The sequence below is a fragment of the Citrobacter sp. Cpo221 genome (assembly GCF_030332345.1).
Classification (GTDB): domain Bacteria; phylum Pseudomonadota; class Gammaproteobacteria; order Enterobacterales; family Enterobacteriaceae; genus Citrobacter; species Citrobacter portucalensis.
Genome location: NZ_JAOWIA010000050.1, coordinates 1 through 57,671 on the forward strand (window position 1 = coordinate 1; position 57,671 = coordinate 57,671).

Annotated in this window: 57 protein-coding genes, 1 pseudogene and 1 other annotated feature (1 of these 59 running past the window's edge); of the genes and pseudogenes, 30 read left to right on the forward strand and 28 right to left on the reverse strand. The window is 51.0% G+C overall.

Annotated features, from left to right (window positions below):
- Positions 1–68 precede the first annotated feature (68 nt).
- Entirely contained in the window at positions 69–1,049 is a 981-nt protein-coding gene (locus OGY72_RS11485) for an IS5-like element ISKpn26 family transposase (protein WP_000019450.1), read from the forward strand.
- Positions 1,050–1,472: 423 nt separating this feature from the next.
- A complete protein-coding gene (locus OGY72_RS11490; RefSeq protein WP_063940825.1) occupies positions 1,473–2,189 on the forward strand; it encodes a YebC/PmpR family DNA-binding transcriptional regulator in 717 nt (238 codons plus the stop codon).
- A 433-nt stretch (positions 2,190–2,622) separates the two neighbouring features.
- Here the strand turns inward: OGY72_RS11490 and OGY72_RS11495 are convergent, their stop codons facing one another.
- Entirely contained in the window at positions 2,623–3,060 is a 438-nt protein-coding gene (locus OGY72_RS11495; RefSeq protein ID WP_232794654.1) for a hypothetical protein, read from the reverse strand.
- 258 nt (positions 3,061–3,318) lie between these two features.
- On the opposite strand from OGY72_RS11495, the gene OGY72_RS11500 reads away from it, so the two are divergent.
- Together OGY72_RS11500 and OGY72_RS11505 are read left to right on the forward strand one after the other, a co-directional pair.
- Positions 3,319–3,594, forward strand: coding sequence for a hypothetical protein (locus OGY72_RS11500; RefSeq protein WP_003833349.1), 276 nt, complete (start codon positions 3,319–3,321; stop codon positions 3,592–3,594).
- A gap of 186 nt (positions 3,595–3,780) precedes the next feature.
- Positions 3,781–5,253 (forward strand): GGDEF domain-containing protein, encoded by a 1,473-nt coding sequence (locus OGY72_RS11505; RefSeq protein ID WP_003833346.1) that lies wholly within the window; start codon positions 3,781–3,783, stop codon positions 5,251–5,253.
- A gap of 32 nt (positions 5,254–5,285) precedes the next feature.
- Here OGY72_RS11505 and trpA read toward each other — a convergent pair whose 3' ends face one another.
- The 6 genes from trpA to trpL form a co-directional block, all read right to left on the reverse strand.
- On the reverse strand, positions 5,286–6,092 hold the full coding sequence (gene trpA, locus OGY72_RS11510) for a tryptophan synthase subunit alpha (protein ID WP_148361908.1): 807 nt from the start codon (positions 6,090–6,092) through the stop codon (positions 5,286–5,288).
- The gene (gene trpB / locus OGY72_RS11515) at positions 6,092–7,285 is read right to left on the reverse strand and encodes a tryptophan synthase subunit beta (protein WP_003020645.1); all 1,194 of its coding nucleotides are present in this window, start codon (positions 7,283–7,285) and stop codon (positions 6,092–6,094) included. Before trpB ends, trpA begins: the two co-directional genes overlap by 1 nt.
- Positions 7,286–7,295: 10 nt before the next feature.
- Positions 7,296–8,654, reverse strand: coding sequence for a bifunctional indole-3-glycerol-phosphate synthase TrpC/phosphoribosylanthranilate isomerase TrpF (gene trpCF / locus OGY72_RS11520; RefSeq protein ID WP_198579234.1), 1,359 nt, complete (start codon positions 8,652–8,654; stop codon positions 7,296–7,298).
- Between the two features lie 3 nt (positions 8,655–8,657).
- Positions 8,658–10,253, reverse strand: coding sequence for a bifunctional anthranilate synthase glutamate amidotransferase component TrpG/anthranilate phosphoribosyltransferase TrpD (gene trpD / locus OGY72_RS11525; RefSeq protein WP_003020639.1), 1,596 nt, complete (start codon positions 10,251–10,253; stop codon positions 8,658–8,660).
- The gene (locus OGY72_RS11530) at positions 10,253–11,815 is read right to left on the reverse strand and encodes an anthranilate synthase component 1 (protein WP_286547777.1); all 1,563 of its coding nucleotides are present in this window, start codon (positions 11,813–11,815) and stop codon (positions 10,253–10,255) included. Before OGY72_RS11530 ends, trpD begins: the two co-directional genes overlap by 1 nt.
- Positions 11,816–11,838: 23 nt before the next feature.
- Positions 11,839–11,933 (reverse strand) — a sequence feature (Trp leader region).
- Positions 11,910–11,954 (reverse strand): trp operon leader peptide, encoded by a 45-nt coding sequence (trpL, locus tag OGY72_RS11535; protein ID WP_012905981.1) that lies wholly within the window; start codon positions 11,952–11,954, stop codon positions 11,910–11,912. Its footprint overlaps the feature before it by 24 nt.
- Positions 11,955–12,089: 135 nt before the next feature.
- On the opposite strand from trpL, the gene rnm reads away from it, so the two are divergent.
- The 3 genes from rnm to rluB all read left to right on the forward strand — a co-directional run bounded on the left by rnm (position 12,090) and on the right by rluB (position 14,561).
- Complete coding sequence (gene rnm / locus OGY72_RS11540; protein ID WP_103770756.1) at positions 12,090–12,968, forward strand: RNase RNM; 879 nt, start codon at positions 12,090–12,092, stop codon at positions 12,966–12,968.
- Positions 12,965–13,585 carry an L-threonylcarbamoyladenylate synthase gene (locus OGY72_RS11545; protein ID WP_003833336.1) on the forward strand — a complete coding sequence of 207 codons (621 nt, stop codon included), beginning with the start codon at positions 12,965–12,967 and terminating at the stop codon, positions 13,583–13,585. The genes rnm and OGY72_RS11545 overlap by 4 nt, the downstream gene beginning before the upstream one ends.
- A gap of 100 nt (positions 13,586–13,685) precedes the next feature.
- A complete protein-coding gene (gene rluB / locus OGY72_RS11550) occupies positions 13,686–14,561 on the forward strand; it encodes a 23S rRNA pseudouridine(2605) synthase RluB (protein ID WP_003020625.1) in 876 nt (291 codons plus the stop codon).
- Positions 14,562–14,644: 83 nt separating this feature from the next.
- On the opposite strand, the gene cobO is transcribed toward rluB, so the two are convergent.
- Positions 14,645–15,235: a cob(I)yrinic acid a,c-diamide adenosyltransferase gene (gene cobO / locus OGY72_RS11555; protein WP_003833333.1), complete on the reverse strand. Its 591-nt coding sequence runs from the start codon at positions 15,233–15,235 to the stop codon at positions 14,645–14,647.
- Complete coding sequence (locus tag OGY72_RS11560) at positions 15,232–15,993, reverse strand: YciK family oxidoreductase (protein WP_003833331.1); 762 nt, start codon at positions 15,991–15,993, stop codon at positions 15,232–15,234. The genes cobO and OGY72_RS11560 overlap by 4 nt, the downstream gene beginning before the upstream one ends.
- Before the next feature lie 221 nt (positions 15,994–16,214).
- Between OGY72_RS11560 and sohB the strand changes: the two genes are divergently transcribed.
- Entirely contained in the window at positions 16,215–17,261 is a 1,047-nt protein-coding gene (gene sohB, locus OGY72_RS11565; protein WP_286547778.1) for a protease SohB, read from the forward strand.
- Between the two features lie 108 nt (positions 17,262–17,369).
- Here the strand turns inward: sohB and OGY72_RS11570 are convergent, their stop codons facing one another.
- On the reverse strand, positions 17,370–17,621 hold the full coding sequence (locus OGY72_RS11570) for a YciN family protein (RefSeq protein ID WP_003020616.1): 252 nt from the start codon (positions 17,619–17,621) through the stop codon (positions 17,370–17,372).
- 398 nt (positions 17,622–18,019) lie between these two features.
- Between OGY72_RS11570 and topA the strand changes: the two genes are divergently transcribed.
- The 5 genes from topA to acnA all read left to right on the forward strand — a co-directional run bounded on the left by topA (position 18,020) and on the right by acnA (position 25,412).
- Positions 18,020–20,617: a type I DNA topoisomerase gene (topA, locus tag OGY72_RS11575; RefSeq protein WP_003833325.1), complete on the forward strand. Its 2,598-nt coding sequence runs from the start codon at positions 18,020–18,022 to the stop codon at positions 20,615–20,617.
- Positions 20,618–20,825: 208 nt separating this feature from the next.
- Positions 20,826–21,800, forward strand: a complete 975-nt coding sequence (gene cysB, locus OGY72_RS11580) for an HTH-type transcriptional regulator CysB (protein ID WP_003020610.1) — start codon at positions 20,826–20,828, stop codon at positions 21,798–21,800.
- A gap of 314 nt (positions 21,801–22,114) precedes the next feature.
- Positions 22,115–22,255: a YmiA family putative membrane protein gene (locus OGY72_RS11585; RefSeq protein ID WP_213732144.1), complete on the forward strand. Its 141-nt coding sequence runs from the start codon at positions 22,115–22,117 to the stop codon at positions 22,253–22,255.
- Positions 22,256–22,257: 2 nt separating this feature from the next.
- Positions 22,258–22,428 carry a YciX family protein gene (locus OGY72_RS11590; protein WP_164562739.1) on the forward strand — a complete coding sequence of 57 codons (171 nt, stop codon included), beginning with the start codon at positions 22,258–22,260 and terminating at the stop codon, positions 22,426–22,428.
- Positions 22,429–22,736: 308 nt separating this feature from the next.
- Positions 22,737–25,412 (forward strand): aconitate hydratase AcnA, encoded by a 2,676-nt coding sequence (gene acnA / locus OGY72_RS11595; protein WP_286547779.1) that lies wholly within the window; start codon positions 22,737–22,739, stop codon positions 25,410–25,412.
- Between the two features lie 49 nt (positions 25,413–25,461).
- Here acnA and ribA read toward each other — a convergent pair whose 3' ends face one another.
- On the reverse strand, positions 25,462–26,052 hold the full coding sequence (gene ribA, locus OGY72_RS11600) for a GTP cyclohydrolase II (protein ID WP_003020601.1): 591 nt from the start codon (positions 26,050–26,052) through the stop codon (positions 25,462–25,464).
- Positions 26,053–26,253: 201 nt separating this feature from the next.
- Here ribA and pgpB point away from each other — a divergent pair, with 201 nt between their 5' ends.
- The 5 genes from pgpB to yciH all read left to right on the forward strand — a co-directional run bounded on the left by pgpB (position 26,254) and on the right by yciH (position 29,906).
- Positions 26,254–27,018 carry a phosphatidylglycerophosphatase B gene (gene pgpB, locus OGY72_RS11605; protein ID WP_003833318.1) on the forward strand — a complete coding sequence of 255 codons (765 nt, stop codon included), beginning with the start codon at positions 26,254–26,256 and terminating at the stop codon, positions 27,016–27,018.
- Positions 27,019–27,167: 149 nt separating this feature from the next.
- Positions 27,168–27,476, forward strand: a complete 309-nt coding sequence (locus tag OGY72_RS11610) for a LapA family protein (RefSeq protein ID WP_003020595.1) — start codon at positions 27,168–27,170, stop codon at positions 27,474–27,476.
- Between the two features lie 6 nt (positions 27,477–27,482).
- A complete protein-coding gene (gene lapB, locus OGY72_RS11615; RefSeq protein ID WP_003833317.1) occupies positions 27,483–28,652 on the forward strand; it encodes a lipopolysaccharide assembly protein LapB in 1,170 nt (389 codons plus the stop codon).
- 189 nt (positions 28,653–28,841) lie between these two features.
- Positions 28,842–29,579 carry an orotidine-5'-phosphate decarboxylase gene (gene pyrF, locus OGY72_RS11620; protein ID WP_126319799.1) on the forward strand — a complete coding sequence of 246 codons (738 nt, stop codon included), beginning with the start codon at positions 28,842–28,844 and terminating at the stop codon, positions 29,577–29,579.
- On the forward strand, positions 29,580–29,906 hold the full coding sequence (gene yciH, locus OGY72_RS11625; RefSeq protein WP_003833315.1) for a stress response translation initiation inhibitor YciH: 327 nt from the start codon (positions 29,580–29,582) through the stop codon (positions 29,904–29,906).
- A gap of 91 nt (positions 29,907–29,997) precedes the next feature.
- Here yciH and osmB read toward each other — a convergent pair whose 3' ends face one another.
- The 7 genes from osmB to fabI all read right to left on the reverse strand — a co-directional run bounded on the left by osmB (position 29,998) and on the right by fabI (position 38,126).
- A complete protein-coding gene (osmB, locus tag OGY72_RS11630) occupies positions 29,998–30,216 on the reverse strand; it encodes an osmotically-inducible lipoprotein OsmB (RefSeq protein WP_003020583.1) in 219 nt (72 codons plus the stop codon).
- A gap of 268 nt (positions 30,217–30,484) precedes the next feature.
- Entirely contained in the window at positions 30,485–31,237 is a 753-nt protein-coding gene (yciT, locus tag OGY72_RS11635; RefSeq protein ID WP_003020580.1) for a DNA-binding transcriptional regulator YciT, read from the reverse strand.
- A gap of 95 nt (positions 31,238–31,332) precedes the next feature.
- On the reverse strand, positions 31,333–31,515 hold the full coding sequence (locus OGY72_RS11640) for a YciZ family protein (RefSeq protein ID WP_003833313.1): 183 nt from the start codon (positions 31,513–31,515) through the stop codon (positions 31,333–31,335).
- A 182-nt stretch (positions 31,516–31,697) separates the two neighbouring features.
- A complete protein-coding gene (gene pdeR, locus OGY72_RS11645) occupies positions 31,698–33,689 on the reverse strand; it encodes a cyclic di-GMP phosphodiesterase (protein WP_063940813.1) in 1,992 nt (663 codons plus the stop codon).
- A gap of 265 nt (positions 33,690–33,954) precedes the next feature.
- Positions 33,955–35,889 (reverse strand): exoribonuclease II, encoded by a 1,935-nt coding sequence (locus OGY72_RS11650; protein ID WP_286547780.1) that lies wholly within the window; start codon positions 35,887–35,889, stop codon positions 33,955–33,957.
- 89 nt (positions 35,890–35,978) lie between these two features.
- Entirely contained in the window at positions 35,979–37,124 is a 1,146-nt protein-coding gene (locus OGY72_RS11655; RefSeq protein WP_286547781.1) for a CMD domain-containing protein, read from the reverse strand.
- Between the two features lie 213 nt (positions 37,125–37,337).
- A complete protein-coding gene (fabI, locus tag OGY72_RS11660) occupies positions 37,338–38,126 on the reverse strand; it encodes an enoyl-ACP reductase FabI (RefSeq protein ID WP_020996373.1) in 789 nt (262 codons plus the stop codon).
- A gap of 442 nt (positions 38,127–38,568) precedes the next feature.
- Between fabI and OGY72_RS11665 the strand changes: the two genes are divergently transcribed.
- Complete coding sequence (locus OGY72_RS11665; RefSeq protein WP_003833297.1) at positions 38,569–39,261, forward strand: EAL domain-containing protein; 693 nt, start codon at positions 38,569–38,571, stop codon at positions 39,259–39,261.
- A gap of 38 nt (positions 39,262–39,299) precedes the next feature.
- On the opposite strand, the gene sapF is transcribed toward OGY72_RS11665, so the two are convergent.
- Genes sapF through sapA form a run of 5 tightly spaced genes read right to left on the reverse strand, consistent with a single transcriptional unit; the run spans position 39,300 to position 44,582 of the window.
- The gene (gene sapF / locus OGY72_RS11670) at positions 39,300–40,106 is read right to left on the reverse strand and encodes a peptide ABC transporter ATP-binding protein SapF (RefSeq protein ID WP_016153235.1); all 807 of its coding nucleotides are present in this window, start codon (positions 40,104–40,106) and stop codon (positions 39,300–39,302) included.
- A gap of 1 nt (position 40,107) precedes the next feature.
- Positions 40,108–41,100, reverse strand: coding sequence for a peptide ABC transporter ATP-binding protein SapD (gene sapD, locus OGY72_RS11675; RefSeq protein ID WP_003020556.1), 993 nt, complete (start codon positions 41,098–41,100; stop codon positions 40,108–40,110).
- Entirely contained in the window at positions 41,100–41,990 is an 891-nt protein-coding gene (sapC, locus tag OGY72_RS11680; RefSeq protein WP_003833291.1) for a peptide ABC transporter permease SapC, read from the reverse strand. The genes sapD and sapC overlap by 1 nt, the downstream gene beginning before the upstream one ends.
- Positions 41,977–42,942: a peptide ABC transporter permease SapB gene (sapB, locus tag OGY72_RS11685; protein WP_003020545.1), complete on the reverse strand. Its 966-nt coding sequence runs from the start codon at positions 42,940–42,942 to the stop codon at positions 41,977–41,979. The genes sapC and sapB overlap by 14 nt, the downstream gene beginning before the upstream one ends.
- On the reverse strand, positions 42,939–44,582 hold the full coding sequence (gene sapA / locus OGY72_RS11690; RefSeq protein ID WP_003833288.1) for an ABC transporter substrate-binding protein SapA: 1,644 nt from the start codon (positions 44,580–44,582) through the stop codon (positions 42,939–42,941). Before sapA ends, sapB begins: the two co-directional genes overlap by 4 nt.
- 534 nt (positions 44,583–45,116) lie before the next feature.
- On the opposite strand from sapA, the gene OGY72_RS11695 reads away from it, so the two are divergent.
- A complete protein-coding gene (locus tag OGY72_RS11695; protein ID WP_003833285.1) occupies positions 45,117–45,569 on the forward strand; it encodes an SgcJ/EcaC family oxidoreductase in 453 nt (150 codons plus the stop codon).
- 41 nt (positions 45,570–45,610) lie between these two features.
- On the opposite strand, the gene OGY72_RS11700 is transcribed toward OGY72_RS11695, so the two are convergent.
- Positions 45,611–46,255 (reverse strand): quinolone resistance pentapeptide repeat protein QnrB9, encoded by a 645-nt coding sequence (locus tag OGY72_RS11700; RefSeq protein ID WP_004201260.1) that lies wholly within the window; start codon positions 46,253–46,255, stop codon positions 45,611–45,613.
- Positions 46,256–46,349: 94 nt separating this feature from the next.
- Entirely contained in the window at positions 46,350–47,339 is a 990-nt protein-coding gene (pspF, locus tag OGY72_RS11705; RefSeq protein WP_166465577.1) for a phage shock protein operon transcriptional activator, read from the reverse strand.
- Between the two features lie 155 nt (positions 47,340–47,494).
- On the opposite strand from pspF, the gene pspA reads away from it, so the two are divergent.
- Genes pspA through pspD form a run of 4 tightly spaced genes read left to right on the forward strand, consistent with a single transcriptional unit; the run spans position 47,495 to position 49,040 of the window.
- A complete protein-coding gene (gene pspA / locus OGY72_RS11710) occupies positions 47,495–48,163 on the forward strand; it encodes a phage shock protein PspA (protein WP_003020532.1) in 669 nt (222 codons plus the stop codon).
- A 54-nt stretch (positions 48,164–48,217) separates the two neighbouring features.
- Entirely contained in the window at positions 48,218–48,442 is a 225-nt protein-coding gene (pspB, locus tag OGY72_RS11715; protein ID WP_003020509.1) for an envelope stress response membrane protein PspB, read from the forward strand.
- A complete protein-coding gene (gene pspC, locus OGY72_RS11720) occupies positions 48,442–48,801 on the forward strand; it encodes an envelope stress response membrane protein PspC (protein ID WP_003020497.1) in 360 nt (119 codons plus the stop codon). Before pspB ends, pspC begins: the two co-directional genes overlap by 1 nt.
- A gap of 8 nt (positions 48,802–48,809) precedes the next feature.
- The gene (gene pspD / locus OGY72_RS11725; RefSeq protein WP_003833267.1) at positions 48,810–49,040 is read left to right on the forward strand and encodes a phage shock protein PspD; all 231 of its coding nucleotides are present in this window, start codon (positions 48,810–48,812) and stop codon (positions 49,038–49,040) included.
- A gap of 165 nt (positions 49,041–49,205) precedes the next feature.
- On the opposite strand, the pseudogene OGY72_RS11730 reads toward pspD, so the two are convergent.
- Positions 49,206–49,331: pseudogene (locus OGY72_RS11730) on the reverse strand (LacI family DNA-binding transcriptional regulator); the annotation flags it as partial.
- A gap of 155 nt (positions 49,332–49,486) precedes the next feature.
- On the opposite strand from OGY72_RS11730, the gene pspE reads away from it, so the two are divergent.
- From pspE to tyrR, 4 genes are all read left to right on the forward strand, one after another.
- Positions 49,487–49,804, forward strand: a complete 318-nt coding sequence (gene pspE / locus OGY72_RS11735) for a thiosulfate sulfurtransferase PspE (protein WP_004201265.1) — start codon at positions 49,487–49,489, stop codon at positions 49,802–49,804.
- A 142-nt stretch (positions 49,805–49,946) separates the two neighbouring features.
- Complete coding sequence (locus OGY72_RS11740) at positions 49,947–51,344, forward strand: YcjX family GTP-binding protein (RefSeq protein ID WP_279275918.1); 1,398 nt, start codon at positions 49,947–49,949, stop codon at positions 51,342–51,344.
- Positions 51,341–52,402, forward strand: coding sequence for a YcjF family protein (locus OGY72_RS11745; protein ID WP_126317909.1), 1,062 nt, complete (start codon positions 51,341–51,343; stop codon positions 52,400–52,402). Before OGY72_RS11740 ends, OGY72_RS11745 begins: the two co-directional genes overlap by 4 nt.
- Before the next feature lie 147 nt (positions 52,403–52,549).
- Positions 52,550–54,094: a transcriptional regulator TyrR gene (tyrR, locus tag OGY72_RS11750; RefSeq protein ID WP_003833259.1), complete on the forward strand. Its 1,545-nt coding sequence runs from the start codon at positions 52,550–52,552 to the stop codon at positions 54,092–54,094.
- Between the two features lie 53 nt (positions 54,095–54,147).
- Here tyrR and tpx read toward each other — a convergent pair whose 3' ends face one another.
- Complete coding sequence (gene tpx, locus OGY72_RS11755) at positions 54,148–54,654, reverse strand: thiol peroxidase (protein WP_003020437.1); 507 nt, start codon at positions 54,652–54,654, stop codon at positions 54,148–54,150.
- Between the two features lie 115 nt (positions 54,655–54,769).
- Between tpx and ycjG the strand changes: the two genes are divergently transcribed.
- Positions 54,770–55,735 (forward strand): L-Ala-D/L-Glu epimerase, encoded by a 966-nt coding sequence (gene ycjG / locus OGY72_RS11760; protein ID WP_286547782.1) that lies wholly within the window; start codon positions 54,770–54,772, stop codon positions 55,733–55,735.
- Here the strand turns inward: ycjG and mpaA are convergent.
- On the reverse strand, positions 55,710–56,438 hold the full coding sequence (gene mpaA / locus OGY72_RS11765; RefSeq protein WP_286547783.1) for a murein tripeptide amidase MpaA: 729 nt from the start codon (positions 56,436–56,438) through the stop codon (positions 55,710–55,712). The genes ycjG and mpaA overlap by 26 nt on opposite strands.
- A gap of 184 nt (positions 56,439–56,622) precedes the next feature.
- Between mpaA and mppA the strand changes: the two genes are divergently transcribed.
- Positions 56,623–57,671, forward strand: partial view of a murein tripeptide ABC transporter substrate-binding protein MppA gene (gene mppA / locus OGY72_RS11770; protein WP_008784907.1) — the 5' portion only. It continues 565 nt past the right edge of the window; 1,049 of the gene's 1,614 nt are visible here — the first part of the coding sequence; its start codon is at positions 56,623–56,625; its stop codon lies beyond the right edge, outside the window.

The window sequence follows — 57,671 nt, forward strand, 5'->3', positions numbered from 1 at the left end:
GGAAGGTGCGAACAAGTTCCTGATATGAGATCATCATATTCATCCGGAGCGCATCCCAGAGGGACATCATGAGCCATCAACTCACCTTCGCCGATAGTGAATTCAGCACTAAGCGCCGTCAGACCCGAAAAGAGATTTTCCTCTCCCGCATGGAGCAGATTCTGCCATGGCAGAATATGACCGCTGTCATCGAGCCGTTTTATCCCAAGGCGGGCAATGGCCGACGGCCCTATCCGCTGGAGACCATGCTGCGTATTCACTGCATGCAGCATTGGTACAACCTGAGCGACGGTGCCATGGAAGATGCCCTGTACGAAATCGCCTCCATGCGCCTGTTTGCCCGATTATCCCTGGATAGCGCCCTGCCGGATCGCACCACCATCATGAATTTCCGCCACCTGCTCGAGCAGCATCAACTGGCCCGTCAATTGTTCAAGACCATCAATCGCTGGCTGGCCGAAGCAGGCGTCATGATGACCCAAGGCACTTTGGTGGATGCCACCATCATTGAGGCACCCAGCTCTACCAAGAACAAAGAGCAGCAACGCGATCCGGAGATGCATCAGACCAAGAAAGGCAATCAGTGGCACTTTGGCATGAAGGCCCACATTGGTGTCGATGCCAAGAGTGGCCTGACCCACAGCCTGGTCACCACCGCGGCCAACGAGCATGACCTCAATCAGCTGGGTAATCTGCTTCATGGAGAGGAGCAATTTGTCTCAGCCGATGCCGGCTACCAAGGAGCGCCACAGCGCGAGGAGCTGGCCGAGGTGGATGTGGACTGGCTGATCGCCGAGCGTCCCGGCAGGGTAAAAACCTTGAAGCAGCATCCGCGCAAGAACAAAACGGCCATCAACATCGAATACATGAAAGCCAGCATCCGTGCCAGGGTGGAGCACCCGTTTCGCATCATCAAGCGGCAGTTCGGCTTCGTGAAAGCCAGATACAAGGGGCTGCTGAAAAACGATAACCAACTGGCGATGTTATTCACCCTGGCCAACCTGTTTCGGGTGGACCAAATGATACGTCAGTGGGAGAGATCTCAGTAAAAACCGGAAATAACGCCAGAAATGGTGGAAAAAATAGCCTAAATAGGCTGATTCGATGTGTTTGCGGGAAAAAAATCGGCCCAGATCCGCGAAATTTTAATCAGCGAGTCAGCTTGGGAAGAAATGACCTGCTTATTCGCACCTTCCCTAACTTTAATAGCAAGTGTGTTTATCTGGAATATCACTTTTGTTTCTCTTCTCTTATGCATTATTGTTGCGGTTCATTTATTACGCACAAAAAACCTGAAGATAGTCAGGGGATAATTTATCCAAAATGTTAACTATTGATAAAATTAAAGTAACATATCGTAAAATTTGGATATTTTATTTTTCATGGACGAGGATTTATACGTCATGATATAATGTAATGCTAGGTTATTTACCTGTCGGCTATGTAAATGAATTTTTGAGGAGATCATTCCAGTGGGACGTAAGTGGGCAAATATTGTTGCTAAAAAAACAGCTAAAGACGGAGCAACGTCTAATGTATATGCAAAATTCGGTGTAGAAATTTATGCTGCTGCTAAACAAGGCGAACCAGACCCAGAATTAAATACATCTTTAAAATTCGTTATTGAACGTGCTAAACAAGCGCAGGTTCCAAAACACGTTATTGATAAAGCTATTGATAAAGCCAAAGGCGGCAGCGATGAAACGTTCGTGCAAGGGCGTTATGAAGGCTTTGGTCCCAGTGGCTCACTGATTATCGCTGAAACATTGACTTCAAATGTTAACCGTACGATTGCTAATGTCCGCTCAATTTTTAATAAAAAAGGCGGGAATATCGGAGCGGCTGGTTCTGTCAGCTATATGTTTGACAATACCGGAGTGATTGTATTTGAAGGGACAGATCCTGACCACATTTTTGAAATTTTGCTTAATGCTGAAGTAGATGTTCGTGATGTAACCGAAGAAGAAGGAAACATCGTTATTTATACGGAATCTACAGATCTTCACAAAGGCATTGCTGCTTTAAAAGCCGCAGGGATTACTGAATTCACTACCACAGAATTAGAGATGATTGCTCAATCAGAAATTGAACTTTCACCAGAAGATTTAGAAGTCTTTGCAGGGCTTGTTGATGCCCTTGAAGATGACGATGATGTTCAAAAAGTATATCATAACGTTGCAAATCTCTAATGATAGATTAAAAGAATCTGTCATTATGGCAGATTTTTTTAACTCATAGGGTTGTTATGAAGAAGAATGTCTGGCCAGATATGTTTATTCTAAAAAATAGATAAAAACCACTATCTTAAAAAAGAAAATGTAATAATTAAAATCTCTGGCCTTAACTTCTTAGGTACGCGATAAACGTTATACGTCCAATACGCCCCGCGATATCCTGAATCCACTCAGCGCTGCTATGAACAATTGAGATGTTAACTCCATCATTCCAGGTCATCCTGATGCAAGCACAACGTGAGTTCCTCGCTTATCGCTGTCCCGACAGTATGAGTGAAGCTTTTCATCAGACTTTTCATCAGATAGTCTGGTCCGCTTCACGCTCAGAGTCGTCCAGCGATTGACAGTCTCAGGCAGTATGGAAACAATGAGTACAAGTACACTGTTATTACAAACTCGGATATTTTCCATCGTCATCAACTAAAAAGATCTGAGATAGATACCAGGTATCATTTTCTTTGGACAATTGATATTCATAAATAGGTGAATAATACTGCCTTGATAATTTGGTCGTTACGACCGCTATTTTTTCAGTAATCTGAACCGATATGATCTTCTCTTGCTCAGGGTCATGACTAGACTCAGAACCAAAAGCTATAGGCTCGCTCTGAAAACCAGGTTTTGTATATTTTTTCAAAAGCTCATTCCAACCCTTCTGGGCCTGGAGCATAACTTCTTGCTTTCCGTCGTTCTGATTTCTCTGGAATGACTGGTCATTCCAATATTTATAATCCCTCTGGAAAGCGGTGACTACCTGTTCCGGAGTATTTGCCAGTATGTCCCCAGCGCTTAAAAATCCAACGCTTAACACAACTAATTTAATCAACAGATGTCTCAACAAGTTCACCCATATTTGGTATGCTTTAAACCAGTGTCTCGCAAGGGACTTTTTGAAGTCAACTTAATTAATAGTTGCACAACCAGGATGACTGAACTGTATAGATTCCGGGCATGCCTGACAGTGGTTAGCAACCAGGAAACATTCCCCTTGTTCTTTATTTAAAATTCTGGGGAAAACATCGAGCCTTTCTCCCCTTTGATGTAGTGCTACTCTTTAAGCAAACCAACTTTGAGGGTATTGATGATGATGTTGACCCGCCATCTGCTACAGCAAAAAATCACACTTCTGGAACCGTTCTCCGAAGATCAAACGGCAGCATTTGCCGTGAGTGCTGCACGTGAGTTATTGCTTTACATGGATAAAATTGAGGCGCTGGAGAAAATTATTGCGACTCCGGTTACACTACCTTATTGCAGCGCAAGTCCGGTTTGTGAGATTGAGGCGGGCTATGCCGCAGGCGTAAACGACTGCCGCGAGGCCATCCGGCGGGCAGGATATCCTATCGAAGGTGATGATTAGTTTGCGTTTATGTTAACAAATATGTGATTTTATTGTATAAATATGTAACCTAAGCGCGCGACTGCGGGCTACATCAACTTACCTGCTTCGGAGTGGCAAACATTCTCTATCAACGTACAACGCTGTTATGCAACAACATAAACGGGTAACCGATTTGGCAATACTGTTAACTATCAGGGTGGACTCGTGAAGATTGTGCAGGATAAGCTCAGAAACAGGCAGGCACTGCTGGTATCAGGGCTCATTACGTTGATATTTACTTCGTTGTTTCTGTTTATTATTTATGAACAGCGAATGGCCGCTGCCAGCGAAGGTGTCAACCGCCTGCAAGCGCGCATGATGGACATTTTTAACGATAACGAGCTGATCGCCGATGCGATTGGTGAGCGTTATCACCATATCAAAACGGGGGAACAATGCGGCGATATTTCAAAATTTGTTCTCCGGGATGAGGATGAATGGGGAATTAACGCCGATCCAAAGCGACTGCATTCGGCGACGGGGACAATGGTTGCCCAGCAAACCAGTCACAACGCGCTGTGTATGTATACGGCGGCTGAATTTATTCGCGGTATGGTCAATGAGCTAAACCCGGGCAGCTTCGATGCACATCGTTATATCATCGCCAAAAATTCAGATTATTTTTACTGGTTTATGGCTTCCGATTCACGCAATTTCAGTTTCTCAAATTCTGAAATGGCGCGGGATATCACTCAATTTTTCTACCCGCCCGTCGATTTCTATACCCGATTACTGCAAAAAAACGTCAAAAACAAAGCCCTTAGTTCGACGAATTTTTATACCGATAAAATTACCGGTGAAAAAGCTTACAGCGTGGTGAGTTATATCTACGATCTGTCTGGCAAAGAGATATCAGACCAAATCGTAGCCTATCTGGTCTATGACCATTCAAAGCCCGAATTGCAGGAAGCGTTAGCCCAGGCATTTGACAACCAAATTCCACCGGAGCTGAACGTGGAGTTGGTGAATTTAACAAACCATGAGAGTCTCTGTTTATCCGGCAAATGTACAAGTCAATCCCGCTTTATGGTGCGCAATTTTTCGGAGAAATATGCACTGCACTATTCGCTATCATTAGGTCGTTTTATGGTACGCGACACACATGCTGGGATCGTGATTCTGCTGGCGCCGTTCTTTTTCATCATGATCAGTTTCTCACTCAAATCATGGCTGAATGAAAGCGACCTCAAGGTTTATATCGATACTCTGACCGGCTGTTTTAACCGCCGAATACTCGACATTATCAAGCGTCGGGATTTATCACACTGTTCGGTGGTGCTACTGGACTGCAATAAATTCAAGGCCGTCAATGATACCTGGGGCCACGCGGCAGGCGATCGCGCGCTGCAAATTATCGCCAACAGGATGCTGTCAAACACCCGCACCAGCCACGATATTGTGATTCGTACCGGCGGGGATGAATTTATGATCCTGCTGTTTCGATCACAGGCAACTGACGCTATAGCAATCGCGCAACGTATTAGCGGGCAGGTGACCAGTCATGTGTTCGTTGTGGACGGCCATACCGTGCCATTGTCAGTATCGTGGGGAATTGCAGAGGTGAACGATGAACTGGATGTGGCCATTCAGAATGCGGATAGCGCTATGTATAGAATGAAGCACACGAAAGAAGGGTGAAACCGCCAGCTGTCACTGGCGGTTGATTTAACTTACTGCTGGGTGGCGGCTTTCATTGCGCTGACAAACGCTTTCAGTTCAGTCAGCATCTGATCCGGTGCCGCAACATTTTTCTCAATGATCTTCACAATTGCCGAGCCGGAAATTGCACCGGCAGCACCGGCTTCAATAGCACCAGCGACCTGTTCAGGCGCAGAAATACCAAAGCCCTGTAAAGAAGGCGGAGCATCATATTGTTTCAGCTTTTCAACCAGATGATGCAGCGGTAATGCCGCACGATTTTCTGCACCGGTCACACCTGCACGTGAAAGCAGATAAGTGTAGCCACGGCCATAAGAGGCAATCTGGCGTAGCAGTTCTTCATCAGCGTTCGGCGGGCAGATGAAAATCGGTGCGATGTTGTGGCGGAGCGCTGCAGTTCTGAACGGGGCAGACTCCTCAACAGGCACATCGGCTACCAACACAGAATCCACACCCACTTTTTCGCACTGGGCGTAAAACTCGTCAATGCCCTTGCTGAAGACCAGGTTGGCATACATCAGCAACCCAATGGGAATCGTCGGATGCTTCTGGCGAATCAGCGCCAGCATTTCAAAGCATTGCGACGGTGTGACGCCGGCGGCAAACGCTCGCAGGGTGGCTTCCTGTATGGTCGGACCGTCTGCCAGCGGATCGGAGAAAGGAATGCCGAGCTCAAGCGCGTCGGCACCGGCTTCAATCAGCGTATCAATGATTTTCAGTGACTGCTCAACAGACGGATCGCCCAGGGTTACGAAGGGGACAAAAGCGCCTTCTTTGCGGTCCTTCAGCTGTGCAAACAGGTTTTTGTAACGTTCCATCAGATTTCCCCTCGCGCTTTCAGAATATCGTGTACGGTGAAAATGTCTTTGTCGCCGCGACCGGAGAGATTAACCACCAGTAACTGTTCTTTTTCCGGATTTTCACGCATCATTTTCAACGCGTGCGCCAGGGCATGGGAGGACTCCAGTGCCGGAATAATTCCCTCGTGCAGACACAGCGTTTTGAAGGCTTCCAGTGCTTCATCATCGGTGATTGAAACATAATCTGCGCGGCCAATGCTGTTCAGGTACGCGTGCTGTGGCCCAACCGATGGGAAGTCCAGCCCTGCAGAAATAGAGTAAGACTCTTCGATCTGTCCTTCTTCGGTCTGCATCATCGGGGACTTCATGCCGAAGTAAATCCCGACACGACCATGCTTCAACGGTGCGCCGTGCTCTCCAGACTCAATTCCGTGACCGCCTGGCTCTACGCCAATCAGACCTACGCTGGTTTCATTAATAAAATCGGCGAACATACCGATGGCGTTAGAACCGCCGCCCACGCAGGCGATAACGGCGTCCGGCAGACGGCCTTCTTTTTCCAGAATCTGCGCCTTGGTTTCTTCACCGATCATGCGCTGGAACTCACGCACAATGGTCGGGAAGGGGTGCGGACCAGCCGCCGTACCGAGCATGTAGTGCGCGGTATCGTAGCTGCCAGACCAGTCGCGAAGCGCTTCGTTACAGGCATCTTTCAGCGTTGCGGAACCGCTGTGAACGGGGATAACTTCAGCGCCCATCAAACGCATACGGAAAACGTTAGGCGACTGACGTTCAACATCTTTCGCACCCATGTAAATACGGCATTTCAACCCCAGCAGTGCGCTGGCGAGAGCAGATGCAACACCGTGCTGACCCGCGCCTGTTTCGGCGATGATTTCCGTTTTACCCATGCGCTTCGCCAGCAACGCCTGACCCAGCACCTGGTTGGTTTTGTGCGCGCCGCCGTGCAGTAAATCTTCACGCTTGAGATACAGCGTTGTGTTGGTGCCTTGAGTAATGTTCTGGCACTTGGTCAGTGCGGTTGGGCGACCTGCATAGTTTTTCAGCAGGTCTGTAAACTGCGCCTGAAATTCAGGATCCTTTTGTGCGCTGACAAAAGCTTCTTCCAGCTGGCGCAGGGCAGGCATCAGAATCTGTGGCACATACATACCGCCAAATTCACCAAAGTACGGATTGAGTAATGTTGTCATGTCCTTTTCCTTAATATGCGCGCAGCGTCTGAAAGACCGAAGCCAGAAGACGTGCATCTTTAATGCCCGGCTGTGACTCTACGCCAGAATTGAAATCGAGACCGGCACAGCCGGTTTTTGCCGCGTCCACGCAGTTATCTGCGCCAAGTCCGCCTGCCAGTAAAACGTTATCCAGCGATTGTCCGCCTAAAAGTGACCAGTCAAAGCGTTGACCGCTGCCGCCCTGGCCGTTGTCGAAGACGTATTTATCGACATGCTGATAATCACGGGCTGGCAAAGTCTCGCTGACGCTGAGCGCCTTCCAGATTTGTACCTGTGCGGGCAGTACCTCGCGGAGGGCGTCAACGTAGGACTGGTCTTCGTTACCGTGCAGTTGCACGGCAGTTAGTCCCAGTTCCGCCGCTGTTGCGCTCACGTCGGTAATATCTGAGTTGCGAAACACCCCGACGTATTGCAGCGGCGCGCCGGTCATGACCTCTCGCGCTTGTTCAACGTTGACCGCGCGCGGTGATGTGGGGACAAAAATCACGCCGCCGTAAATGGCACCCGCTTCGTATGCCGCATTTGCATCCTGAGCCCGGGTTAAACCGCAGACTTTATTCTCGCCGAGCAGTACGCGACGCACGGCGGCGTGCAGATCATCATGCGACATCAGCGCGGAGCCAATCAGAAAACCGTTGGCGAAGTGGCTGAGCTCGCGCACCTGACCATAGGTGTTGATCCCGGACTCGCTGATGACGGTAACACCGTGACCCAGTCGCGGCGCCAGTTGACGGGTACGATTCAGATCAATCGACAGGTCGCGTAAATCACGGTTGTTGATACCAACGACTTTGGCGCCCAGTGCGATAGCACGCTCCAGCTCTTCTTCGTTGCTGACTTCGGTCAGTACGCCCATTTTCAGACTGTGGGCGACGGCGGCGAGTTGACGATATTGCTCATCATCGAGCACCGACAGCATCAATAAACAGGCGTCCGCCTGGTAGAAACGTGCCAGGTAAATCTGGTAAGGATCGATAATAAAGTCCTTGCACAGAATCGGCTGCGGTGCGATGCGGCTGACGATGGGCAGGAAATCAAAGCTCCCCTGGAAATACTTCTCATCGGTCAGTACAGAGATCGCGGAAGCATAATGTTTATAGACGCCAGCAATTTGTGCCGGGTCGAAATCATCACGGATCACGCCTTTTGATGGAGATGCCTTTTTGCACTCCAGAATAAAGGCGGTGCGCGCACCTTGCAGCGCATCGTAGAAATCACGTGAGCCAGGCTGAACATCATTTTGAAAGCTGGCCAGCGGTTGTTGCTGTTTGCGGGCTTCTACCCAAATCGCCTTGTCTGCGACAATTTTCGCTAAAACGGTTTGCATCATTTACCCTCTTGCTGCCAGTGCAGTGACGCGGTCATAGGCCGCACCGCTACGCAGTACATTAATCACGGTTTGCGCATTGGCTTTTAAATCTTCTTCACCGTGCAGGCGCATTAACATGGCGACATTTGCGGCAACAGCAGCCTCATGAGCGGCTTCACCTTTACCTTGTAACAAGCGACTAAGAATGTCACGGTTTTCTTCCGGCGTGCCGCCAGCCAGCTGTTCCTGGTGGTAAGGCGTCAGACCAAAGTCTTCTGCCGTCAGTTGATAACTCTTGATTTCCCCATCGTGCAGCTCTGCCACAATGGTCGGTGCATGCAGCGAAACTTCGTCCATGCCACCACTGTGAACCACGGCTGCCCGTTGATATCCCAGCACGCGCAGCGTTTCAGCAATCGGTAGCACCAGTTCCGGACTGTAAACGCCGATCAGCGCCAGCGGCGGATGCGCCGGGTTAATCAACGGGCCGAGCACGTTAAACAGCGTGCGGGTTTTCAACTGCTGGCGTACCGGCATGGCATGGCGAAAACCGGTGTGATATTTCGGCGCAAACAGAAAGCACACGCCGAGGTCGTCAAGCGCCTGACGGGATTTATCGGCGTTCATATCCAGATTGATGCCAAATGCCGCTAACAGATCCGAAGAGCCAGACTTGCTGGAGACGCTACGATTTCCGTGTTTGGCCACTTTCAGTCCGCAAGCCGCCGCAACAAAGGCGCTGGCGGTAGAAATATTGATACTGTTGCTGCCGTCGCCGCCGGTACCGACAATATCGGCAAACAGATAATCAGGGCGTGGGAACGGGGCTGCGTTTTCCAGCAGCGCGGTTGCCGCACCGGCAATTTCATTCGGGTGTTCGCCACGAATTTTCATGCTCACCAGCGCCGCAGCCAGTTGTTCCGGCTTCAGTTCACCACGAACCACGGCAGAGAACAGCTGGTGGCTTTCCTGCTGGGACAGCGTCTGGGCCTGGTACAGTTTCTCCAGAATGGGTTGCAGCGTATTGGTTTGTTCAAGCTTCTGTTGCGCCCAGGCCAGCGTTTGTTCCAGCAAACGTGCGCCCTGGGTAGTCAGAATGGATTCCGGATGGAACTGGAAGCCGCAGACGCGATCGGTATCGTGACGTACCGCCATCACCATGCCGTTAAAGTGGGCGTTAATGGTCAATCCAGCAGGAACGTTGCTGCCAACCAGTGAATGATAGCGTGCCACCGGCAGCGGATTCGCCAGACCGGCAAACATCGCCTGACCGTCGTGTTCAATGCTGGACGCTTTGCCGTGCAGGATCTCTCCGGCCTGACCCACATATCCACCATAGGCTTCAACAATGGCCTGGTGTCCCAGACAAATACCGATGATTGGCAGCTTGCCGCGCAAACGGGTTAATAGCTCCGGCATGCAACCTGCTTCGCTTGGCGCACCTGGGCCTGGAGAGAGCATCAGCACCGGATTTTTCATCGTTGCTAAGCGGTCAATCAACGTCTGGGCCGGAATATGGTTGCGGTAAATCACCACGTTGTGACCATTAGTACGCAGCTGATCCGCCAGGTTATAGGTAAAAGAGTCGATATTATCGAGCAGCAGAATGTCAGCCATTAGAAGGTCTCCTGTGCGTGGTGCGCGGTGGCGATAGCACGCAGAACCGCGCGCGCTTTATTACGGGTTTCATCGGCTTCAGACTGCGGTACAGAATCCAGAACAATCCCGGCACCGGCTTGTACGGTGGCAATACCGTCTTCCACGAGGGCGGAGCGAATGACAATACAGGTATCCAGATCGCCATGCGCCGTGAAGTAACCTACCGCACCGCCGTAGCTGCCACGGCGACGACCCTCTGCCTCGGCGATAAGCTGCATGGCGCGAACTTTTGGCGCTCCGCTTAACGTGCCCATATTCATACAGGCGCGGTAAGCGTGCAGCACATCCAGATCGCTACGCAGTTCACCAACCACGCGCGAAACCAGGTGCATAACGAAGGAGTAACGATCGACTTTGGTGAGATCAGCAACGTAGCGACTGCCCGGCGTACAGATACGCGCCAGGTCGTTACGCGCCAGGTCAACCAGCATCAGGTGCTCAGAAAGCTCTTTATGGTCGGTTCGCATCTCCAGCTCGATACGGCTGTCGAGGTCGCGGTCAAGCGAACCGTCCGCACGACGACCGCGCGGGCGAGTGCCAGCAATCGGGTAGATCTCAATCTGGCGGCTGGTGGCATCGTATTTCAGCGAGCTTTCCGGGGAGGCGCCAAACAGCGTGAAATCGTTGTCCTGCATGAAAAACATGTATGGGCTGGGGTTACTTTTCTTCAGCACATAGTAGGCCGCCAGCGGTGATGGGCAGGGGAGCGAGAAACGGCGGGATGGAACAACCTGGAAAATTTCGCCCGCGCGAATCGCTTTTTGCATGCCACGTACTACGGCGCCAAACTCTTCATCGCTCTGATTACACTCGCAGCGCATCTGCGGGACTTCAGTGACGGGCAACGGCGGCGCAGGCTCGGTAAGCTGCTGACTCAACTGCGTCAGACGGGCGTTAAGACGCTGTTTTTCCGCATCATTGGGGGTAAAAACACTGGCCTGAATACGAGTGCTTTTTTTCTGGTGGTCGATAACCATCAGCGTTTCTGCCAGATAGAAGCAGTAGTCAGGGCAACGGTTGCCCGCTTCAAGCTGAGGTAAATCTTCAAAACCGGCAACCAGGTCGTAGGAAAACAGACCGCCGAAGAACATCGCTTCACGATCTTGTACAGGAACATTCACCAGCTCCTGCAGTAAGCGGAAAGCGTCAAATACGGAAAGAGAACATAAGCGGGCGTCTTCATCCAGCAGCGGGCTGACAGCGGGGAATCGCAGATGACGACCATTCGGCTGTTTTTCATTCTCAACGCCAGCGGGCAGGGCTGCATCCAGTAGGGGCAGCAGCGATGCGCCGTTTGCGGATAATGCCTGAATGGTGACAGTGTCACCGAGAGCGGTAATGCGTAATGCGCTATCGACCAGCAGCAGGCTCTTCAGATCGTCTTTGCTGTCGATATCTGCAGATTCCAGCAGCAGTGTTGCTGGACGTGCGCCACACACCTGATGAAACAGCGCCGTCGGATTCTCTCGGTAGGCGGCATCGCAGGCAAGCAGTTCGAGTGTCGGTTTTTGAGTTTGCATCGTTATTCTCATTAATTTTGTTCAAAAAAAAGCCCGCTCATTTGGCGGGCCGGGTATCTGGTTGCATATTGCAGACGTAAGACACTGCCCGAAATCAGGAAGTGCGCCACCAACCGTGCAGAACAAATGTTGCTTTCATCTCAGATACCTTCTTCATGTGAACTTGCGTACTAGTTAACTAGTTCAATGGAATAAAGTCAACACCTGATTTCAGTATATTTGTCGAAACCGCTATGATGGGCGTGATACGACATTTATTGAAACGGGAGCCGCCTTGAGCGACACGAATTACGCAGTGATTTATGACCTGCACAGTCATACTACAGCCTCCGATGGGCGGTTAACGCCAGAAGCCTTAGTACACCGTGCGGTAGAGATGCGAGTCGGTACACTGGCGATCACCGATCATGACACCACGGCCGGCATTGCGGCGGCAAGAGAAGAAATTTCACGTTCAGGTTTAGCCTTAAATTTAATCCCTGGCGTCGAGATATCAACGGTCTGGGAAAACCATGAGATCCATATAGTGGGTCTGAACATTGATATCGCCCATCCCATGATGTGTGAGTTTCTGGCGCAACAAACGGAACGTCGTCAGCAGCGTGCGCGCCTGATTGCCGAACGACTCGACAAAGCGCATATCCCCGGCGCGTGGGAAGGGGCGTTACGCCTGGCTGATGGCGGGGCGGTTACGCGGGGCCATTTTGCGCGTTTCCTGGTGGAATGCGGAAAAGCCACAACCATGGCGGATGTCTTTAAAAAATATCTTGCCCGTGGGAAAACCGGTTACGTTCCGCCACAGTGGTGTACAATAGAACAAGCTATTGATGTCATTCATCATTCTGGCGGTAAGGCTGTTCTGGCTCATCCTGGGCGGTACGATCTTAGCGCTAAGTGGCTGAAAAGACTGGTTGCGCATTTTGCTGAACATCGCGGCGACGCGATGGAAGTAGCACAGTGCCAGCAGTCTCCCAATGAACGCACCCATCTGGCGACGCTTGCGCGTTCGCATCAACTGTGGGCATCGCAAGGGTCTGATTTTCATCTACCCTGCCCATGGATTGAGTTGGGTCGTAAACTTTGGTTGCCCGCAGGCGTAGAAGGCGTCTGGCAACTTTGGGAGCAGCCCGAGATCACAGAGAGGAAAGTATGAGCCAGTTTTTTTATATTCATCCCGAAAACCCGCAGCAGCGACTGATCAATCAGGCCGTTGAAATCGTGCGTAAAGGTGGGGTGATCGTCTATCCAACCGATTCCGGCTATGCGTTGGGCTGCAAAATTGAAGATAAAGGCGCCATGGAGCGCATTTGCCGCATTCGTCACCTGCCGGACGGGCACAACTTTACGCTGATGTGCCGTGACTTGTCTGAACTGTCGACCTATTCGTTTGTCGACAACGTGGCCTTTCGTTTAATTAAAAACAACACGCCGGGTAACTACACCTTCATCCTGAAAGGAACGAAAGAAGTTCCGCGCCGTTTGTTGCAGGAAAAACGAAAGACCATCGGCCTGCGTGTGCCATCGAATCCGATTGCGCTGGCGCTGCTGGAAGCACTGGGCGAGCCGATGCTCTCTACATCGCTGATGCTGCCGGGCAGTGAATTTACTGAGTCAGACCCGGAAGAGATTAAAGACCGTCTGGAAAAACTGGTGGATTTGATTATCCACGGTGGCTATCTCGGTCAGCAGCCGACCACGGTCATCGATTTAACCGACGATTCCCCGGTGGTGTTACGTGAAGGCGTTGGCGACGTTAAACCTTTCTTATAAGGGCGCGAACCGCTATACTACGCGGCCTTAAAATGGCGCTGACTGGCGCCGTTGATTCTCCTGTTCGACGCCTGTGAAGGCGACATCTAAAGGAAGCTCTATGAGCGAAAAGTTACAAAAAGTGCTGGCGCGCGCTGGCCACGGTTCTCGCCGTGAAATCGAATCTATTATTGCCGCGGGTCGCGTGAGCGTTGATGGCAAAATTGCCACGCTCGGCGATCGCGTTGAAGTCACTCCGGGCCTGAAAATCCGTATCGACGGTCATCTGATTTCGGTTAAAGAGTCTGCGGAGCAAATCTGCCGCGTTCTGGCCTATTACAAGCCAGAAGGTGAACTGTGTACCCGTAACGACCCGGAAGGTCGTCCGACCGTGTTCGATCGTTTACCAAAACTGCGTGATGCGCGCTGGATTGCCGTAGGGCGTCTGGACGTGAATACCTGCGGTTTACTGCTGTTTACCACCGATGGTGAACTGGCTAACCGTCTGATGCACCCAAGCCGTGAAGTTGAACGTGAATATGCGGTACGTGTTTTTGGTCAGGTTGATGATGCAAAACTGCGCGATCTGAGTCGTGGCGTACAGCTGGAAGATGGTCCGGCGGCATTTAAAACGATCAAGTTCAGCGGTGGTGAAGGGATCAACCAGTGGTATAACGTCACGCTGACCGAAGGGCGTAACCGTGAAGTCCGTCGCCTGTGGGAAGCTGTAGGTGTGCAGGTAAGCCGTCTTATTCGTGTTCGTTACGGTGATATCCCTCTGCCGAAAGGCCTGCCGCGTGGTGGCTGGACCGAGCTTGACCTCGCGCAGACCAACTATCTGCGTGAACTGGTGGAACTGAAGCCGGAAACGACCTCTAAAGTTGCCGTCGAGAAAGATCGTCGTCGCATGAAGGCAAATCAGATCCGTCGTGCGGTGAAGCGCCACTCACAGGTCGGTAGCAGCCGTCGTCCGGGTGGTCGTAGCAACAACGGTTAATCATGACCAGGCCTGATAAGCAAAGCGCTATCAGACGTTAGCGTGGAGCCGGATGCGGCGCAAGCGCCTTATCCGGCCTGGTGTCAGTAATCGATCCCTATCTGGGCCTTCACGCCCGCTTCAAACGCATGCTTGACCGGGCGCAGCTCGCTGACCGTATCCGCTAACTCCAGAATATCGCGATGACATCCACGGCCGGTGATAATCACCGTTTGATGGGCAGGGCGCGCATTTAGGGCAGTGATGACCTCTTCAAGCGGCAGATAGTCGTATGCCACCATATAGGTCAGCTCGTCCAGCACCACCATATCCAGTTCATCGTCGGCCAGCATCCGCTTGCCGTGTTCCCACACGGCCATACAGGCCGCGGTGTCGGACTCACGGTTTTGCGTTTCCCAGGTAAATCCTGTTGCCATAACCTGAAACTCTACGCCGTGGGGTTCAAGTAAGTTACGTTCTCCGTTTGGCCACGTACCTTTAATAAATTGTACGACGCCGACTTTTTTACCGTGGCCCACCGCGCGCGTGGCGGTACCGAATGCGGCGGTGGTTTTACCCTTACCATTTCCGGTGAACACGATGATGATCCCGCGCTCGTCCGTAGCGGCGGCAACGCGTGCGTCAACCCGATCTTTTACGCGCTGTTGACGTTGCTGATAGCGTTCTTCACTCATTGGGCAATTCCTGGTTTACGGCCCGGCTGGGCGTCAAAAGTCATACCGGTTTTACGGCGGCTGTCATCGCCCATCAGCCACAGGTAGAGCGGCATAATATCGGCGGGGGTTTTCAATTTTTGTGGATCTTCCGTGGGGAATGCGCTGGCTCGCATGCCAGTACGTGTTCCACCAGGATTGATACAGTTTACGCGCAGATGACGGTTTTGATACTCATCAGCCAGCACCTGCATCATCCCTTCGGTAGCAAATTTTGAGGTAGCATATGCTCCCCAATTGGCGCGTCCCTGGCGGCCGACGCTGGAAGAGGTAAAGACCAGCGATCCGGCATCGGATTTGAGTAACAACGGCAGCAATGCCTGAGTCAGCATAAAAGTAGCATTCACATTTACCTGCATTACATCCTGCCAGACCTGCGGGTTTTGTTCACTCATTGGGCAAATATCGCCGAGTAATCCGGCGTTATGCAGTACGCCATCCAGACGCGGGAAATGTGCGGCAATGCGCTGCGCAAGCTGGTGACATTCTTCAGAGGTACAGGTCAGTAAATCCAGTGTAAACCACTGTGGTTGTGTTCCGTTTTCATTGGCGATAGTGCGGGCAACCTGACGCAGTTTTTCTTCGTTACGCCCAAGCAGGATAACGGTCGCGCCATAGCGTGCATAGGTCTGCGCGGCTTCGCGTCCGATACCATCGCTGGCACCGGTGACAAGAATAATGCGGCCCTGTAAAAGGTCTTGTTTAGGTTGGTAATGCACGGCTACTCCTCGGCGACGCCCTGGCCATCTCGTTCGCAATAACTTTTGGGCTTTATGCCTTAAACCCTGTTCTTTTTCAATCAGCCAAAGGCAATAACACCGCAAAATGAACGCTTTGTCATGCTTTTTACTGATTCAGCACTGGATGTATGAAGCAAGACGAGGTGACACGCCTGTTGTACACTGAGCGGAAGTCGCGTTGTTTAACCAAGGTGGGTCTTGTGGAATTGTTGTCTGAATATGGGCTGTTTTTGGCAAAAATTGTCACTGTCGTGGTGGCTATTGCAGTGGTGGTGATGCTGATCGTAAACGCGACACAACGCAAACGTCAGCGTGGGGAATTGCGGGTTATTAACCTCAGCGATCAATATAAAGAGATGAAGGAAGATCTGTCGCTGGCCTTATTGGATGGGCATCAGCAAAAATTCTGGCATAAGGCGCAGAAAAAGAAACAGAAGCTGGAGGCGAAGGCCGCCAAGGCAAAAGCGAAACTGGGTGACAGCACGTCATCTGATAAACCTCGTGTATGGGTGCTTGATTTTAAAGGCAGTATGGATGCCCATGAGGTCAGCGCATTACGCGAAGAGGTGACGGCGGTGCTGGCGGTTGTTAAACCTCAGGATCAGGTGATGGTTCGTCTGGAAAGCCCGGGTGGTGTGGTACATGGCTATGGCCTGGCTGCATCGCAATTGCAACGTCTGCGCGATAAGCAGATACCGCTAACCGTCACGGTGGATAAAGTCGCTGCGAGCGGCGGATATATGATGGCCTGCGTGGCAGATAAAATTGTCTCGGCGCCGTTTGCTATCGTCGGCTCAATTGGCGTGGTGGCGCAGATCCCGAACTTTAATCGCTTCCTGAAAGGGAAAGATATTGATATCGAACTGCACACCGCCGGACAGTACAAACGTACGCTGACGCTGCTTGGCGAGAATACGGAAGAAGGGCGGCAGAAATTCCGTGAAGACCTGAACGAAACGCACCATTTGTTTAAAGATTTTGTGCATCGTATGCGCCCGACTCTGGACATTGAACAGGTTGCCACGGGTGAACACTGGTTTGGTCAACAGGCGCTGGCAAATGGGCTGGTGGATGAGATCAATACCAGCGATGAGGTGATCCTCGGGCTGATGGAAGGTCGTGAAGTGTTGAACGTTCGCTATCTGCAGCGTAAAAAGCTGATGGATCGTTTTACCGGTAGTGCGGCGGAGAGTGCCGATCGTTTGCTGATGCGCTGGTGGCAGCGGGGGCAGAAGCCACTGATGTAAAATTGTCATTGCCGGATAGCGCTGCTCACATATCCTATCCGGCCTACAAATATGCATCAATGTAGGCTGGATAAGGCGTTGCTGCCATCCGGCAAATTATTTCTCGTATTAATCGATCAAGTGATACTTTTCAGAAAGTACGTGCGCCAGGTGTTTAAACATATTAAACACAGCCGTACTTTTGGGCGTTGGTAGCCCTTGCTCGTCTAAAAAGTAATCTCCGCTGAAAACCAGCACGCCGTTTCGCTGCGTAACGCCGGTGGCGACAATCCCCGCCAGCGTGTCCTCATGCTCACGAATGATTTTGTTGGCTTCAATCAGCAGTGTTTCGCGATCGATGGGTTGAGTGTCTTTATGCATGATTTACTCCTTAAACAAGGACATTAGTCTACGCTGAGCCCGCCTTATGGGCAAATATTCCCTGACATAAATGAAGGTTTTACGACAGTGTTACAACTGGCGAGATTTGTTTTTGCATGCTAATAAAGTTGCGTAACGCATTTTATCAGGTACAGTGTGACGCTTTCGTCAATCTGGCAACAGATTTGCTTGACATTCGACCAATACTTCGTCGTGCTAGAGCGTTTGTGAGAAAAAAAGCCTGTTAACTCAGTTACATGAGAGTTACATTACAAGCGCGAATCAGTTTAAGGGGTTGATATCCGCCGACGCAGAGACCATATCGATGTCTCGTCGCCAGTGGAAGGTGAATCAACGTGCGACGCATTCTGGAAGAATCAAATTAGGTAAAGGTGAATATGGGTAAAGCTCTTGTCATCGTTGAGTCCCCGGCAAAAGCCAAAACGATCAACAAGTATCTGGGTAATGACTACGTGGTGAAATCCAGCGTCGGTCATATCCGTGATTTGCCGACCAGTGGCTCAGCAACTAAAAAGAGCGCCGACTCAACCTCCACCAAAACGGCTAAAAAGCCCAAAAAGGATGAACGTGGCGCTCTCGTCAACCGTATGGGTGTTGACCCGTGGCACAACTGGGATGCGCGCTATGAAGTGCTGCCTGGTAAAGAGAAAGTTGTTTCTGAACTGAAGCAACTGGCTGAAAAAGCCGACCACATCTATCTCGCAACCGACCTTGACCGCGAAGGGGAAGCCATTGCATGGCACCTGCGGGAAGTCATCGGTGGCGACGATACCCGCTACAGCCGCGTGGTGTTTAACGAAATTACCAAAAATGCTATTCGCCAGGCGTTTGAAAAACCGGGCGAGTTGAACATCGATCGTGTTAATGCGCAACAGGCGCGCCGCTTTATGGACCGTGTTGTGGGCTATATGGTGTCGCCACTGCTGTGGAAAAAAATTGCGCGTGGTCTGTCTGCCGGTCGCGTACAGTCTGTGGCTGTGCGTCTGGTGGTTGAGCGTGAACGCGAAATCAAAGCATTTGTTCCAGAAGAGTTCTGGGAAATTGATGCTAACACGACCACGCCGGGCGGCGACGCGTTGCCGCTTGAGGTGACGCATCAAAATGATAAACCGTTCCGTCCTGTAAATCGGGAACAAACGCTTGCCGCTGTTAGCCTGTTGGAAAAAGCGCGCTATAGCGTCCTGGAACGTGAAGATAAACCGACCAGCAGCAAGCCGAGCGCACCGTTCATTACCTCCACGCTACAGCAGGCTGCGAGCACGCGTCTGGGCTTTGGTGTGAAGAAAACCATGATGATGGCGCAGCGCTTGTATGAAGCGGGTTACATCACTTACATGCGTACTGACTCAACCAACCTGAGCCAGGATGCTGTCACCATGGTTCGCGATTACATCAGTGATAATTTTGGCAAAAAATATTTGCCGGAGAGCGCGAACCAGTACGCCAGCAAAGAGAACTCGCAGGAAGCACACGAAGCTATCCGTCCTTCCGATGTCGCCGTACTGGCGGAATCGCTGAAAGATATGGAGGCCGATGCGCAAAAACTGTATCAGCTGATCTGGCGCCAGTTTGTAGCTTGTCAGATGACGCCAGCGAAATATGACTCTACCACCCTGACCGTGGGGGCGGGTGATTTCCGTCTGAAAGCGCGCGGTCGTATTCTGCGCTTCGATGGTTGGACCAAAGTGATGCCCGCGCTGCGTAAGGGCGATGAAGATCGCATCCTACCGGCGGTGGACAAAGGCGATACCTTGACGCTTATCGAGCTGACACCTGCGCAGCACTTCACCAAGCCGCCTGCACGCTTCAGTGAAGCTTCGCTGGTTAAAGAGCTTGAAAAGCGTGGCATTGGTCGTCCATCCACCTATGCGTCGATCATCTCTACGATTCAGGATCGCGGTTATGTTCGCGTTGAAAACCGTCGCTTCTACGCTGAAAAAATGGGTGAAATCGTCACCGATCGTCTGGAAGAAAACTTCCGCGAGCTGATGAACTACGATTTTACCGCGCAGATGGAAGACAGCCTCGACCAGGTGGCGAATCACGAAGCCGAATGGAAGGGCGTACTCGACAACTTCTTCACTGATTTTACTCAGCAGCTGGATAAAGCCGAGAAAGATCCTGAAGAGGGCGGTATGCGTCCGAACCAGATGGTACTGACCAGCATTGATTGCCCGACCTGCGGACGCAAGATGGGTATTCGTACTGCCAGCACTGGCGTTTTCCTTGGTTGCTCCGGCTACGCACTTTCCCCGAAAGAGCGTTGCAAAACCACCATCAACCTGGTGCCGGAAAACGAAGTATTGAACGTGCTGGAAGGCGACGACGCGGAAACGAACGCATTGCGCGCCAAACGCCGCTGCCAGAAGTGCGGTACGGCAATGGACAGTTATCTCATCGATCCTAAGCGTAAATTGCATGTGTGTGGTAATAACCCAACCTGCGACGGCTACGAGATCGAAGAGGGTGAATTCCGTATCAAGGGTTATGACGGTCCGATCGTAGAGTGCGAAAAATGTGGTTCTGAAATGCACCTGAAAATGGGACGTTTCGGCAAGTACATGGCGTGTACCAACGACGAGTGTAAAAACACCCGTAAGATCCTGCGTAACGGTGAAGTTGCTCCGCCGAAAGAAGATCCGGTTCCGCTGCCGGAACTGCCGTGTGAAAAATCTGACGCGTATTTCGTGTTACGTGATGGTGCTGCAGGTATCTTCCTGGCGGCCAATACGTTCCCGAAATCACGTGAGACTCGTGCGCCGTTGGTGGAAGAGTTGTATCGCTTCCGCGATCGCCTGCCGGAAAAACTGCGTTATCTGGCAGATGCGCCGCAAACTGACCCGGATGGTAACAAGTCTATGGTTCGTTTCAGCCGTAAAACCAAGCAGCAATACGTTGCTGCTGAGAAAGACGGTAAGGCGACTGGCTGGTCCGCGTTCTTCGTTGACGGTAAATGGGTAGAAGGGAAGAAATAACCGCGTTTCGGCTGAATTTCTCCTCAAAGGGTCGCGTAAGCGGCCCTTTTTGTTTCTGGCATATTATTTTTTGTCATACCTATACAGCGTACATATAAATGATATAGTGGTTATAGTTAACAGTCTTTTTATTATTAAATCGTATTAGCAGTGCCCACGAGCCTGCACTGAAACGATGATTTGATGGCGCGAATCGGGATGGCATAACATGAAATTACAGCAGCTTCGCTACATTGTTGAGGTGGTGAATCACAACCTTAATGTCTCCTCTACGGCGGAAGGGCTTTATACCTCTCAGCCCGGTATCAGTAAGCAAGTTCGTATGCTGGAAGATGAACTTGGCATCCAGATTTTCGCCCGTAGCGGTAAGCATCTGACCCAGGTTACGCCAGCGGGGCAGGAAGTCATCCGTATTGCGCGCGAAGTTCTGTCTAAGGTGGACGCCATTAAGTCTGTTGCTGGTGAACATACCTGGCCGGACAAAGGTTCGCTGTATATCGCCACCACGCATACTCAGGCACGTTACGCATTACCGAACGTGATTAAAGGTTTTATTGAGCGTTATCCTCGTGTTTCATTGCATATGCACCAGGGATCGCCAACGCAAATTGCCGAAGCCGTCTCGAAAGGGAATGCGGATTTTGCTATTGCGACGGAAGCCTTGCACCTGTATGACGACCTGGTGATGTTGCCTTGCTACCACTGGAACCGTTCGATTGTCGTCACGCCGGATCATCCGTTGGCGGGAAAATCTTCGGTTTCTATTGAGGAACTGGCACAGTATCCACTGGTGACCTACACCTTTGGATTTACCGGGCGTTCGGAGCTGGACACCGCGTTTAACCGTGCGGGTCTGGAGCCGCGTATTGTTTTTACCGCGACCGATGCCGATGTTATTAAAACCTATGTCCGTCTGGGTCTCGGCGTGGGTGTAATTGCCAGTATGGCGGTAGATCCTGTTTCCGATCCTGACCTGGTACGTGTGGATGCGCATGATATCTTCAGCCATAGCACCACCAAAATTGGTTTTCGTCGCAGCACCTTCTTACGTAGTTACATGTATGATTTCATTCAACGTTTCGCGCCGCATCTGACGCGTGATGTGGTGGACACGGCGGTGGCGCTGCGTTCCAACGATGATATTGAAGCCATGTTTAAAGATATTAAATTGCCTGAGAAATAATAACGGCCATAACCTCGTCGGTATCCATAAGCATAAAGCGATACCGACGGGAGAGTTTGAATTTATTCATTATTTCTCCTCCTATATATTAACCATATATTATTTATGGAAAAATTCTCTAAAGTAGTTTCAAATTAGTCAGCTTGCCAAAAATCATTCTCAAATATTCATAATTGATCAAACAATTGATTTATTTATCAGAGCGAGTCCAAAAATTAACTGGCTTTTTATCGCCTTTTTTATTAGGATTCCTCCTATCTGATGATTAATTGTACCAATTGTTTGGTGCCTAAATGATAAGTGATTTCGATAGTATGAGGTTAGCGATGCCTTCAGGAAACCAGCCAGCACGCCGGGATCCCGCGATGAAACGTAAAGCCTGGTTCGCCGTATTTCTTGGTTCTGCGATATTCTGGATTATTGTCGCACTCGTGGCCTGGAATGTGTGGGGGTAAGTATGTCCGCACCGAAGCAGCACTCTACTATGACGCCAGCGTCTCATGAACATGAACACGAGAGCAAAACCGTCGCCGAGAAGGGGCCGAAGATACCCGAATCCTGGAAACTTTCTCCTGAACAACGGGCGTTTATTGATCTGTTAACGGATGATGATGAACAGAAACAATAGTTAGTACGTATTTTATAATAATAACGATTACCTCGTGGTCTTAAATATCGAATCGTTTATCCCATGTATTCACCATCAGCCGCCTAATCAACGTATTATCGATTGCGCTATTGCCTGCTGAATATCCATCCTATTAATCTACACGGCTAGACCTTCCTCCCTACCATTGACCTCACTTCGCGCTTTTGTATCGCGCGCTACTTTTATCAATTTGAGTTGTTATCAAAGCGTTACATTTTGTTTGTGTTATCTTTAATACTAACCCTGAGGAAATCAGGGGATCCAACCCTGTCATTTAAGGAGGAGCTATGTCGTCGACCCTACGAGAAGCCAGTAAGGACACATTGCAGGTTAAAGATAAAACCTACCGCTACTACAGTTTACCTCTGGCCGCTAAATCACTGGGTGATATCACCCGACTACCCAAATCGCTGAAAGTGTTGCTGGAAAACCTGCTTCGTTGGCAGGATGGTAATTCCGTAACCGAAGATGATATTTATGCGCTCGCGCATTGGCTGAAGACTGCCCATGCCGATCGTGAAATTGCCTATCGACCCGCTCGTGTTCTGATGCAGGATTTTACCGGCGTGCCGGCGGTGGTCGATCTGGCCGCCATGCGCGAAGCGGTGAAACGTCTGGGAGGAGATACGGCAAAAGTGAATCCGCTTTCGCCAGTGGACCTTGTCATTGACCACTCGGTAACGGTGGACCGTTTTGGTGATGATGATGCTTTCGAAGAAAACGTTCGCCTGGAAATGGAACGTAACCATGAGCGTTATGTGTTCCTGAAATGGGGACAGCAGGCATTTAGTCGCTTCAGTGTTGTACCGCCGGGAACGGGGATTTGCCACCAGGTTAACCTTGAATACCTTGGCAAAGCCGTCTGGAGCGAGTTGCAAGACGGTGAGTGGGTGGCTTACCCTGACACGTTGGTCGGAACCGATTCCCATACGACAATGATTAATGGTCTCGGTGTGCTGGGATGGGGCGTTGGAGGCATTGAGGCTGAAGCAGCAATGCTTGGTCAACCGGTCTCTATGCTTATCCCGGATGTTGTGGGCTTCAAACTGGTGGGCAAACTGCGGGAAGGCATCACCGCTACCGACCTGGTTTTAACCGTCACCCAGATGCTGCGTAAGCACGGCGTGGTCGGTAAATTCGTTGAATTCTACGGTGATGGCCTGGACACCTTACCGCTGGCCGATCGGGCAACCATTGCTAACATGTCACCGGAATACGGCGCAACCTGCGGTTTCTTCCCGATCGATGACATCACTCTTGAATATATGCGTCTGAGTGGACGCAGTGAGGAGCAGGTTGAGTTGGTCAGCGCCTATGCCAAAGCGCAGGGAATGTGGCGTAATCCAGGGGATGAACCCGTATTTACCAGTTCACTGGAGCTGGATATGGGCAGTGTGGAAGCTAGCCTTGCCGGACCGAAGCGTCCGCAGGATCGGGTAGCACTGGCTGATGTCCCGAAAGCGTTTTCGGCGAGTAATGAACTCGAAGTAAATAGCTCGCTGAAAGATCGTCAGCCAGTGGACTATACAATGAACGGTCATCAGTACAAGCTGCCGGATGGTGCGGTGGTTATTGCTGCGATCACTTCCTGTACCAACACCTCTAACCCAAGCGTATTGATGGCAGCGGGTCTGCTGGCGAAAAAAGCAGTGACGCTTGGTCTGAAACGTCAGCCGTGGGTGAAAGCCTCGCTGGCGCCAGGATCGAAGGTGGTGTCTGACTATCTGGCGCAGGCTGGGTTCACGCCGTATCTTGATGAGCTGGGATTTAACCTAGTGGGCTACGGCTGTACCACCTGTATTGGTAACTCGGGTCCGTTACCCGATCCTATCGAGACAGCTATCAAAAAAGGCGATCTTACCGTTGGCGCCGTGCTTTCCGGCAACCGAAACTTTGAGGGGCGTATCCATCCGCTCGTGAAGACCAACTGGTTGGCATCTCCGCCGCTGGTGGTGGCCTACGCGCTGGCGGGGAATATGAACATCAATCTGACGAAAGATCCGTTAGGGCATGACAGAAAGGGCGATCCCGTATATCTGAAAGATATCTGGCCGACGGCTCAGGAAATTGCACGTGCCGTGGAGCAGGTTTCTACCGCCATGTTCCATAAGGAGTACGCTGAAGTCTTTGAGGGCACGCCGGAATGGAAAGCAATCCAGGTTGATCGGGCTGATACCTATGGCTGGCAGTCTGACTCAACTTATATCCGCTTGTCGCCGTTCTTCGATGGTATGCAGGCTACGCCGGATCCAGTCAAGGACATTCACGGCGCGCGTATTCTGGCTATGCTTGGAGATTCCGTCACCACCGACCATATTTCTCCTGCCGGCAGTATCAAGCCGGATAGCCCGGCAGGTCGTTATCTGCAAAGCCACGGCGTGGAGCGTAAAGATTTTAACTCCTACGGTTCACGGCGCGGGAATCATGAAGTAATGATGCGCGGTACCTTTGCCAATATTCGTATTCGCAATGAGATGGTGCCCGGCGTTGAAGGTGGGATGACGCGTCATTTGCCGGGAACTGAGGTAGTGGCTATCTATGATGCGGCTATGCAATATCAACAGGAGAATATCCCCCTGGCGGTTATTGCCGGGAAAGAGTATGGCTCTGGCTCCAGTCGCGACTGGGCGGCAAAAGGCCCGCGCTTACTGGGGGTTCGCGTGGTTATCGCAGAGTCCTTTGAGCGAATTCACCGTTCTAACCTGATTGGTATGGGGATTTTGCCGCTGGAATTCCCGCAGGGCGTCACGCGTAAAACGCTGGGACTAACCGGTGAGGAAGCGATCGATATTACGGATCTGCAAAACATCAAACCGGGTGCAACAGTGCCGGTGAGTATGGTTCGCTCGGATGGACGTAAAGACGTGGTTTTATGCCGCTGCCGTATCGATACCGCGACGGAGCTAACGTACTACCAAAACGATGGCATTCTGCACTACGTGATTCGTAATATGTTGAGCTAGAATGTAAAAAGCCTGCGAGAGCAGGCTTTTTTATCGGCGGTAACAACTATTACTTGCCCAGCAAATGTCCCATCTTGGCGGCTTTGGTGTCCAGGTAATGTTCATTGTTCGGGTTACGGCCCACAATCAACGGCACGCGTTCAACAATATTGATTCCCGCTTCGGTCAGAATTTCCACTTTTTTCGGGTTATTGGTCAGCAAACGAACTTCGTCCACACCCAGCAGCTTGAACATATCCGCACACAGCGTGAAATCACGCTCATCTGCCGCAAAGCCCAACTGATGATTAGCTTCAACGGTATCATAACCCTGGTCCTGCAACGCGTAGGCGCGGATTTTATTGAGCAGACCGATATTGCGTCCTTCCTGACGATGATAAAGCAGGATACCGCGCCCTTCTTCAGCAATATGGGTGAGAGCCGCTTCGAGCTGGAAGCCGCAATCGCAACGCAGGCTAAACAATGCATCGCCAGTCAGACATTCGGAGTGGACACGCGCCAGGACAGGCGTTTGGCCTGTGATATCGCCAAAAACCAGTGCGACGTGATCGTGTCCGGTTGCCAGTTCTTCAAATCCCACCATCAGGAAATCACCCCAGGGGGTTGGCAGTTTGGCTTCTGCCACACGTTTAAGCTGCATGTAATTCTCCAGATTATGCTGGCACTGTCGTGCCGTCGCCTGTTGGCTTCTGTTCTATATTGCACTATTTTGCCATAAGGCAACGATGTTCACCTAATCGCGACAACGGATTCGCTTTTGGAATGGCACAAAATTGTCAATTTCACCGGCATGCGCTTTTTTCAGTTATGATTGTGAGACTTATCGACGAAAGGAGAGGCAATGCTGTCAATTGCAAAGCGCACTGCGGTCGGGGCCGGACTGCTACTTATTATGCCGGTTGCCGTATGGGTATCGGGCTGGAGCTGGCAGCCGGGACATAACGTTTGGTGGCTAAAATCTCTGTACTGGATAACGGAAACGGTGACGCAGCCGTGGGGTATTATCACTCACGTTGTTCTCTGCGCATGGTTTCTGTGGTGTCTGCGTTTTCGTCTGAAAGCTGCGGTAATGCTGTTTGCGATCCTGGCTGCGGCAATTTTAGTCGGTCAGGGCGTAAAGTCCTGGGTTAAAGACAGGGTGCAGGAACCTCGGCCCTTTGTCGTGTGGCTGGAAAAAACGCACCATATCCCTGTTGATGAGTTCTACACTTTAAAACGTAAAGATCGTGGTCACTTAGTTAAAGAGCAATTGGCCGAACAACAGGATATTCCGACGTTTCTGCGTAAGCACTGGCAAAAAGAAACAGGGTTTGCCTTTCCGTCAGGGCATACGATGTTTGCCGCCAGTTGGGCTTTACTGGCCGTAGGGCTGTTATGGCCACGCCGACGTACGCTGACAATTGTGTTTTTACTTATCTGGGCTACGGGTGTTATGGGTAGTCGCTTATTATTAGGCATGCACTGGCCCCGTGATTTGGTCGTTGCAACGCTGATTTCATGGTTGCTGGTAACACTGGCGACATGGCTTGCGCAGCGGGTATGCGGACCATTAACGCCGCCTGTGCAGGAGGAAAAAGAAATCGCTCAGCGTGAACAAGAAAGTTAGCCATGATTGATTTTTCGAATTTTGCCCTTAAATCAGAAAGGGGAAAGCGCTTTTCCGTTTCGCACTCGTTGTGAAAATGGTAATTTAAAGGGCTCAACGCGGTAAGTTGTACACGATTTATTCGCTCAAACCACATAACGGGAAGTAATGTGAAATATTTACTCATTTTCTTACTGGTGTTGGCGATTTTTGTTATTTCGGTGACATTAGGTGCGCAAAACGATCAACAGGTTACGTTTAATTACCTGCTGGCTCAGGGTGAGTATCGTATCTCTACGCTGCTTGCTGTATTGTTTGCCGCAGGTTTTGCGATTGGTTGGTTAATTTGCGGCCTTTTCTGGCTGAAGGTTCGTGTGTCTCTTGCGCGCGCCGAACGTAAAATCAAACGACTGGAAAACCAGCTTACGCCTGCGACCGACGTTGCGGTTTCTGCCGATTCGTCGGTTGTGAAGGAATAATTATTTATGTTGGAGTTGTTGTTTCTGCTTTTGCCTGTAGCCGCTGCCTATGGGTGGTATATGGGTCGCAGAAGTGCGCAACAAACCAAGCAGGATGAAGCTAACCGTCTTTCCCGTGACTATGTCGCCGGGGTTAACTTCCTCCTGAGCAACCAACAAGACAAAGCGGTGGATCTGTTCCTCGATATGCTAAAAGAGGATACGGGCACCGTTGAGGCTCATCTCACCCTCGGAAACCTGTTTCGCTCGCGCGGTGAAGTCGACCGCGCAATCCGCATCCATCAAACGTTAATGGAAAGTGCTTCGCTGACCTACGAGCAGCGTTTGTTGGCCGTGCAACAGCTGGGGCGCGACTACATGGCCGCAGGTCTGTACGACCGCGCGGAAGACATGTTTAATCAGCTTACCGATGAAACAGATTTTCGCGTCGGTGCATTACAGCAACTGCTGCAAATTTATCAGGCGACCAGCGAATGGCAGAAAGCGATTGATGTCGCAGAACGCCTGGTGAAGCTCGGTAAAGATAAACAGCGTATTGAGATAGCTCACTTCTACTGCGAACTGGCCTTACAGCAGATGGGTAGCGACGATATGGATCGCGCCATGACGCTGTTGAAAAAAGGGGCTGCGGCAGACAAAAACAGTGCCCGTGTTTCCATCATGATGGGCCGTGTGTACATGGTGAAAGGCGATTACGCGAAGGCCGTCGAATGTCTACAACGCGTGATTTCTCAGGATAAAGAACTGGTCAGCGAAACGCTGGAAATGCTGCAAAGCTGCTACCAGCATCTGGGGAAAAACGATGAGTGGGCCGAGTTTTTACGTCGGGCTGTTGAGGAGAATACTGGCGCCGCCGCCGAGCTGATGCTGGCCGATATTCTTGAAGCGCGTGAGGGGACTGATACCGCTCAGGTTTATATTACCCGCCAGCTACAACGCCATCCTACGATGCGCGTGTTCCACAAGTTGATGGATTACCATCTTAACGAAGCAGAAGAAGGGCGCGCGAAAGAGAGCCTGATGGTTCTGCGCGATATGGTCGGGGAGCAGGTGCGCAGCAAGCCTCGGTATCGTTGCCAGAAGTGCGGATTTACCGCATATACACTGTACTGGCACTGCCCATCCTGTCGCTCATGGTCAACCATTAAGCCTATTCGCGGACTTGATGGGCTGTAATTTTTAAAAAACCTCACTTTAGTTACAACATACTAATGATCTATAACAGATCCTTCCTCAACCTCCGTTGCCAAATTTGCCTGGCAGAAATGTAATCGCGCCTGTTAATTTTTTATTGCCGCAGGTAGAATGCACGCCGTTTACCCATTTTGCGCCGCCGATGGCGCCCATCCTCAGGAAGGTCTGGTCATGACGTTTACTGCTTCATCTTCTTCTCGTGCTGTTACTGATTCTCCTGTCGTTGTCGCTCTCGATTATTCCAATCGTGATAAAGCATTAGCTTTTGTCGACAGAATTGATCCTTGTGATTGCCGTTTGAAAGTGGGCAAAGAGATGTTCACGCTTTTTGGACCTCAGTTGGTTCGCGATTTACAACAGCGTGGCTTTGACGTTTTTCTTGATTTGAAATTTCATGATATTCCCAATACTACCGCGCATGCCGTTGCGGCGGCGGCTGAGCTTGGCGTATGGATGGTTAACGTTCATGCTTCTGGTGGGGCGCGTATGATGACCGCCGCACGTGAAGCCCTGGTGCCTTTTGGCAAGGATGCGCCGTTGCTGATTGCAGTAACAGTTCTGACCAGTATGGAAGCCAGCGATCTTGCCGACCTTGGCGTGACGTTGTCACCTGCGGAGCATGCGGAAAGGCTGGCGCGCTTAACCCAACATTGTGGTTTGGATGGCGTCGTATGCTCCGCGCAGGAAGCAGTGCGATTCAAGCAGGCATTTGGCCAGGCATTTAAACTGGTAACGCCCGGTATTCGTCCTGAAGGCAGCGAGGCAGGCGACCAGCGTCGTATTATGACGCCGGAACAGGCACAGTCAGCTGGCGTCGATTATATGGTTATTGGTCGTCCGGTCACACAGTCGGCAGATCCGGCTCAGACGCTGAAGATGATCAATGCCTCCCTGAAACGAGGTGCGTAAATGAACGACTCAAATTCTCGTCTGGTCTACTCAACTGACACCGGGCGTATTGATGAACCAAAAGCCGTCCCAGAGCGTCCCAAAGGCGATGGCATTGTCCGTATCCAGCGACAGACCAGTGGCCGCAAAGGTAAGGGCGTGTGTCTGATTACTGGAATAGATCAGGACGATGCTGAACTGACCAAATTAGCTGCGGAACTGAAGAAAAAATGTGGTTGCGGCGGGGCAGTGAAGGATGGTGTGATTGAGATACAGGGTGATAAACGCGACCTGATTAAATCGCTGCTGGAAGCCAAAGGAATGAAAGTTAAATTGGCTGGCGGTTAATAAAAAAAGCCACGGAATTTTTCCGTGGCTTTTTAATAATACAGACCTGAAAAAGTAAACGTATTATTATATCGAGCCGTTTAACCGTAAATTATTTACCCACCTGGTGGCCAATAATACCACCTACTGCAGCACCACCCAGCGTGCCCAACGTGCTGCCGTCAGTCAGGACTGCACCACCGATTGCACCAGCACCAGCACCAATTGCGGTGTTACGGTCACGTTTGGACCAGTTAGAGCAGGCACTCAGCGACATTGCCAGAGTAATCGCCAAAATGGCAGCGGTCATTTTTTTGCTCGTTACTAACATAATACTTTCTCCTGAATTATTGATTCACGGAATCCAGTGTTCTTTAAGAATAGCGCTAAATTTAGGCTAACGAAGATATTTCCGTGAAACCGTTTAGCGAAGGCATGACAAACACTATCCTGAGATTGGAGGTTCGTTCCTGTTATATCGCTAACATTAATTTTACGACTTAATCCTGTTAACGACAGGTAAAAAGTCTTAATTGGACTGTCAGATAACTCTCAGAGAGGAGATGATTTGCCGACTGACAAATCATCTGCTGAAGATTTTATGCGTGCGCATCAATGATATTGACGGTTAAACCCGAGTGCTCAAGCTGCATTTGTACGCTGGCGCTGAGTCTGGAATCCGTGACTACGCGGCTGAATCGCTCTAATGGACCCAGCGTGTAAGGGTGAATGGCTTCGAATTTTGAGCTGTCAGTAAGCACAATAACTTCTGCACCTTTTTCCAGCACCGCGTTAACCACATCAGAACGCATCATGTCGCGTCCGGTGAAGCCGGTGTCAGCCTGCCAGCCATCAATGCCGATAAAGGCCTTGCTGAAGTGTACCTGCTGGATAAACTGGCGAGTTAAGGGCCCCACCATGCTTTCGCTTTTTTTCTGATAGATGCCGCCAAGGAGAATCACTTCGCAGGGGGTTTCTTTCAGCAGATGGGCTATATAGCTGCTGACGGTAATGATGGTGACATCTTTTTGCTCCGCCAGCGTTCTGGCCAAGAGCGCATTGCTGCTGCCGTTTTCAATGAATACGGACTCGCCTGGGCTTACCAGCGATGCGGCGAATTCGGCCAGCTCACGCTTCAGCGTAAAATTAGTCATCATGCGCGTTTCCACATCATCGCTGTTCAATGAAACAGCAAAACCGTGCGCACGGCGTAAATAACTCTGTTTTTCCAGTGTGTTCAGATCCTGTCGAATCGTCACTTCTGAGACACCGGTGATTTTTGCCAGTTCGGCAACGCTCATCTGACCTTTATCAGTCACCATCTGCAAAATAGATTGTTGTCGGGAATTCATAATATTAATTTTATTGCGATATCGTATCGGAAATTAAACGGAAACTGCCTCATATGCAGTTTGCTGATAGCCGCGACATTAAAGGGTTAATGTCATCAGATCTCCCAGGGAGCCTTGTGCTTTTTGGGCAAAGACTCGGCATCTTCTTTGGCCGTGTCTAGCAGCTCAGCCTTCAGAATTTCGAGATTGTGGATGGCTGAGTGGTAATCACCTGCAACGAGGATATCCAGCACGGTATCAATGCGTTCGGCCAGACGCTGAGCGTCGATATCAGACATGGTTATCATCCTAATGGCAATAGAGTTTGAATTTCATGATGCAGAATTTCATGGCAAAAGAGAAGGGAAAAATAGTATTAACTTCAATGATAGAAGAATATTATATATTCTGTGATTACATGCAGATAGGATCGTTAGGTAATGTCCATTTATGGCTATTTTCAACGTTTGATCCCACTGCATTAGCGTGTTTTTTTATTCAGGTGCCGTCGATACCAACGTTCAAATGCAACTGCTGGCATTGGTTTGGCAAACAAAAAACCCTGACGCTCGTTGACACCATTTTTGGTTAAAAACGCATCCTCTTTCGCGCTTTCAACACCTTCGGCGATGACCTGCAGATTGAGTGCCTGTGCGACCGCAACAATGGCACGTACCAGCGACTGCGAAATAGGTTGTTTGTGTACATCCCTGACAAAGGTTTGATCCAGTTTAATTGCATCAAGCGGGAAGCGGGCCAGTTGAGACAGTGACGAATATCCGGTACCAAAATCATCCAAATGGATTTGCGCTCCCAACTGGCTAAACTGCTGAATGACGGACAGTGCCAACTGTTCATTTTCAATCAAACTGCTTTCCGTTAACTCGACATCAATGGGGCAATATTCAAAGTCGAGTTCATGAAGCACCTGTTTGAGATCGGTAAATAGCGTCTGATCGGCGAGTTGGCGGGCAGAAACGTTTACCGCCACGCGCAGATTGATTCCCTTGGCGCGCCATTTTGCAACCTGACGCACAACGTCCAGAATAACCCAGCGCCCCAGCGGAACAATAAGCCCTGATTCTTCGGCGTAGGAGATAAATTCCAGTGGTGGAATGAGGCCGCGTTCCGGAGACTGCCAGCGTACCAGCGCCTCCAGGCTGCGCACTTCGCCTCGCCAGGTTATTTTTGGCTGATAATGGATAACCAGTTGATCGTTTTCCAGCGCCTTGCGCAGGTTAGTATCCAGCCACAGGTATTCAAAAACCCGCTGATTCATTTCCGGAGAGAAAACACAAAACTGTCCGCGGCCGCCTTCTTTCGCGGTGTACATGGCCGTATCGGCGTTACGAATGACGCTTTCGCAGTCCTGACCATGCTGTGGAGCGAGGGAAATACCAATAGAGCAGCCTGTATAGACTTCAATCAGGCCAATGCGAAAGGGTTGACGCAGGCGTGTCAGAATGCGCGATGCGGTAGCCTCCAGTGTGCTCTGGGACGTTTCGGTGGCAAGGACGATAAATTCATCACCGCCAAACCGAGCCAATAGCTGGTTGTCGTCAAGACAACTGAGGATTGCAAGCGACACACTCTGTAATAGCTGATCGCCAAACATATGCCCGTAGGCATCGTTCACCTTTTTGAAGTTATCAAGATCGAGATATACAATCCCAACCTGAGTATCACCTGCGTTCTCAATCGCGTCGCTTATCAGCTCATGAATGGCGTTACGGTTCGGTAATCCGGTGATGGAGTCGGTATTAGCCAACATCCGCAGGCGTTCCTGCGCGCGGCGTTCTTCAGTGATATCGGTGCCGGAACAGATCAGAAATATTTCGTTCTTGCCGCTACCGTTATGTACAAACTTATTGCGAAAAAGAAACAGGCGCTGACCTTTGCAGGTCTTCACCCAACGTTCGACCTCATATGAGTTGCCTTCGCGAAAAAAAACCTCGATGTTACGTCTGGAGGCTGCGGCTTCACGTCGACTCATAAACAGTGTGAATACGCTTTGGCCAATGACTTCACGTTCTCTGAGTCCGGTGTACTCTTCGCACAAACGGTTAAAACGCTGAATGTTGCCCATGCGGTCAAGAATGACAATAACGGAATTGGCTTCTGAAACCACCTGTTCGGCAAAAGAGAGACCTTGAGCCAGATCGCGTGCGACGGAAGGGGTGTCATCCCAGGCTGATGCGCTACCGGCCCATTCGCGCTTATTGATTTTCCGCCCGACCAAATGTACCGGAATATCGTCATCTTCAATGGGTAACGTCATCAACAGGCTTGACGTAATTACCGTCATCTCGCGAATGCGGTCGGCCTGTTCGGGTGATAATTCGATGGTCTGCTCAGCTTCTGCTGTTTCATCAATAGAGAAATGCAGGATGTTGCAATCCTCTGACAAACGCCAGTAGGGGTTATGAGTGCCCACATAGCTATACAACGTAACCAGCTCCCGGACGTCTTTCATGATGTGTACTATCCCGTTTAAAGCGCATAAAGCCTCAAAAGTAAGGGTAGCCATGATTCATTCAGGGTGATTATGGCTGAACGTATTGTTTTATTTATATATTTATATGTAATCCAGAATCCATAAAAAGCAAAGCCAGCGGAACTGAAAAATAGTAAAAAAAAATTTTGACTGGATGAGAGAAGTGTAGTGTGTGGTTGAAATTTGGTCGGTAAAAAAAGAAAACGACCTTTCAAAAAAGAGAAAGGTCGTTGGATTTGTCAGTTTACGCTGCTGGACGCGCGATAACGCTACGGGTTTCCATGCGAACTTCGGCGATAGTTACGTCAATCACATCAGTGACTTTGTAAACCACTTCACCTTTGATTTGTACGGTACCACTTTCCTGGCTGCAGACCAGTTCGTCACGCACGGCGTGCAGGAAGGGGGCAGGAATAAAGGCAACAGCGCCATTATCAACCAAACGTACGCGCATGCCGCCGCGGCTGACGTCGATGATCTCGGCCGCAAAGCGGGTGTCGGTTCCGGCTTTATCACTCAGGAAACGGGCGTATAGCCAGTCACCCACATCACGCTCAGCCATCCGGTTCAGGCGACGACGTTCTGCCATCTGCACGGTGGTATCATCCTGAGGTCGGGCGACGGTTTCACCTTTGATGACGGCCTTAAGCAGACGGTGGTTGATCATATCGCCATACTTACGGATTGGGGAAGTCCAGGTGGCATATGCCTCCAGACCCAACCCAAAGTGTGGACCTGGCTCGATACTTATTTCAGCGTAAGACTGGAAGCGGCGAATTCGGCTGTCGAGGAAACCAGATGGCTGTGCATCCAGCTCACGGCGCAGTTTGCAGAAACCTTCCAATGTCAGTACTTCTTCGGCATCGACGTGCATACCGTGGGTTTTCAGCAGCGCGGCCAGAGCGTCGGCGTTGGCCGGGTCGAATCCCATATGGACGTTATAAATACCGAAGCCCAGCTTGTCGCGAAGCACACGAGCGGCGCAAATATTTGCCGCAATCATGGATTCTTCCACGATACGGTTTGCGATGCGGCGTGGCTCAGCGACGATGTCCAGTACTTCACCTTTTTCACCGAGAACGAAACGGTAATCCGGGCGATCTTTAAAGACCAGCGCGTGGTTATGACGCCACTCTCCTCGGCTCAGGCAAATACGATGCAGCAGACGGATTTGTTCCGCAATCGCGTCGTTTTCTGGTTGCCACTCGCCTGTACCTTCCAGCCAGTCGGAAACATTGTCATAGGCCAGCTTCGCTTTAGATTCGATGGTTGCGGCGAAGAAGGTGATGTTGTCTTCAATCGTGCCATCGGCAGTAATGCTCATACGACAAGCTAAAACCGGGCGCACTTCGTTCGCGCGCAGAGAGCAGAGATCGTCAGACAATTCACGTGGTAACATCGGGATATTGAACCCCGGTAAATAATTGGTGAACGCGCGAATTTTTGCCGTTTTATCCAGCTTGCTGCCTTCTGCAATCCAGGCTGTTGGGTCGGCAATGGCGACGGTTAATTGTAGTGTGTCGTCAGCTTGTTCTTCAGCATACAGCGCATCGTCCATATCTTCGGTGCTGGCGCTGTCGATGGTGACGAAATTGAGGGCGGTTAAATCTTCACGAACCAGGCCTTCGTCCAGCATTTCGGTTGCTACACCGTCTGGGGCTTCTTTTTCCAGATTATGGCGTGCCAGTGTGACCCACCACGGGACAAAGTGGTCATCAGCAAAAGTGATAAATTGGGTTAACTCGGCGTAGAAGGTGCGATCGCCTTTCAGCGGATGGCGGCGCATTTCTGCAACAGCCCAGTCGCCTTCTTTAAATTCATGTTCAACGCCGCGGGCTGCACGACAAGGAATAGCATCTTTCAGTAACGGATGATCCGGCACAATGGACAGACGGTCATTTTTGCCCTGAACTTTACCCACGAAGCGCGTCAGGAAGGGTTCGATCAGTTCTTCCGGCTCAGCAGACTCACGATCTTTTTCTGTATGGATAACCGCAACAATACGGTCGCCATGCATCACTTTTTTCATCTGCGGCGGTGGAATGAAATAGCTTTTTTGTGCATCGACTTCCAGGAAGCCAAAGCCTTTTTCCGTGGCTTTTACCACCCCTTCAGCACGTGGCGTCTGGGAATGTAGTTGCTGTTTAAGCTGCGCTAGCAGCGGGTTGTCCTGAAGCATAATTGTCTATTTTCGTGGCTAAAAGAGCGGCTGACAGTTTTACGCGATTCTGCCAGTGGCAGCAAGCGCTCTTTCAGTAAGTGGATCGGTTAATCAGTGTCGCCCAGCGCGATTTTCAAGCGATTCAACCATCCGCACAATCCACTCCAGGCTAGCAGGTTAATGGCCTGCTCTGAAGAGATTCCCTGATCGAACAAAGGCGTTAACAGTGCGGTGCTAAAGCGGTCGGGCGCCCGGGTCAGCCATTGTACCGCCTGTAGGGTAACGCGCTCAACTGGATGTCGTTGTTCCCAACGTTGTAATTCACGTTCATCCTGGCGAAGAACGGTAATGGCCTCGGTTAATTCATGAGCTGAATACGCATGTTCATTAAAACAGGCCACGCTGCCATTAATCCGTGAAGTCATCAGCGTCGCCAATGAAAATGCCTGTACCGGTATCCCGCTACGTTGCGTGCTGGAAATGAGCGACCCGTGTAAATCCAAAATGACGGGGGAATGTATCAGTAATGGCAGTAACGCTTGCAGTTCCTCGGGATAACGTCTGTCTATCGACTCATCATGATTAAGATGTTTTTCTATCGGGAATGGCGCAGCGTGCCAGGTTGTGTTTGTTGCATTAAATGGCGCAGCGTGAGCGAATTGTTGTATATCGAGACCCGGAATTCGGCGCACCGGATGTCCACACCAGGCCTGAAACAGGGCCACGATACGGGCCTGAAAACCGACGAATCCGATAATTTGATTCATCAGAATGCTATCGCTGGTGGTTAGCCCGACAGCATCCAGATGCTGGCGATCGCGCACGCCTATCACGGCAGGAGAGCTGGCAAGTTGACGAGCATATTGGGTGATTTGCGCCAGTCGATGGTTACTTTCCCGCGAGGAGTCCGGCCCAGGAAGCGGTGTTAGACGCGCGGCATAGTGATTACATAATCGCTGGACGCCATATACCTGAGCGACGGTTAACGCCGTACTCATCCGTTCATAGGCGCTGAATGTGTGCATCTGACTCAGGTTTACGTGGGTCGGGAAGAGAATCTGTGCAAGTTTACGGGCAGGGATTAACCAGGATTGAAAAGGTAAAAGGGCGTCATCAGATATCGCCAGATCCAGTAAAAAGCAGTCGTCGACATGAGCGGCTTCCGGCACCAGCGGCAGAACATCTTGTGGATACATGCTGGATTGCGTCTCATGATACCAGTGGCTTTTGCCTTCAATTCGGCGTTGTTCCATGGGCGGTCCTTGGTCTAAAAAGTGGCGACCCGGACACGTCGTCATACCACTCGCCGGATCGTTTGCGCTGCAATATCCTGACGTAAGCAGAAGAGGGGATGAAAGATTGTTACGTGATAATAAATATCAGAAAAGCATATATGGGACAGGGTAGAGGGGAATTAAAAACGAGCATCATGGGCGACAGCGGGCCGCCCAGAGAACAGTGGAAGATTATTTCAGTTCTAGTTCATTCATTGCAGCGATGCTGAATCCACCGTCAACGTGTACGACTTCACCAGAGATACCGGCAGAAAGATCGGAACACAGGAATGCCGCAGAGTTGCCCACATCTTCAATGGTAACAGTGCGGCGAATCGGCGTAACAGCTTCGCAATGGGCCAGCATTTTACGGAAATCTTTGATACCGGAAGCGGCGAGGGTGCGGATTGGTCCTGCGGAAATTGCATTTACGCGTACGCCTTCAGGCCCCATTGCGTTAGCCATATAACGGACGTTTGCTTCCAATGAGGCTTTCGCCAGGCCCATCACGTTATAGTTAGGGATTGCACGCTCTGCGCCCAGATAGGACAACGTCAGTAGCGCAGAGCCAGGGTTTAGCATGGAACGACATGCTTTTGCCATCGCAACAAAGCTATAAGCGCTAATGTCATGCGCAATTTTAAATCCTTCGCGGGTAACTGCGTTCACATAATCACCATCCAGTTGGTCAGCAGGTGCGAAGCCGATGGAGTGTACGAAACCGTCGAATTTCGGCCAGGCTTTGCTCAGTTCAGCAAACATGGCGTCAATGCTGGCATCTTCAGCCACATCACACTGCAAAACAATGTTGGAGCCTAATTGCGCTGCAAATTCTTCCACACGACCTTTCAGCTTGTCGTTCTGGTAGGTGAACGCCAGTTCGGCACCTTCGCGATGCATCGCCTGAGCGATTCCCCATGCGATAGACAATTTACTGGCAAGGCCTGTCACCAGAATGCGCTTACCTGATAAAAAACCCATGGCTTTAATCCTTTTGGCTAACACTTATCTTATATCAATCAATGAGTTATGATTGACGCATTAAACACACTCGAAATTGGCCTGAAATTATATCCCACGCTTTTTCCCTGGAGAATGGTTATCCGCCTCACGTGACCTGTCACGTCATTACATGTGAGGAGTATATCATCCCCCTCCGCTTGTGCTTCGTTCAGGCATCTAACGTCGGTGAATCAGAGAAAATACGAGGTTTCAAAGGCATTGAAATGGTATTATTTCATTGCTAGCTGATGTTAATAAACATAGCAAGGTAGGAACTTTCTTAAAACAATAAATGTGACAATATTCAGCTTGTTATGATATATTGTTTTTATCGATCAATATCGAATCATTGATCGATATTATTGATTGATTGTGATTAGAAGTGCATTATCAGGATGTTATGATCAATTGGAGTGGTCTTATGCACTATCATTTCATCGCGGAACCGATGAGAGACACAACAGATAAATTACTGGGTGTGGAGATTAACGCCCGGTTTACTTCAGATACGGTTCACCCGTTGCATCCAGATTTCATCATTTCAGCGTGGGATAGCGAACAAAAGCGTAATTTCATGCTCGAGCAAATTCGATTAATTGCCGAAAAGCGTGACTGGTTTGAGCACAACAGCCTTATTTGCACCCTGAACCTCATTGACGAAATGGCACTGCTGGCGATTGGTGATCCAGCCATCAAGTCGGCCTTACATGCTCTACCATTTATTGCACTGGAACTTTCAGAACGTTTTCTGTCGAATACCATGTGCCTGAATAATCTGCTGATTAATTCACTTCGCGACGGCCCAAACGCATTGTGGTTGGGCGATCTTGGCTCCGGCAGCGTAGGGGCCAGTCCGCTGGTTTGCGGTCATTTTGACGTTGTGAAACTGGATCGCGGTTTCTTCCTGGAACAGGTAGAAAAACCGATGTTCCCGGTGCTGATCAAAAATATCAGGGAATATTGCGACCGTGTTGTGGTGAAGGGAGTAGAAACAGTACGACTTATCGACGAGGCCAGTACCGCAGGTGTCTGGGCAATGCAAGGTGGTGCCCTTTACCCGTCAGTCGCGTTTACCGAAGTTGATACGCTGCTCTTACCCACATTGTGTCACTGATGGCAGAATGCCCCCCGGTTGAGGAGGGCAGCCGTTTGTTAACGATCTTTTCGCCAGGCATCAGCGGTAAGCGCTTCGCCGAAATGACCTGCAATCAGGCGGCGGGTAAGCTCATGAAGAGGGGACGCCAGAACATCCGCTGTACTGCCGCGTTCTACCACTTCGCCCTGATGCATGACTAATACCTGATCGCTGATGTGCTTCATCATGCCAATATGTTGGGTCACATAGATATACGAAATCCCCTGTTTTTCCTGCAATTCCAGCATCAGATTGATGAGCTGCGAACGCATCGACATGTCCAGAGAAGCCAGGGCTTCGTCGGCGATAATGACTTTGGGTCGTAAAATGAGCGCACGGGCAAGGCCCAGACGCTGTTTTTGACCCGGCGCTAACATATGCGGGTAATAGCTCACATGGTCAGGCAGCAGACCGACCATGCGCATAGTTTCTATAATCTGTTTACGACGCTGCTCAGGCTCGAGGTCGGTATTCAGACGTAGCGGGAAATCGAGGATCTGCGAGATACGTTGCCGCGGATTAAGCGATGTTGACGGATCCTGGAAAATCATACGGATCCGCTGACTACGAAATGAATAATCGCCATATTTTAACGGATGATCGTCAATCAGCAGCTCACCGCTGGTGGGTTCAATCATACCCGCCAACATTTTTGCCAGCGTAGATTTCCCCGAGCCGTTTTCACCAATGACGGCGAGCGTCTGACGTTCGCGCAGGGTGAAACTTAGGGGCTTAACGGCCTCAACGGTCTGGCGGCGAAATAAACCTGTCCGGTAGCGAAAGGTTTTGCTCAGATTACGAACTTCGAGCAGGGTTTCTACCATCTCACTCTCTCTCCATGTTCAGCGGGAAATGACAGGCGTAGAGATGATTCTTTGCTCCGGTCAGTCTTGGGGTTTCAATACATTCGCGTTGTGCATAAGGGCAGCGTGGCCCCAGACGACAGCCGATGGGTAATTGTTCCAGCAATGGAATAGCTCCTGGCATGGTATTCAGGCGGCTTTTGTGCGGCATTGCGCTACCAAAATCAGGAATAGCGCGAATCAACGCTTGAGTATAAGGATGATGTGGAATGGTGACCAAATCTTTACTTGGCGCGGTTTCGACCGTTTGTCCGCAGTACATCACGTTGATTTTGTCAGCCCACTGGCTGAGCATTTGCAGGTCATGGCTTATCAACAAAATGGTGGTATTGCTGTTTTGATTCAGACGGGTTAGCAGACGGAAAATTTGCGCCTGGGTGGTTGGCTCCATTGCGTTCGTTGGTTCATCGGCAATCAGCAAACGCGGCTGATTCGCTAATGCAATAGCGATCATGACCTTCTGGCATTCGCCATCGGTCAGCTCATATGGGAAGCTGCGCATGGCATCTTTATGGTCTTTTATCCCGACGCGGTGCAAGAGTTCAATCGCACGGCGTTTGCGCCAACCGATGCGCTGCCACCAGCGACCTTTGTAGGTCCATGCCGGAATATTTTGCATCAGTTGACGTCCAATACGCTCGGACGGATCGAGACATGACTGCGGCTCCTGAAAGATCATGGAGACGTTATGACCGACCAGTTTGCGTCGTTCACGCGCGGAAAGGCGTAGCAGATCGATATCATCAAAACGCATACGGTCTGCGGTTACGCGCCAGTTATCTTTAGCGACACCGCAAATGGCCTTAGCGATCAGACTCTTGCCGGATCCAGATTCGCCGACGAGCCCGCGGATTTCACCCTCATTCAATGTCATGCTGACACGATCAACAGCCTTTACCCAGTCGTCACCGGTCCTGAATTCAATGGTTAGGTTGCGGATATCCAGTAATGGCATTACTCCACCCCCGCAATAATTGCGCGGCGCACGCCGTCACCCAGTAGGTTAACCAGCAACACGCTTATCATAATTGCCGCGCCTGGCAGCATCACCGTCCACGGTGCGACATAAATCAGCTCCAGCGCGTCGCCGAGCATGGCTCCCCATTCCGGGGACGGCAGCTGTGCGCCAAGGTCGAGAAAACCCAGCGCGGCGATATCCAGAATCGCCATCGACAGTGCGCGGGTGATTTCAGTAATAAGGCCAGCGGTGATATTGGGCAGAACGGCGAACCACAGAATATTCAGTGTGGTTGCACCGTCCAGGCGAGCAGCAATGACGTACTCTTTCTCCAGCTCGTCATGCACCATGCTGTAAACGGAGCGCACCATGCGCGGCAGCAGCGCCAGCCAGACGGCAAACATGGCGTGTGTCAGATGCGGCCCGGCAAAGGCCACCACAATAATCGCCAGCAGCAGAGAAGGGATCGACAGTAGGGTGTCCAGAATGTGGTTCAGCACCGCAGAGCGCAATCCGTGCGTCGCACCGGCAACTACGCCCAATACCAGGCCACACAGCGTGGCGGCAAGAGTAACGACAAACGCGCCGCCAACGGTCGGGGCCGCGCCGCTGAGCAGACGACTTAAAACGTCACGTCCCAGATCGTCAGTCCCGAGGAAGAATGAGACTTCGCCATAGCGCGACCATGACGGCGGTAAAAGCTGATAGCCGAGAAATTGCTGATCGATGCCGTAAGGGGCAAACCAACCACCAAAAATACACAGAATAGCCAGTCCCGCACAGCCGTACAGGCCGATCATCGCAGTCGCATCACCATAGAAATTGCGCCATGCGGTGCGCAACGTACCCGGCGGGCGTTTTTCGCTATAGACGCTATCGTAAGGCATACCATTCCTTATGTTTCAGAGGGTTAGCCATAGCACCCAAAATATCAGAGATGACGTTAACGATGATAACCAGGGAACCAATCACCATCACGCCCGCTGAAATCGCCGCGTAATCCTGCTGGCGAATCGCGTTAATCAGCCAACGGCCAAGACCTGGCCAGCTAAAGACCATCTCGGTGATCATCGCCAGCGTCAGCATGGTGGAAAACTGTAAGCCCAGACGCGGGATCACCGGCGGAAGGGCGTTGTGCAGGACGTGACGACGCAGAATCGTTAATCGTGACAAACCGCGTGTGGCCGCCGCTTTGACGTAGTTCTGGTCAAAGACCTCAATGGTGCTGATACGCATCAGGCGGATGACTTCGGTGGTGGGCGCAACGGAGAGCGTCAGCACCGGGAGCACCATATGACGGATAGCGCTGACCAGCATTTCATCGCGCCAGGGCGAGTCGGAGATCCACGCATCAATAATGGCAAAACCGGTAACAGGTTTCACCTCGTAGAGAAGATCAAAACGCCCGGAAACGGGTAACCAGCCGAGGGTCAGTGAGAAGAGCAATGTTAGCAGCAGCGCCAGCCAAAAAACGGGGATAGAAAACCCCATCAGAGCCAATGCGCTGATGCAGCGGTCCTGCCATTTGTTCCGCGTGATACCGGCCAGCATACCAACGGGGATCCCAACCATTAGTGCAAAACCAAAGGCAAGAATGCACAGTTCCATTGTGGCCGGGAACACCTCTTTCAGCTGCTCTGAGATCAACTGACCGTTAATACTGGATACGCCGAAATCCCAGTGGATGAGACCATTGAACCAGAATACCCAGGCGTTCCACAGCGATGCACCCTGCAACGGCGCATGAGGCGTGAAGTAGCTCAGGCTGAAGCCAATAAAGGTCAGGAAGAACAGGGTTACCAGTAGCAATAAAAATCGACGCAAGGTGAAGATAATCATGGTTTTTTCACCTCATCTTTCTTTTCCCTGGACACGCCGGCAAAAGAGGCATTACCGAATGGACTGAGCACCAATCCTTTGATGTCGTAGCGATAAGCCTGTAGACGCAGTGAAGAGGCCAACGGCAGAATAGGTAACTCTTGTGCAAGAATATTTTGCGCTTCGTCATAGGCATCTATTCGCGATGAAAGCTGCTGCGAAGAGAGGGCCTTGCGCAGAATGCTGTCAAACTGCGGATTACACCAGTGGGCAAAGTTGGTCTGCGAATTGATGGCGGCACAGCTGAGCAACGGCCGGAAAAAACTGTCAGGATCGTTACTGTCCGTCGCCCAGCCGGATAACGTCAGATCATGGTTCATATCCATTAATCTCGCCTCCTGAAAACGACCTTCTACAGGGATGATCTTCACTTTCACACCCACCTGAGCCATATCTGCCTGAATCAACTCGGCGGTTTTCAGCGGACTGGGGTTCCAGGCCTGAGAGCTGGTAGGGACCCAAAGTTGTAATGTCAGATTCTCCAGCCCCAGCGCTTTTAGCTGCTCGCGCGATTTTGCCGGGTTGTATTCTGTAATTTTAGCTTCGTTATCATAAGCCCACGAGGCGCGAGGCAAAATAGATGCCGCGGTTTCTGCCGTCCCGTAGTAGATAGACTGCATTAAGCGCTGGTTGTTAATGGCCAGCGCCAGCGCATGCCGCACGGCAGGGTTATTCAACGGCGGTTTATTGGTGTTGAACGCCAGATAGGCAATGTTCATCCCCGGGCGCAGCGTCAGGCGCAGGCGAGGGTCATCACGCAATATGCTGAGCTGGCTGGCGGCAGGCCAGGCCAGGACGTCGCACTCGCCAGTGAGTAATTTCGATAAGCGTCCGGTTCCACCAGAGCCGAGATCCACTACGACCTGCGGCATCAGGGGGGTACCACGCCAGAATTTTTCATGTCGCTGCAACCGAATATATTGGCCGGCACGATTCTCCGAAAGCTGGTACGGGCCTGTGCCGACGGGTTGTCTGTCGAGCAACTCCTGGCGATCCTGTTTTGCCAGATTAGCGGCATATTCGGCCGACATTACCGAGGCATAGTGTGTGGCAAGGTGCCACATAAAGGAGGCATCCGGTTGCGTTAAGCGGAATTCAACGGTGTTGTTGTCCAGTTTGCGCACGCTTTGGACGTTATCGGCAAACTGCAGGCTGTCGAAGTAGGGGAAACTGCTACCGTTCACATTGTGCCACGGATGGTGGCGATCAAAGATGCGCTCGAAGGTAAACACCACATCGTCCGCATTTAGTTTGCGGGTGGGGGTGAACCAGGCAGTCTTCTGAAACTGAACGTCACGACGCAGATGGAAACGGTAGGTTGCGCCGTTATCCAGCACTTCCCAGCTTTCAGCCAGCTCAGGCACCAGCCGATAGGTGTAGGGATCTACATCAAGCAGTCGGTCATACAATTGGGCCGCTAACGTGTCGACGATGAGACCGCTGCTCGTTTTTTGTGGGTTGAACGTATTGACCTGCCCGCTGACGCAATAGACAAACCCACTGTCACGGATATCAGCGTGCGGAGCTTGCTCAGGCGCAGCAGCAGCCTGACCACTCAGAAATCCAGCCATCACGATCAGAGATGATAAAACCAGGCGCATAATTTTAATGGATTATATAAAGAGGCTATCTTACTAATACTTAATGACATTTGCCATTACCGTTTGTTTTTGGGAGTAACAGGCTCGATAAGCGCGAGTTCAACATCGCGACATGGTCAAAATTCATACCTGCTATCTACTTTGAATCTACTCTGTTAACTATCTTAGCATTTTCATGGCCCATCTGACTTGCTATAAACGTGGGGGCGTTCCTGTCGTTGTTTACTGATTGATATCAGTGTGTACTCGGAAGATGGAGTATGGCATTGATAACGAAGTGTGGAGCGAGCATTTAGAGTGTCACTATCAATGCTGAACTATAATCATTCAGGAAGTAGTACACGTTATGTGAGTTGTAATAGCTAAAGTATCTATAATTATTTCAATATGTTAATTCCATTTTTTCTTCATGGCATCTTAATCTTCTCACCCATTTATGGTGATGATTTCCATTGGTTATTAAATGCATTTTGGCTTTGATCCTGGTTATGAACGGTTTTCTGTTGCCATATAACCTCTAATGGAATGAATTGTATGAATAAATTACTGAGCCTTGTTGTTTCACTTGCCCTATTGCCTGGAGCCGTTTTTGCTGCGTCGACTCCAGACTGTGTGAAGGTGAATAAAGCGCAAATCGAAGCGCTATTTGATAAGTGGAACGAGTCATTGAAAACAGGTAACGCGCAGACGGTATCTGAAAATTATCTTAGCGATGCGGTATTGCTGCCTACTGTATCCAATAAAGCGCGTTTAACGGACGCTGAGCGTGTTGATTATTTCGAGCATTTTCTTGCGAAAAAGCCGACCGGGAAAATTGACATGCGTACCATTCGCCTGGGGTGTAATAAGGCGATAGACACCGGTACCTACACATTTACCTTCGCGGACAAATCAACGGTTTCAGCCCGCTACACATTCACTTATGCATGGGACGGTAAAGAGTGGAAAATTTCCACACACCACTCTTCAGCGATGCCTGAGGGGTAAAAAGCAGTGCAGGGGGCGGAATATTCACCGCTCCCTGAAGACTAGCCAATAATCGCGATGCCAAGACGTTCCATGAGCAACGATGCCTGGTAGTTGTCCAACTTAACGCCTTGTAAATCAACGCCCCGAATATCTAAGTCACCCAACTCCGAATTGGTCAGATCGCAATGTGTGAAGTTTGCTGCTCGCCAGTCGAAAGTCGAAAACTCGCCGCCGGAGAGATCTGAACCACTGAACGTCGCGCCCAGTACCTGGGCACCCATCCAACGGTTTTCCCACAGCTCACACTTTTCCAGCACGACTTTCGAAAAATTGGCGTAGCTTAGATTTGTGTTAGTGATATATGCGCTGCAAAACCAGGTGCGTGTAGTGATCATATTCATAAAGCTTGCGCCGCGGAAATCTGCGCCTTGTGCGCGGCAGTGGCGAATTTCAATGCCCAGCGCACTGGCATTGCGAAAATCCGCCATGGATAAATCACAGCTTTTAAAAATGGCATCTTTCAGCATTGCACGACTAAAATTGCACCCTTTCTGGCTTTCACGATCATAGAACTGACAGCCGATAAATTCAGTACCACTTAGGTCGGCACCTGAAAAATCACAGTTAAAAAATGTACTATTTTCAATTTTCTCACCGGTGAAACGGTTTCTGTCAATTTTTTCGCCAACGAGTGCCAGAGCCATATTTGTACCTGTTTTTTTGTACAGTAATGGCGTCATGGTAAACCCTGATGAGGTTATGCGTCAAATCCGCCAATATGACATCTGCAAATGTGCTTTAAATCTGGTGTTTTTTCAGCAAAGCGCGAAGCTGATGGTAAGTCAGACCCAGTAATTCAGCGGCTTTTTTCTGGTTAAATTTTGCCTGCTGTAAGCTGGTTTGTAGAAAGTCTTTCTCTTGCTGCTGCTGGAATTCACGCAGATCCAGCGGTAACCCTACAGACATCGGTTTAGTTTCCGGCGCCTGCGGCTGCGTAGTTTGGCGGCGGAAGGGGTCAATGATTATCTCATCCAGCGGGTAATCACTGGTTCCATGCCGGTAAACGGATCGCTCCACGACGTTTTTCAGTTCACGAATATTGCCCGGCCAACGGTAGTGGAGAAGCGTTTCTCTGGCCTCGGCACTAAAACCCGGAAACAGAGGTAACCCGATCTCGCGGCACATCTGAATGGCAAAATGTTCGGCCATTAACATAATGTCACTTTGACGCTCGCGTAACGGTGGGAGTTGCACCACGTCAAAGGCCAGGCGATCCAGCAGGTCCGCGCGGAAAGTGCCTTCGCTGACCATGCGAGGTAAGTCGGCATTGGTCGCACAAACAAGTCGTACGTTAACTTGCAACGGCTGGCTGCCACCAACGCGCTCCAGCTCGCCATATTCAATAACCCGCAGTAATTTTTCCTGTACCAACATCGGGGCGGTTGCCAGTTCATCGAGAAACAGCGTACCGCCGTCGGCGCGTTCGAAACGTCCCGGATGGCGTTTTTGCGCACCGGTAAAGGCACCCGCTTCGTGACCAAACAGTTCGGAATCAAGCAAATTTTCGTTTAGCGCCGCGCAGTTAAGCGAAATAAACGGGCCTTGCCAGCGGGTGGAGAGGTAGTGCAGGCGGTTGGCAATAAGTTCTTTCCCGGTCCCGCGCTCACCTATAACCAGTACAGGTTTATCCAGCGGTGCCAGATGAGAAACCTGCTCCAGCACTTCAATAAAGCTGTTCGCTTCACCCAGAAGATTATCTTTGTATCCAGCCATGATGAAATTCACCATTTGTTAGTGTTATTCACCAATTTACGCTAATTAGCCTGGCAGGTAAAATTATATAATTACAATAAAATCAATTGCATAAAAAGTTGGCACGCCAAGTGCATAATGAAAGCAGCAGGGCATAGCCCGATATCAGAACAGTAAGTGAGGATTACATTATGGGTATTTTTTCTCGTTTTGCCGACATCGTGAACGCCAACATTAATGCGTTGCTGGAAAAGGCTGAAGATCCGCAGAAACTGGTACGGTTGATGATCCAGGAAATGGAAGACACGCTGGTTGAGGTACGTTCTAACTCAGCGCGTGCGCTGGCAGAAAAGAAACAATTATCTCGCCGTATCGAACAGGCCAGTGCCCAACAGGCAGAGTGGCAAGAAAAAGCAGAACTTGCGCTGCGTAAAGAGAAAGAAGATTTGGCGCGTTCTGCGTTAATTGAAAAGCAGAAACTGACCGATTTAATTGCCTCTCTGGAGCATGAGGTGACGCTGGTTGACGATACGCTGGCGCGTATGAAAAAAGAGATCGGTGAGCTGGAAAATAAACTCAGTGAAACCCGTGCTCGTCAGCAGGCGTTGATGCTGCGTCATCAGGCAGCGAGTTCTTCGCGTGATGTTCGTCGTCAACTGGACAGCGGTAAACTCGATGAAGCGATGGCGCGCTTTGAATCTTTCGAGCGTCGTATCGATCAGATGGAAGCCGAGGCTGAAAGCCATAACTTCGGTAAACAGAAGTCTCTGGATCAGCAATTTGCTGACCTGAAAGCAGATGATGAAATCAGCGAGCAGCTGGCGCAACTTAAAGCCAAAATGCAGCAAGACAAGCAATAATAACATCTGGCGGCGCCCGAACGCGCCGCCGCTCATCACCTGTAAGGAGTACTCATGAGCGCGCTATTTCTGGCCATCCCGTTAACCATCTTTGTGTTGTTCGTTTTACCGATTTGGCTCTGGCTGCATTACAGCAACCGTTCCAGCCGTGGCGAACTGTCGCAAAGTGAACAGCAACGCCTGGTTGAACTCAACGATGACGCACAGCGGATGCGCGAGCGCATTCAGGCGCTGGAAGACATCCTCGATGCTGAACATCCAAACTGGAGGGACCGCTAATGGGAGGCGTTAACCTGAACAAAAAACTGTGGCGTATTCCGCAGCAGGGCATGGTGAAGGGGGTTTGCGCAGGTATTGCGCATTATCTCGATGTGCCTGTGAAGCTGGTACGGATCCTGGTGGTGTTGTCAGTCTTTTTTGGCCTGGCCTTTTTCACCTTCGTCGCCTACATCGTGCTGACGTTTGTGTTGGATCCGATGCCGGACAATGTGGTTTCCGGCGAGCAGCAGCCATCAAGCGGTGAGCTGTTGGATGCCGTCGATCGCGAGCTGGCGGCTAGTGAAAAGCGTTTACGTGAAATGGAGCGTTATGTGACGTCCGATACTTTTTCCTTACGTAGTCGCTTCCGTCAATTGTGAGGATAGAAATGAACAATCGCTGGCAACGTGCCGGGCAAAGGGTTAAGCCGGGCTTTAAAATAGCAGGTAAGCTGGTGCTTCTGACCGCGCTGCGCTACGGCCCGGCGGGTGTAGCAGGGTGGGCGGTGAAGTCCGTCGCCCGACGCCCGCTAAAAATGCTGCTGGCGTTGGTTCTGGAACCGGTGTTGAGTCGGGCTGCGGCAAAATTGTCGAAACGTTATTCAGGTAATCAACCCTGATATTTGAATCAGCAAAAGCAAGCAACAATTAATCAACATTCCCTCAGTTAATTTGCGGCAGCTCACAAATATAATTTTGGGGCTGTCAAAATTCTTTTGGGTCGTTACCACGGGTATTGAAGGTGAACTAAAAAATCTATTTCGCAGGGCATTACTACCCAGGTTTTATATCAGGAAGTCGGTCAGCAATATTTGTGTTCCTATAGTGATATTCTGTAATCCTTTCTCACCTGCCATCAGATTAAATAATAAATTACAGCTTTGCTCACCTAATTGTTGGGTAGGAACATCAAATGCGGGTAGAAAAATCAACAGGCTAACTGCAGCATGGGTAACCTGAGGAACAATCGTCCGCGCCTGCAGACGGTGATAATGCGGTCGCAATATTTTCTTAAGAACTGGCGTATAGTGTAGAGGTAAATCCAACTATCAGTCAGGAAGATATTATGTTGAAAAAAGGTGTATTAGCGTTGGCTCTGGTCATCGGCATGCCGGTTTATGCTGCGGAACATTGGATCGATGTTCGCATTCCTGAACAGTATCAACAGCAGCATATTCAGGGGGCCGTCAATATTCCGTTAAAAGAGATGAAGGCACGTATTGCAGCTGAAGTTCCTGATAAGAACGACACTGTGAAGCTGTACTGCAACTCCGGGCGTCAATCGGGACAAGCGAAGGATATGTTGACTGAAATGGGCTATACGCAGGTGACGAATGAAGGTGGCATCAACCAGATCTCGCTTCCTAAAGTAGAGAATAAATAATCCGTACGCAGTTCTTCTGCTCCTGGCGGTAAGAATAATGCCGCCAGGAACCGCCCAGGTAGTTGATAAGTAAGAATTGACCCCTATCTTTACTTCCTGTTTGTTATAATTTCTTCGGTTCCTTCAGCAAAACGGGATGGCGATGAAGCGACTTAAAAATGAACTCAATTCGCTGGTTAATCGCGGCGTAGACCGGCATTTACGCCTGGCTGTCACCGGACTTAGCCGCAGCGGTAAGACGGCGTTTATCACCGCGATGGTAAATCAGTTACTCAATATTCATGCCGGTGCGCGTCTGCCGTTGCTCAGCTGCGTGCGCGAAGAGCGTTTGCTCGGCGTGAAACGGGTTCCTCAACGCGATTTTGGCATTCCGCGCTTTACCTATGATGAGGGACTGGCTCAGCTGTACGGCTCTCCGCCGACCTGGCCGACCCCTACGCGCGGCGTGAGTGAAATACGTCTGGCGCTACGCTATAAATCCAATGACTCTTTACTGCGCCACTTTAAAGACACCTCCACGCTGTACCTGGAGATCGTCGATTATCCGGGGGAGTGGCTGCTCGATTTACCGATGCTTGCCCAGGATTATCTGAGCTGGTCGCGGCAAATGACCGGATTATTGCAGGGGCAGCGGGGCGAATGGTCGGCAAAATGGCGGCAGTTATGCCAGGGGCTGGATCCGTTGGCGCCTGCTGATGAAAACCGTCTGGCGGAAATTGCTGCCGCCTGGACGGAGTATCTGCATCAGTGTAAACAGCAGGGCCTACATTTTATTCAACCGGGCCGTTTTGTCCTGCCCGGGGATATGGGGGGCGCGCCTGCGCTGCAATTCTTCCCGTGGCCGGATGTCGATGCCTGGGGGGAATCAAAGCTGGCGCAGGCTGACAAACACACCAACGCGGGCATGTTGCGCGAAAGATTCAATTATTACTGCGAAAAGGTCGTCAAAGGGTTTTATAAGAATCACTTCCTGCGCTTTGATCGCCAGATTGTGCTGGTCGATTGCCTGCAGCCGCTCAACAGCGGGCCACAGGCGTTCAACGACATGCGCCTGGCGCTTACTCAGTTGATGCAAAGCTTCCATTACGGGCAGCGTACGCTGTTTCGTCGGCTATTTTCTCCAGTGATCGACAAGCTGCTGTTTGCCGCCACCAAAGCCGACCACGTCACGGTGGATCAGCACGCCAATATGGTGTCGTTATTGCAGCAGTTGATCCAGGACGCATGGCAAAACGCTGCGTTCGAAGGTATCAGCATGGATTGTCTGGGGCTGGCATCGGTGCAGGCAACCACCAGCGGCTTGATCGATGTGAAAGGTGAAAAGATCCCGGCGTTGCGTGGTAATCGTCTGAGCGATGGCGAACCGCTGACAGTCTATCCGGGGGAAGTGCCCGCGCGTTTACCTGGGCAGGCATTTTGGGACAGCCAGGGCTTTCAGTTTGAGGCGTTTCGCCCGCAGGTTATGGATGTCGATAAACCCTTACCACATATCCGCCTCGATGCCGCGCTGGAGTTTTTAATAGGAGATAAATTGCGATGAGCGAGCCGTTAAAACCGCGTATCGATTTCTCAGGTCCGCTGGACGTGGAACAAAACACGGCGTTTAAAGCACAGCAAATGTTCAACGAAACGGAGGCGCAGACTTTTTCTCCGGCGAAAGTGGATGAACCCCTGGAAGACGAAGGTCAGGCGGAGGCCGTCATTGATGCGGCCTTACGCCCCAAACGCAGTCTGTGGCGCAAGATGGTGATGGGCGGGCTGGCGCTGTTTGGCGTGAGCGTTGTTGCTCAGGGTGTGCAGTGGACCATGAACGCCTGGCAGACTCAGAACTGGGTCGCGCTGGGAGGATGTGCCGCAGGCGCATTGATTATCGGTGCAGGTGTCGGATCGGTGGCGACCGAGTGGCGCAGATTGTGGCGATTGCGTCAGCGCGCGCACGAACGTGATGAAGCGCGAGATTTGCTCCACAGCCATGGAACCGGAAAAGGTCGTGCATTTTGTGAAAAACTGGCGCAGCAGGCGGGTATCGATCAGTCGCATCCAGCATTGCAGCGTTGGTATGCCTCAATTCATGAAACGCAGAACGATCGCGAGGTGGTCAGTCTGTATGCCCATCTTGTGCAGCCGGTACTGGATGCGCAAGCCCGGCGTGAGATTAGCCGTTCTGCGGCAGAGTCCACGCTGATGATTGCCGTCAGCCCATTGGCGCTGGTGGATATGGCGTTTATCGCCTGGCGAAATCTACGGCTGATTAATCGCATTGCATCGCTGTATGGCATTGAACTTGGTTATTACAGCCGTCTGCGTCTGTTCCGCCTGGTGCTGCTGAATATCGCTTTTGCCGGGGCCAGTGAGCTGGTGCGGGAAGTAGGGATGGACTGGATGTCGCAGGATTTAGCCGCCCGCTTATCAACGCGTGCCGCACAGGGCATTGGCGCGGGGTTGTTAACGGCGCGTCTGGGCATTAAAGCTATGGAACTTTGCCGACCGCTGCCGTGGATCGATGATGATAAGCCACGACTGGGCGATTTTCGCCGTCAACTGATTGGTCAGGTGAAAGAGACCTTACAAAAAAACAAATCTCCGCGCGAAAGTTAGCTAAAAAACAGGCGCCGATCGTATAACTTTACGCCCCGGCGCCCAATTTTCCAGCGCGCTGTCAATATTTGTTGACAGAGTTCTTCCTGCGAACCAAATACTGTCTTATCATTTACTACATAATCCCTTGTCCTGATGAAGGTTCCTATGCGTTTGGAAGTCTTTTGTGAAGACCGTCTTGGTCTGACCCGCGAATTGCTCGATTTACTGGTGCTGAGAAGCATTGATTTACGCGGCATCGAAATTGACCCCATCGGGCGGATTTACCTTAATTTTGCGGAGCTGGAGTTCACCAACTTCAGCAGCCTGATGGCTGAAATTCGCCGTATTTCAGGGGTTACGGATGTGCGTACCGTGCCATGGATGCCTTCCGAACGTGAACATCTGGCACTAAGTGCGCTGCTTGAAGCGTTGCCAGAGCCGGTCCTTTCTCTTGATATGAAAAGCAAAGTTGAGATGGCGAACCCTGCGAGCTGTCAACTTTTTGCGCACACCCAGGAGCGGATGCGCAACCATACCGCAGCCCAGTTAATCAATGGGTTTAACTTCCAGCGTTGGCTGGAAAGCAATCCGCAGGATTCCCATAGCGAACATGTCGTGATTAACGGGCAGAATTTCCTGATGGAAATTACGCCCGTCCATTTGCAGGGCGAAAATCAGGAGCAGATGTTGACCGGCGCGGTGGTGATGTTGCGCTCCACCATCCGAATGGGACGTCAGCTGCAAAATATGACAACGCAGGATCTCAGTGCGTTTAGCCAGATTATTGCCGTCAGCACCAAAATGAAACACGTCGTAGAACAAGCGCGCAAGCTGGCGACGCTGAGCGCGCCGCTACTGATTACTGGTAATACCGGCACCGGCAAAGATCTCTTTGCTCATGCCTGCCATCTGGCAAGCCCGCGTGCGTCGAAACCGTATCTGGCGCTGAACTGTGCGTCAATCCCTGAAGATGCGGTTGAAAGCGAGCTGTTTGGCCATGCGCCGGAAGGTAAAAAAGGGTTCTTTGAGCAGGCGAATGGCGGTTCGGTTCTGTTAGATGAAATTGGCGAAATGTCGCCGCGTATGCAGACCAAATTGCTGCGTTTTCTCAATGACGGTACGTTCCGTCGCGTGGGAGAAGATCACGAAGTTCATGTTGATGTCCGTGTGATTTGCGCCACGCAAAAGAACCTTGTGGAGCTGGTGCAGAAAGGACTTTTCCGTGAAGACCTCTATTATCGTCTGAATGTACTGACGTTAAACCTGCCGCCGCTGCGCGATTGCCCACAAGATATTATGCCGCTCACCGAACTGTTCGTGGCGCGTTTTGCCGATGAGCAGGGCGTGCCGCGTCCGAAGCTGTCCGCCGATCTCAGCACGGTGTTAACCCGTTACGGTTGGCCGGGCAACGTGCGTCAGCTTAAAAATGCTATCTACCGGGCGCTGACCCAGCTTGAAGGCTATGAACTGCGGCCACAGGATATTTTGCTGCCGGATTATGATGCGGCAACGGTTGCGGTCGGAGAAGAGGTAATGGAAGGGTCGCTGGATGAAATTACCAGCCGCTTTGAACGCTCCGTGCTGACGCAGCTGTATATGAATTATCCCAGCACGCGCAAGCTGGCCAAGCGCCTGGGTGTTTCGCATACTGCGATTGCCAATAAATTACGCGAGTACGGTCTGAGCCAACAGAAAAAAAGCGAAGAGTAATGCCGAAAATGAAAATGCCTCCATCCGGAGGCATTTTTGTATGCAGACGCAGCTTAAGCTTTCAGTACGTCCAGCGCCGCTGTGTAGTCTGGTTCGTTGGTGATTTCATTGACCAGTTGGCTGAAGACGACGTTGTCATTTTCATCGATAACAACCACGGCACGTGCGGCCAAACCTTTCAGCGGGCCTTCAGCGATTTCAACACCGTAGTTTTTCAGGAATTCTGCGTTGCGCAGGGTGGACAGCGTGATAACGTTGCTCAGACCTTCCGCGCCGCAAAAACGAGAGTGGGCGAATGGCAGGTCGGCCGAAATACACAGTACGACGGTATTGTCGATTTCTGTCGCCAGTTGGTTAAACTTACGTACCGATGCCGCGCAAACGCCAGTATCGATGCTTGGGAAAATATTCAGCACTTTGCGCTTGCCTGCAAACTGGCCCAGCGTAACGTCAGACAGGTCTTTAGCCACAAGGGTAAAAGCCTGAGCTTTGCTTCCAGCCTGAGGAATGGAGCCGGCAACTGCAACCGGGTTGCCCTGGAAATGAACGGTTTGTGACATGGTTATCTTCCTGTTTACATATAGTTAACGTCGAGGCTAGTTTATGCCATCAACAGTTAACACGGCAAACGCTATTTGCGGATATCCGCTTCAGGGACTGCATTAAGGAAAACAAATGAGAACAGTTAAGGTATATGAGGAAGCCTGGCCGCTGCACACTCCCTTTGTCATCGCCCGTGGGAGCAGAACCGAAGCGCATGTGGTTGTCGTCGAATTGACAGAAAATGGCGTCACAGGTATTGGCGAGTGCACACCGTACCCGCGCTACGGTGAAAGCGATGCCTCTGTCCTGGCGCAAATTATGAGCATTGCGCCACAACTGGAAAACGGACTGACGCGTGAAGAGCTGCAAAAGCTGCTGCCAGCAGGGGCTGCGCGAAATGCCGTAGATTGTGCGTTGTGGGATCTGAGTGCGCGTCAACAGCAGACGTCGCTGGCGGAATTGGTGGGAAGTGAACTGGCGGAAGTGGTGACGACGGCGCAAACCGTGGTGATTGGCTCGCCGGAACAAATGGCCGCGAGCGCGGCTGCGCTGTGGGGAAATGGTGCGAGACTGCTGAAAGTTAAACTGGATGCTCGCTTGATTAGTGAGCGGATGGTTGCCATTCGTGCGGCTGTTCCTGACGCCACGATTATTGTCGACGCCAACGAATCCTGGCGGGCAGAAGGCCTTGCGGCACGCTGTCAGCTGTTGGCTGATTTAGGGGTGGCGATGCTGGAGCAGCCGCTGCCGGCTCAGGATGATGCCGCGCTGGAGAATTTTGTGCATCCGCTGCCCATCTGCGCAGATGAAAGTTGCCACACTCGCAGTAGCCTGAAAGCGCTGCACGGACGCTATGAAATGGTCAATATCAAACTGGACAAAACAGGCGGTCTGACGGAAGCACTGGCGCTGGCAACGGAAGCCCGCGAGCAGGGATTTGCGCTGATGCTGGGCTGCATGCTGTGTACCTCCCGGGCGATCGGTGCGGCGTTGCCGCTTACGTCGCAGGTTAACTTTGCCGATCTTGATGGCCCGACCTGGCTGGCCAGCGATGCGGAGCCAGCCCTGCATTTTACGACCGGGCAGCTCCATCTCTAGGGTGCCAGCGCAGCAGATTGGACATGGCCAGCAGGTATTTTTCGCTCGCTTCATCCGATGAAATGGGCGGAAATTCGGCGGTTATGCAGTGTAAATTCAGGTCTGCGCACCAGCTCCCAAAAGAGCCGGGCGTTTCATAACCTACGCTGGTGACCAGAGGCAATTCAAACGACTGTGCCAGCCACGAACCCAACTCGCTGCTTCTGGGATCTTCAATACAGGACAGTGGATCGTGGAAAGAGACTACCCAGGCGGGATGAATTCGGTGAATAAGCTGACACAACGCCTGGGTTTCTGGTTCCGAACCCGGACTTTCGCCGGTCAACAACACCACATCACGCTCTTCTGCACTACTGTTCCAGCGATACACCGTTTCGCCCGCTCTCCAGTTTGCGGCGGGAAAATTACGGTTCAGATCGACGCCGTTCGCATTTGCGCGCAGCCCAAGCTGGCAGCCGTCAGGGTTTACGGCCAGCACCACATGGTGGCGACGCAGGGAAGGGTTAAGCGTACGCAATGCGCAGGAAAGGGTAACGACCGAGGAGTTTTCGTCGCCGTGCGTTCCCGCCAGTATCAGGCCGCTTTCACGATCGGCTGCCAGTGCAGGAAACCAGATTAGCGGTGCGCCTAACAAGGAACGTCCGTAATGTTCGGTTCCAGGTGGGAATGCGCCGCGCTCGGCACGGGGACGGGTAACGGTCATAGTTATCTCTGAATGCTTGGATTGTTACTCGCAGTGTTGTGCAAAATGTACGGATAATCAAATCGTTTTCACACACTTATCTTTTCAGGTGTAATATCACTTTCTTGTCGGAAGTTAATTGCATTTCCTGCTGGCGATACAAATAATTACACATTCACTTAGTAGCCGGAATTGAGGGTACCTTATGCAGCATTCTGTTTCAGTAACCTGTTGTGCGTTGTTGGTTAGCAGCATTTCTTTATCCTGGGCTGCTGATGTTCCCAGCGGAACGGTACTGGCAGAGAAACAAGAACTGGTGCGTCATATAAAAGACGAACCGGCGTCGCTTGATCCGGCAAAAGCCGTTGGGCTGCCTGAAATACAGGTGATTCGTGATCTATTTGAAGGGCTGGTCAACCAGAATGAGAAGGGTGAGATCGTGCCTGGCGTCGCTACCCAGTGGAAGAGTAACGATAACCGCATCTGGACGTTTACGCTGCGTGACAATGCGCAATGGGCGGATGGTACGCCGGTAACGGCGCAGGATTTTGTCTATAGCTGGCAGCGTCTGGTTGATCCAAAAACGCTGTCGCCGTTTGCCTGGTTTGCTGCGCTGGCGGGTATTAATAATGCTCAGGCTATTATCGATGGCAAAGCCACGCCTGATAAACTTGGCGTTAGTGCTGTCGATGCACGGACATTGAAAGTTCAACTGGATAAACCGCTGCCCTGGTTTGCCAATCTGACGGCGAGTTTTGCATTCTATCCGGTACAAAAAGCCAACGTTGAGAGCGGCAAAGAGTGGACCAAACCAGGCAATCTGATTGGTAACGGCGCCTATGTGCTCAAAGATCGCGTCGTAAACGAAAAACTGGAAGTGGTGCCGAACACGCATTATTGGGACAACGCCAAAACAGTGCTGCAAAAAGTCACCTTCCTGCCGATCAACCAGGAATCAGCTGCGACCAAGCGCTATCTTGCTGGTGATATTGATATTACCGAGTCCTTCCCGAAAAATATGTACCAGAAACTGTTGAAGGATATCCCGGGTCAGGTTTACACCCCGCCGCAGCTTGGTACTTATTATTATGCCTTCAATACCCAGAAGGGACCGACTGCCGACTCACGCGTGCGCCTGGCGCTCAGCATGACTATCGATCGTCGTCTGATGGCGGAGAAAGTTTTGGGTACCGGTGAGAAACCAGCATGGCATTTTACGCCGGATGTAACGGCAGGATTTGTGCCGGAACCTTC

Coding starts and splice junctions, on each gene's coding strand:
- pdeR (WP_063940813.1), bottom strand. CDS start 33,689: ATGAAAGACGTCCGGGAGCTGGTTACGTTGTATAGCTATGTGGGCACT.
- trpCF (WP_198579234.1), bottom strand. CDS start 8,654: ATGCAAACCGTTTTAGCGAAAATTGTCGCAGACAAGGCGATTTGGGTA.
- OGY72_RS11695 (WP_003833285.1), top strand. CDS start 45,117: ATGAATAAATTACTGAGCCTTGTTGTTTCACTTGCCCTATTGCCTGGA.
- trpD (WP_003020639.1), bottom strand. CDS start 10,253: ATGGCTGACATTCTGCTGCTCGATAATATCGACTCTTTTACCTATAAC.
- OGY72_RS11500 (WP_003833349.1), top strand. CDS start 3,319: ATGATGTTGACCCGCCATCTGCTACAGCAAAAAATCACACTTCTGGAA.
- cobO (WP_003833333.1), bottom strand. CDS start 15,235: ATGAGTGAAGAACGCTATCAGCAACGTCAACAGCGCGTAAAAGATCGG.
- OGY72_RS11530 (WP_286547777.1), bottom strand. CDS start 11,815: ATGCAAACTCAAAAACCGACACTCGAACTGCTTGCCTGCGATGCCGCC.
- fabI (WP_020996373.1), bottom strand. CDS start 38,126: ATGGGTTTTTTATCAGGTAAGCGCATTCTGGTGACAGGCCTTGCCAGT.
- OGY72_RS11485 (WP_000019450.1), top strand. CDS start 69: ATGAGCCATCAACTCACCTTCGCCGATAGTGAATTCAGCACTAAGCGC.
- trpA (WP_148361908.1), bottom strand. CDS start 6,092: ATGGAACGTTACAAAAACCTGTTTGCACAGCTGAAGGACCGCAAAGAA.
- pspA (WP_003020532.1), top strand. CDS start 47,495: ATGGGTATTTTTTCTCGTTTTGCCGACATCGTGAACGCCAACATTAAT.
- trpB (WP_003020645.1), bottom strand. CDS start 7,285: ATGACAACATTACTCAATCCGTACTTTGGTGAATTTGGCGGTATGTAT.
- cysB (WP_003020610.1), top strand. CDS start 20,826: ATGAAATTACAGCAGCTTCGCTACATTGTTGAGGTGGTGAATCACAAC.
- sapC (WP_003833291.1), bottom strand. CDS start 41,990: ATGCCTTACGATAGCGTCTATAGCGAAAAACGCCCGCCGGGTACGTTG.
- pspD (WP_003833267.1), top strand. CDS start 48,810: ATGAACAATCGCTGGCAACGTGCCGGGCAAAGGGTTAAGCCGGGCTTT.
- acnA (WP_286547779.1), top strand. CDS start 22,737: ATGTCGTCGACCCTACGAGAAGCCAGTAAGGACACATTGCAGGTTAAA.
- yciT (WP_003020580.1), bottom strand. CDS start 31,237: ATGAATTCCCGACAACAATCTATTTTGCAGATGGTGACTGATAAAGGT.
- OGY72_RS11745 (WP_126317909.1), top strand. CDS start 51,341: ATGAGCGAGCCGTTAAAACCGCGTATCGATTTCTCAGGTCCGCTGGAC.
- yciH (WP_003833315.1), top strand. CDS start 29,580: ATGAACGACTCAAATTCTCGTCTGGTCTACTCAACTGACACCGGGCGT.
- OGY72_RS11545 (WP_003833336.1), top strand. CDS start 12,965: ATGAGCCAGTTTTTTTATATTCATCCCGAAAACCCGCAGCAGCGACTG.
- OGY72_RS11570 (WP_003020616.1), bottom strand. CDS start 17,621: ATGCATAAAGACACTCAACCCATCGATCGCGAAACACTGCTGATTGAA.
- pyrF (WP_126319799.1), top strand. CDS start 28,842: ATGACGTTTACTGCTTCATCTTCTTCTCGTGCTGTTACTGATTCTCCT.
- tpx (WP_003020437.1), bottom strand. CDS start 54,654: ATGTCACAAACCGTTCATTTCCAGGGCAACCCGGTTGCAGTTGCCGGC.
- OGY72_RS11655 (WP_286547781.1), bottom strand. CDS start 37,124: ATGGAACAACGCCGAATTGAAGGCAAAAGCCACTGGTATCATGAGACG.
- mpaA (WP_286547783.1), bottom strand. CDS start 56,438: ATGACCGTTACCCGTCCCCGTGCCGAGCGCGGCGCATTCCCACCTGGA.
- pspB (WP_003020509.1), top strand. CDS start 48,218: ATGAGCGCGCTATTTCTGGCCATCCCGTTAACCATCTTTGTGTTGTTC.
- OGY72_RS11590 (WP_164562739.1), top strand. CDS start 22,258: ATGTCCGCACCGAAGCAGCACTCTACTATGACGCCAGCGTCTCATGAA.
- sapA (WP_003833288.1), bottom strand. CDS start 44,582: ATGCGCCTGGTTTTATCATCTCTGATCGTGATGGCTGGATTTCTGAGT.
- topA (WP_003833325.1), top strand. CDS start 18,020: ATGGGTAAAGCTCTTGTCATCGTTGAGTCCCCGGCAAAAGCCAAAACG.
- osmB (WP_003020583.1), bottom strand. CDS start 30,216: ATGTTAGTAACGAGCAAAAAAATGACCGCTGCCATTTTGGCGATTACT.
- sapF (WP_016153235.1), bottom strand. CDS start 40,106: ATGGTAGAAACCCTGCTCGAAGTTCGTAATCTGAGCAAAACCTTTCGC.
- OGY72_RS11640 (WP_003833313.1), bottom strand. CDS start 31,515: ATGTCTGATATCGACGCTCAGCGTCTGGCCGAACGCATTGATACCGTG.
- sapB (WP_003020545.1), bottom strand. CDS start 42,942: ATGATTATCTTCACCTTGCGTCGATTTTTATTGCTACTGGTAACCCTG.
- OGY72_RS11665 (WP_003833297.1), top strand. CDS start 38,569: ATGCACTATCATTTCATCGCGGAACCGATGAGAGACACAACAGATAAA.
- rluB (WP_003020625.1), top strand. CDS start 13,686: ATGAGCGAAAAGTTACAAAAAGTGCTGGCGCGCGCTGGCCACGGTTCT.
- OGY72_RS11585 (WP_213732144.1), top strand. CDS start 22,115: ATGAGGTTAGCGATGCCTTCAGGAAACCAGCCAGCACGCCGGGATCCC.
- ribA (WP_003020601.1), bottom strand. CDS start 26,052: ATGCAGCTTAAACGTGTGGCAGAAGCCAAACTGCCAACCCCCTGGGGT.
- pspE (WP_004201265.1), top strand. CDS start 49,487: ATGTTGAAAAAAGGTGTATTAGCGTTGGCTCTGGTCATCGGCATGCCG.
- sapD (WP_003020556.1), bottom strand. CDS start 41,100: ATGCCATTACTGGATATCCGCAACCTAACCATTGAATTCAGGACCGGT.
- pgpB (WP_003833318.1), top strand. CDS start 26,254: ATGCTGTCAATTGCAAAGCGCACTGCGGTCGGGGCCGGACTGCTACTT.
- OGY72_RS11700 (WP_004201260.1), bottom strand. CDS start 46,255: ATGGCTCTGGCACTCGTTGGCGAAAAAATTGACAGAAACCGTTTCACC.
- tyrR (WP_003833259.1), top strand. CDS start 52,550: ATGCGTTTGGAAGTCTTTTGTGAAGACCGTCTTGGTCTGACCCGCGAA.
- pspC (WP_003020497.1), top strand. CDS start 48,442: ATGGGAGGCGTTAACCTGAACAAAAAACTGTGGCGTATTCCGCAGCAG.
- ycjG (WP_286547782.1), top strand. CDS start 54,770: ATGAGAACAGTTAAGGTATATGAGGAAGCCTGGCCGCTGCACACTCCC.
- OGY72_RS11650 (WP_286547780.1), bottom strand. CDS start 35,889: ATGCTTCAGGACAACCCGCTGCTAGCGCAGCTTAAACAGCAACTACAT.
- lapB (WP_003833317.1), top strand. CDS start 27,483: ATGTTGGAGTTGTTGTTTCTGCTTTTGCCTGTAGCCGCTGCCTATGGG.
- pspF (WP_166465577.1), bottom strand. CDS start 47,339: ATGGTGAATTTCATCATGGCTGGATACAAAGATAATCTTCTGGGTGAA.
- OGY72_RS11740 (WP_279275918.1), top strand. CDS start 49,947: ATGAAGCGACTTAAAAATGAACTCAATTCGCTGGTTAATCGCGGCGTA.